This is a genomic window from Planctopirus hydrillae (assembly GCF_001707835.1).
Lineage (GTDB): Bacteria > Planctomycetota > Planctomycetia > Planctomycetales > Planctomycetaceae > Planctopirus > Planctopirus hydrillae.
In genome coordinates this window covers 57672-115342 of the sequence record NZ_LYDR01000127.1, presented here as the reverse complement: position 1 = coordinate 115342, position 57671 = coordinate 57672, and the positions used below count along the sequence as shown (strand labels likewise).

Genomic DNA, 57671 nt, shown 5'->3' with positions numbered 1-57671 from the left:
CATCACGAACGGCTCGATTGAGCAGAACCTGGCGAGTGTGATCACCGTTGCCAATCTGGGTATGGTCGCGCAGACAGGCATCAACCTCACCACGCGGGTCGATACACTGGCGCTGCGGAACGGGACATCAGGAAGTGTGACGATCAATCAGGGGAACCGGGCCCTCACGCTGGGTGAAGTGAACCTCAAGGCCTCGACGGTTACGGGAACCACCCAGAACGGCAGTGGTGACCTCGAGATCACTGCCGCCAACAGTGTGACGATTACCGAGGAGATCACCAGCAGTGGCAACGTGCTGCTCGATGCAGTGGGTGCCATCAGCCAGCAGGCCGATATCGACGCCGCTGGAGTGGCAGTTACGCTGGCAAGCGATGCGACCATAAGCATGGCCAGCGGCACGAACATCACTGCCGCGAGTGCATCGCTCACAGCGGCAGGGGATATCACGCTGGCGGAGATCGTCGCGGGGACGATCGGCATCACTTCGACAGGTGGTTCGATCCAGGATGTGAACGTCTCCGACAGCACAGTCAATCTGAATGCCGGGGCGGGCTCGATCACCTTGATCGCTGCCACGGGGATTGGCACGACAGGGGGGGCAGCAGGGACCCTCGAACTCAGCGGCAAGACAATCAGTGCCACCAGCACGACTGGCGGCATGAATCTGGCGAACGCCTCCAACGTCACGACGGGAGCGGTGACGGCCACGAATCTGCAGGCCACGACGAGCGGCAACATTTCGTTCTTACAGACGGGTGGTCAGAGCCTGAGTGTGACGAACGTTTCGACCACCAGCGGTAATGCGACGATTTCGAATGCGGGAGATCTTTCAATTGCTACGGCTTCGATTCTGGGGACGAATGGTCAACTGTCGTTGACGACGACTGCCAGCGGCAATCTCTCGCTGGGAACAGCGACGACGGACGGGAATCTGCTGGTGACGAGTGCGGGCACCTTCACACAAACGGGGAGCACGACGGTCGGTGGGCTGCTCGACATGGAGGCTGTGAATGCGATCGATATTCAGGGAACGCAGGGGATTACGGGCACAAGCTCGATCACATCGTCCGGTTCCACCGTTCGTCTGCGTCAGGCGTTGACATCGGGTGGAGCGGTGACACTGGAGGGAACCAGTGGTGTCACACTGGATGCGACGGGGGATGTGACATCGACGGGTGGCTCAATCACGATCATCGGCGATCTGACGACAGCGGGGGATCTGATTACTGACGATCAGCCGATCGAGGTGCAGGGGAATATGCTGCTGACAGGTGATGTACTGTTTGACAGCGACAGCACGAATGCCGGGACTGGGGCCGATGTGACCGTCACCGGGGATATTGATCTGGCGACGTTCACACTGACGATTGATGCGGGGCCGGACGGTGATTTCTCGGTGGGGGATGTGACGGGGACGACGGGCGACCTGGTGATTGAAGAGGCACACAGCTTGTCGTTCGGTTCGCTGACGGCCGATACGATCAATATCGGGCCGGTGACGGGCGATATCACGATTGGTCTGGGGGGACTGACGGCGAACAGTGCCAGTTTCGATCTGGATGGCAACTTCACGAACAACGGCCCGACGACTGTGACCAATCACCTGCTGGTACAGGCGGGTGGCTCAATCGAGTTCGTAGGAGATCTGGAAGCGGGTTCGCTGGAGTTGGATGCCGGGACGACGATCGACCTGGGGAATGTGACGGTCGATACCACAACGATTCTCACAAGTGTGGGGACGCTGACGGTTGGTGGTAACTTCGACACAGGGACGACTTCAAACATCTCCAGCGGAGATGCGACGTTCACTGGCTCTTATCGTTCGGGTGGGCGGACGGAGATCGCATCGACGGGGAATGTCCTGTTCCAGTCGACGCTCGATATTGATGCGGATGGGCTGGAAATCATTGCTGCCGGGACGACGACGTTCAATCAGGCGGTCACAGTTGTGGGCAACGCAGTGATCGGCAACGCGACGAGCGGGACGGTCCATGCACTGGCCGCATTGGATGTAGCTGGCGATCTGACAATTACGACGGCGGCGGACATTGATCTGGATAGCACAGTCGATGTGGGTGGGAACCTGCTGTTTGATGCGGGTCAGAACGTCAATGTGGCCGGTGCCACGGATGTGGTGGGAAATGCGACAGTAACGGCAGACGACGATATCGACTTCGGCAGCACGCTGGATGTGGGTGGAGTGTTGAGCCTGACTGCGGGAACTGCCACGACGGACGACATCCGACTGGCGGGGAACGTGGGGGCCACTCGCACACCAACATCGATCACGCTGGGCGCAGGGGGATTGATCGAGGCGTTGGGAACAGTGACCACCAGTGGGCTGCTGGAAGCTGATGCCGGGACATCGATTGAAGTGCAGGGGCTGCTCACGGCCAACTCACTCGATCTGGATGCCGGGACGGATCTCACGCTGGATGATGTGAGTGTGACGACGAGCAGTCTGCTGCGGGCCGGCGATGCAATTCTGGTGAATGGGACGTTCAATACGGGTTCGCTGGATGCAGTGGCCGGGGGAACGACGACGTTCAATCAGGCGGTCACAGTTGTGGGTAACGCAGTGATCGGCAACGCGACGAGCGGGACGGTCCATGCACTGGCCGCATTGGATGTAGCTGGCGATCTGACAATCACGACAGCGGCTGACATTGATCTGGATGGCACAGTTGATGTGGGTGGGAACCTGCTGTTTGATGCGGGGCAGAACGTCAATGTGGCCGGTGCTACGGATGTGGTGGGAAATGCGACAGTAACGGCGGACGACGATATCGACTTCGGCAACACTCTCGATGTGGGTGGGGTGTTGAGCCTGACTGCGGGAACTGCCACGACGGATGACATCCGATTGGCGGGGAATGTGGGTGCCACTCGCACACCAACATCGATCACGCTGGCTGCGGGGGGATTGATCGATGCTTCGGGGACGGTGGCTGCAGGAGGCATTCTGACAGCCGATGCGGGAACTTCACTGAACTTCGATCAGACGCTCACCACCACAGGTCCGGGGAGCAATATCCTCCTGACCAGTGGCACGACGATGCGGCTGGCGGGAGCGGTCAACAGCAGTGGCGAAGTCGAACTGGATAATGGTGGGCTGTTGTCGATTCTCGATCCAGCCGGAATTACAGCAGTGGGCCGAGTGGTGCAGATCGGGACAGGCGATGTGAGTCTGCATGGAGACATCACTTCGACCAGTGGCGAGGTGAACTTCGCCGAGGATGTGGTGCTCACGAGCGATGTGGTCGTCACCTCGGGAAGCACAATCACCTTCCAGAAGACAATCAATGGCACCACAGCCGGCGCGGAAGATCTGACACTCGACGCGGTGAGTGATGTCACATTGGGCGGATCTGTCGGCAACACAACGCGACTGGGGGCACTCGTCATCGAAGCGGCGGCGGTCTCCACTCGGGCACTGACGGTCGCATCTCTCGACGGTACGTCGCAGACGGGGAACTGGATAACCACGGGGAACATCGACGCCACGGGGGTGGTGCTGCTGGATGTGGCGGGGAACCTCGAAATTAATGGCCACCTGGAGGCGGACAGCCTCGATGCAGTGGCGGACGGGACTTCGCTGTTCGCGGGGACAGTCGATGTTGCGAATAACGCGGTGATCGGGGCGGCAACATCCGGCGCAGTGACGATCAACGATCTCGTTACTGTCGGGGGCGATCTGACAGTCCGCTCAGCAGACGACATCACGATGGGAGATGGACTGCTCTCCGATGGAATGGATGTCACCGGGGCTGTGGTGGTGAATAGTGTCAGCGGTGATCTCACGGTGCGGGGCACCACCGAGGCAGGTTCGCTGGATGCCAACGCTGGGAATGACATTCTTTTTGACGGGTCGGTCACAACCGTCGGCGGGATGGTACTCACCGCCGGTCAGGATATCGATGTGACGGGGGCTGTGGATGCCGGGACGACTTTCAGTGCGACGGCAACTGCTGGTGCGATCTCGCTCGATAGCACATTGACGACGGGCGGTGCGGCCGATTTAACGAGCGGGACGACAACCACTGTCCTGGGTGCGACATCAATCGATGGCAATCTGGAGGTGCTGGCGGGGGACACTATCCGTTTTGCCCAGACGTTGGATGCCACGGGTGCGGTAACGCTGGAAACGGGTTCCGATACCACCGATGAGATCCTGCTCGAAGGTGCAGTCGGTGGAGTCTCCAGTCCGACTTCGATCACACTGACATCCGGCGGCAAGGTGCTGGCTTCGAGCAGCATTAAAACCAGTGGACTTCTGGAAGCTGATGCCGGGACATCGATTGAAGTGCAGGGGCTGCTCACGGCCAACTCACTCGATCTGGATGCCGGGACAGATCTCACGCTGGATGATGTGAGTGTGACGACGAGCAGTCTGCTGCGGGCCGGCGATGCAATTCTGGTGAATGGGACGTTCAATACGGGTTCGCTGGATGCAGTGGCCGGGGGAACGACGACGTTCAATGACGCTGTCACAGTAACGACCGGCAACGCAGTGATCGGCAACGCGACGAGCGGGACGGTCCATGCACTGGCCGCATTGGATGTTTCGGGTGATCTGAAAATCACGACGGCGGCTGACATTGATCTGGATGGCACAGTCGATGTGGGTGGGAACCTGCTGTTTGATGCGGGGCAGAACGTCAATGTGGCGGGTGCCACGGATGTGGTGGGAAATGCGACAGTAACGGCAGACGACGATATCGACTTCGGCAACACTCTCGATGTGGGTGGGGTGTTGAGCCTGACTGCGGGAACTGCCACGACGGATGACATCCGATTGGCCGGGAATGTGGGTGCCACAAGGACACCAACATCGATCACACTGGCTGCGGGGGGATTGATCGAGGCGTTGGGAACCATCACGACCAGTGGGCTGCTGGAAGCTGATGCCGGGACATCAATTGAAGTGCAGGGGCTGCTCACGGCCAACTCGCTCGATCTGGATGCCGGGACGGATCTCACGCTGGATGATGTGAGTGTGACAACATCGAGTTTGATTGCGGCTGTGGGCGATCTGCTGGTGAATGGAACTTATGATGTCGGGACGACCAGCACGATCACGGCTGATGATGCGACGTTTGTCGGTCCCTATGAAACGGATGGACGATCTGAGCTGGATCTGACGGGCGACTTCGAGGCCCAGTCGACGTTCACTGTGGCGGGCGGCGGATTGGAACTGCTGGCGGATGGAACGACGACGTTCGTTGGTGTGGTGGAGATCACGGGGACTGCGGTTATTGGTGAATTGACCAGTGGAACGATCAACGCTCAGGAGACTTTCACGGTTACTGGCGGCGACCTCACGCTCCAAAGTGCGGACGACATCGACTTCGACCGTGCGCTCGATGTCTCGGGAGCAATCGTCGCGACGGCGGGGAACGACTTCCTGGCTCAGGAGACAATTGACGCTGCTTCACTGACGATCGATGCCACGCGGGATGTCCTTATTGACGGGGCGGTGGAGACCAGCGGATTGGTGGATGTCACCGCCGGTCGCGACGTGGTCTTCGGCGATACGCTCGATGCAGGAACAACGCTCACAGTGAAGGCGACGACGGGGGATGTTCAGTTCGTGGGGGCTGTCACAGCGGGGGGTGCCGTGGTGGTGACGGCGACTGTTGGCGAGATTCGAGTGGATGATCTGCTGACAGTCACGGACGGCTTTGTATTGCTCGAAGGCTCAAGTGTTCAGCTTGATAACGATACCGTCATTCAACTCAATGGCGCAGGACGCGGCCTGACCATTCTCGGGACGCTCACGACGGGTGCTGATCTGTTCACGAATGGTGGAGACATTCTGACCGGCGGTGGCGGCATGACCTTGACCGATTCCATCACGATTGAGACTGCCGGAGGGGATCTCGAATTCAACGGTACCATCAATGGGCAAACGGCGAGCACATTCGACCTGACAATTGATACGGATGATGGCCGCGTGGATTTCAACAATTCTGTGGGCGATATCAATGCCATCAGAAATCTGGTCATCAGCGAGGCTGGAGACGTGCTGCTGACCGATGTTCAAGCCGATTTGCTCAATATTGCCGACAGCTCAGGCACAGTCACTTTTGTCGGCGATGTGATCACAACGGCAGCCAATGGACTGGATGTGACGGCCGAGGCGATCGTCATGCTGGCGGGGAGTTCGCTGAACTCAACGGGGCAGGATGTTGTGCTGACGGCGAACGATATCGACCTGAACGGCGACGGTATCACAGCCACGGGGGCGACCGTGTTCCTCCAGACCCGCAATGATGCGACGGCCATTGGCCTCGAGAACTCGGCCACGGCGATGAACTTCACCGATATCCAACTCGACAAGATTATCACCAACAAACTCGTGATCGGGACGACCACAAACACGGGCGGGATCACGATCGGCACCGATGCTCCGTTGACGATGAACCAACCCGAGGTGCAGTTGCTGACGGCTGGTGATGTGACGGTGAACGGCTCGCTGACAGTTCTGGGAACAGGGACGCTTACGGTCGATGCAGGTGATGATGTCGCGATCTTCGGGATGCTGGCCACAACGAACGGTGCGCTCCTGGTCAATGCAGACGACAACATCACGCTGGGGGCTGCGGGACGTGTGCTGAGCACAGGAGGGACGATCACTCTCGCCGCCGATGCCGATCTGAGTGGAGCCGGGTCGTTCACCATGACCAACGGCGCTATCGTCGAATCACAGACGCAGTTGGTGACGATCACGGCTGCAGGCGATGTAACTGTCGGCCAGGTGATCTCCGGCCGAACGGGTGGGCTGGCGATTGATCTCGTGTCGCGAAACGGCGCGATCATCGACGGTGGTGACACGGGGGGCTCGGATCTGATCGCCAACGGTGCGGGGGCCATCACGCGGCTTGATGCAGCGACTGGCATCGGCAGTGCCACGGGTCTGGCGAGCGATGCCGCCCTGGAAACCACGGTTTTCGAAATTCAGGCAACCAACCGTACGAGCGGCGACATCCGCATCGACGAGACCGATGCCTTGCGGCTGCAGGATATCGACAACCAGGGGCCGGGAGCCATCGCGGTTCAATCGGTCGGGACAATGACACTTCTGTCGGGCTTTGATGTGACTGCCGCCAGCGGTCTCGTTTCGCTGTTAGCGACAGGTGCGGCAGCCGATCTGCTGCTCAACGGCTCGGTCACGACGACGACGAGTTCGATCACGCTGGGAGCGGGTCGGAATGTGCAGTTCAGTGGTGTGACAACGATTCAGACGAACGGGAACATCGGAATTACGGCGACGAATGGCACCGCGCGAATGCTCAATGGCTCGGTGGTGAACGCGGGATCCGGGACGATCGCGGTGACGGCGAATGGGGATGTCAGTATTTCGCGACTGGTGACAACGAACGCGACGACGAGTGCCGTACAGATCACTTCGCAAACCGGTGGCATTCGCGATAGTGGCGAGAGTGGTGGTGCCGACATTCAGGCCGACAGTGCAGGGGCTTTGGTCACCTTAAGGGCCGCGACAGGGATCGGCAGTGTTTCCGATGGCGGTGCCGATGCACCACTGGAACTGCAAGTTGCTCGACTGGATGCGATCAACAGCACCAGTGGCGATATTCGGTTCAGCGAAGCGACGGGACTGAACATTGAACGCCTGACTCAACAGGGGGCGGGACAGATCGCAGGTGTCGTGAACGGGGGGACGATCATCACTGCGGCGGGTCAGGGGATCAGCAGCCAGACGGGAGATATCTCGCTCACAGTGAATGGTACCGACGCAGATCTCACAATCTTGAACAACGTCTCGACAACCGGCGGCAATATCACCATGAACGTACGGGGGGATGTGACCACTGCGGCGAACACGACAATCGCTTCGCAGGGTGGGAACATCGCGATTGCGGCAGACAGTGATCTCAACAACGTGGGTGGTATTGCCCTGGCGGATGGCTCGTTGATCGATGCCGGTGCGGGGACGATCGTGCTCTCCGCTGCCGAGAATATCGCGGTGAGCCGTCTCGTTTCGACGAATGCCGGTGGTGCGGCGGTGTCGCTCACTTCACGGCTGGGTGCGATCACCGATGCGGGAGACACGGGCGGAGTGGATATTGACGCACCGACAGTGGTGCTGCGAGCCGCAACGGGAATCGGTTCGGGCAACGCTCTGGAAACGAACATCGCTACCTTGGCCGCACGGAACACGACCAGCGGTGGCATTCAGATCGACAATACGGCCGGAGCCGGGCTGAATGTCGCAACAGTGGACGGACTGACGGGGATCAGCAACGCGGGGGCCAATGGGCTGGTGTCGCTGGTGTCGTCAGGGGATGTGTTCATCAACGGAGCGGTGCTCAATACGGCAGGAGGGACGATCCAGATCACTTCGCTGACCGGGGATATCACCCTCAACCAGCGGTTGGCGGCCACGGGGGGGAATGGTTCGATCTCTCTGGATGCAGATCAGGACATCAATCTCAACGACTCGGGTTCGCAGCCGGATGTGGAAGTTCAGGGAACGGGAAGCGTGGTGGGTGTCGCTGGTGGACTGGTGAACTTTGCACCGAATGTGCAGGTCGCCAGCCAGACGGGGGCCGTGACCGATGTTCCGCCGCTGCTCATCAATGTGCAGACACCTCAGGTGCAGGCGGATGGCTCGGCACAGGTTTCGGGGACGTTCGGCCGGCCAGGCGAGAAGAACTTCATCATCACAGTCGACTGGGGCGATGGGACGGTCGAGACGTTCTATTTTGATCAGCCGGGGAACTTCCTGTTCAAGCATACTTACAACGGCAATCCGGATCCGAACAACCCGGCTTCGCCAATCCCGATCACAGTGACGATCGAGCAGGATCCGCTCATCCGCTTCTTTGAAGCCCGCGTGGTGGAGCAGAACACGACGACAGTTACGAGTTTTGCGAGCGTGCCGGGCGAAGGGTTGGCGGGAAGCATTCCGTTCGATCTGACGCCACCGGTGCGGCCCGTACCGGAACCAGCACAAACACGGCTCGACGAAGCGCTGTTATCGCAGAGTGTCGCCTTGAGTCAGAGTGATGTCCTGCAGGATGAAGGTACTGCTGGCGAAGCTGTTGGTGACGATGAGATCCAGGTTATCATCCAGGTGCTTGGTGCCGATGGAGAGGTTCTGCAGAGCGTGGCATTGAGCGAGAGTGTGCTCGACGATCTCCCGAGAATCTTCAAGAAACTGCCCGATGGACAATACAAGGTGGTGGTTCGAGAGCCGGGTGAACCTGTCGAAAGAACAGTCCTTGAAGTCGAATTGCGTCAGGGACGGATCGTCAACGAACAGGAACAGGATCTTGACCGACCCCCGCGGGAAACAGGGAACCCGTCAGGTGTGAATCCGGAAGCGAATATGCCGGGGGCTGGGTACCATGGTGCTGCCAGCGAGAGTGAACGGATGGCCCAGTTCTTGAAAGAGGGCCAGGAGAACCAGCAGACCGCACAAAGTCCTGGATATCGATCGTGGCGAATTCAATCCCGGCTGGATGAAGCTCTGGGAGCGAAATCTGTTGAGCAAGAGACTGGTCAAGGGCCGGATGCCCTGTTCGAAGTCAAAAACAGTGAGTCGAGCCGTGATGCCTCGCTGATGAGGGTTCTATCGCTCGTAACGGATGTATCAGATCCTCTGATGAGGGAGGTGAATGAGGCAGAAATTCCTCTGAACCAGGATTTTGACCTGATGGAACCAAGGGAAATGGTGGAGATCGATACCGAGATTGCCTGTATGGAAGAAAATTCGGGAGGATCCTGGATCACTCAGGTCGCCATAGCCGGTACGATCATGTTGGGCGGAGTGGCTGTCACAAATTCTCTGACTGATAAGGTTTCGCCGCTGGCGAGAGGTCGTCGGCTCATGCGAAGATTATCGGGAAGATGGCTGAGTTCCAGTCGTGAAGACGCTGAGTAGAGAGGCGATTCAGGTGACGGAAACTCCATGAGAGTTTCTGAATAGTCGGAAGTGTCAACTCAGTCAGTGTTTGAAAGTCGTGAGGGCCTGGCTGCATCGAGTTGCAGGCAGGATGAATTACGCAAGTGGTGATCCACTCAATGAATCATGCTGGTCGAGATCATCAGCCGGGGTTAGCGGGCCATGTTGAGATGTCCGAGCTGTGGAACGAGAGTTACGGGAGCAGATCTCGTCAGTGGGATCTGTTCGCGCTGCCATAGCCGCTTGAGTGATGAAAACGACCATTCTGAACTTGAGAGTGATACTCTCGACACAATGCTTTCCGATCCGGGGATCGCAGATTCTGCGGCGGCCTCGAATGATTCGCTCGATCTTTCTGGAGCCGCTAACCCTTCTTCCGCATCGCTGGCACAGCCAGAGAAACCTCTGCCGGAAAAGCCATCTGACTCGGCCATGGCGACCCCCGTTTTGCCCGGGGAATCGATTTCGCCACCATTAAGGACGCTGGATGCCAGTGCTGTGGAATCGGCCCCGATGGAATCTTTGAAGAAAGATTTGGGAGCCCAAGGTTCACCGGTGGCTGGACGTGAGACGCCCGACGAGTTCGACAATGGTGGTCGAACGATGGTGATTGCCGACAGCTCGGTCTTCTTTGCCGACTCGGCGGATATTGTCGTCTTGCCCGAGGGTTCGGGGTCAATGGGCGATTCGGCGGAGGACAGTTCCTCAATCGGCCAGACGCGGGCATCTGACGATGAAGATGTCCGCATGGTGACGGAAGAAAGTATCGATCTTTCCGGCTCCGTTGATCTTTCGGGACCCGGTGATCAGACGATGATCTCTGATGAGTTTCCAGACCCGGCGGGCGGCCCGGCGCATGGTGAAACCTCCGACGATTTTCTTCCTGCAAAACCGGCGGCTCAGACCCTCGCGATTGGTACTCCTGAAGGAGAAGCCGACGACAGCTACATGGCCACGTATGTGGCTGATGATGAAGCAGAGCGAGTTCAGCAGGAAAGAGCCGAAGCAGGCGCGACGTATGTGGGCCCGGAATTCGCCGATCTGGAATCAGGAGATACTGCCGCGACGTTTGTCTCGGATGATGTTCCTGAGGCCATTATTAAGACGATCGCCTCAGTCTGGGGAGATGAACCTTCCGGGAATGATGTTAAGCCTGTGACGAGTCTGAAGGGTCGGGAAGTTAAGCGTATTCCTGGTCCTCGTCAGACGCTGGTGATCAAACATCGCTCGTTGACGCATGGGCCGGGGCCAAAAGTTGGATCGGATCAGGCCGAATACGAGGTAATTCGGATTCTTGGCGAAGGCGGTATGGGGGTGGTCTACGAGGCGAGACAGACCTCGGTGGATCGTGAAGTGGCTGTCAAGATGCTGAAATCAGCGTCGGCCAAAAATGAGCGTCAGCGGCAGAAGTTTCTGGCTGAGGCAGTCGTTACGGGTGATCTCGAACATCCGAACATTGTTCCGATTTATGATGTCGGTTCGGCCAAAGATGGCTCGCTCTTCTACTCGATGAAAAAAGTTCAGGGGACACCCTGGCTGAAAGTCATTTCGAAAAAGTCACTCATCGAGAATCTGGAGATTCTGCTGAAAGTGGCCGATGCCGTGGCATTTGCCCACGCCCGGGGAGTAATTCACCGCGACCTGAAGCCCGAAAACGTAATGCTGGGTGAGTTCGGTGAAGTGCTGGTCATGGACTGGGGGCTGGCACAGCCTTCGGCGGCCTTCCGGCGGAAAGACAGCATTGTCGAGAACACCACCATGGGCGGGACTCCCGCTTACATGGCACCGGAAATGGCTACAGGGCCAATCACTAAAGTCACTCCGCAAAGCGATGTGTATCTGCTGGGTGCCATCCTGTTTGAGATCTTGACTGACATGCCGCCGCATGCCGGCAAGACGGCCATGAAATGCCTGATGGCTGCGGCGCGAAATGAGATTGTCGAGACGGATCAGGAAGGAGAATTGATTGCCATTGCGTTGAAAGCGATGGCGACAGATCCGAATGACCGATATCAGTCGGTGATGGATTTTCAGGCGAGTATTCGCGAGTACCTGTCACACTCGGAAAGTGTGCAGATGACTGTGCGGGCCGAAGATGACCTCAGTGAAGCGGGTCGTCTGGGGGGATATGAAGGGTTTGCCAAAGCCCTATTTGGATTTGAAGAAGCTGTCGAGCTTTGGGATGGAAACCTGCGGGCCAAACAGGGTGAGCGGAAGGCCCGTCTGGCTTATGCCAATTTCGCTATCGAGAAGGGTGATTACGATCTTGCGAAGTCACTGCTGCATCCGACTGATGCAGAACATCAGCCGCTGATCAAACTGATCGACGAGGCGGTGGCTGAACGGGAAGGTCGGCAGCAGCGCATTCGCTTATTGAGACGCACTGCCAGCGTGCTCGTAGGTGCTGTGGTCGTGGTGGTGACCATTGCGTTCTTCTGGATTCGAGCCGAAGCCAATCGTGCCATGCTTGCCGAAAAAGAGGCCACGAAACAGCGGGACGTGGCGGTCAAGAATGAACAAGAAGCGAAGCTGGCGCGTGACGACGCCGAAGCCCGTCGCAAAGAGGCGGAGCTGGCCAAAGAACAGGCAATCATTGCGAGAACTGCGGCACAGACGGCAGAAATGCAGGCTCGTGAGGCTCAGTCCGTCTCGGAAAGGGAACGGGCGAAGGCTGAGTTAGCCCGCATGGCCGCGGAAAAAGCCAAGGCCAGTGAAGAGTACGAAGCTTATATTGCCCGAATTGGTCTGGCCTCGGCGAAGATCAACGAGAATGCTTTTGCGACTGCCAAAGAATTATTACTGGATTGCCCCACCTACCTGAGGAATTGGGAGTGGGGGCGATTGATGCATTTGTGCAGCCAGCAATCGAAACAGATTCAAGCCGGGTCGCCACTGGATGCTTTGGATATTCAGCATGAAAAAGGATTGTTTGCCACCGGTGGCTGGGATGGAACAGCACGGATCTTTCAGTTGAAAGACGGGGCTCCGAAGAGTGTTCTCAAGACTCAAGGCCAATATGTACATGCCGTGGCCTTTCAGCCCCAGGGAGATCTGATTGCCCTGGGTGGCAGTGAAGCGGGAGCGTATCTGCAGCTTTGGAGTGTCGAATCCGGCGAGCGGGTGCGCATTTTGAAAGGGCATGCCGATGGAGTGCTCTCGGTCGAATTCAGCCGGGATGGCAAGCAGCTTTTAAGTACCTCGTACGACAAGTCGATCCGCCTGTGGGATGTAGAAACTGGCGAGGTTGTCAGAACGTTTGAAGGCCACAACTGGTGGGTGTGGTCGGCACGATTTTCGCCCGATGGAAAGCGGATTGTCTCGGCGGGACAGGATGGAATTGTTCTGGTGTGGGATGTGGAGAGTGGGCGGCATTTGCCACCATTTACCGGTCATGAGGGCCCCGTGTTTACGGCGACATTTGATCCGTCGGGCAAGTATGTGGCCAGTGGTGGTTACGACCGCACAATCCAGATCTGGAGCCCGGCCAATATTCAGCCATTTGATTTTCGACGAGTGGCCGAAGAGGTCGAGGAGTCTTCCGAGAAAGCGCTGCTCGAACTGAGTGCCGAACAACGCTCGGAAGCGAAAATTCTCAAAGGGCATGAGGGGGCCGTGCGTGCACTTCATTTTTCCAGAGATGGCGGTTTGCTGCTCAGTGGTGCTCAGGACAACACAGCGAGGTTATGGGAGTTGCCTCAAGGGCGAGCCACTCTCGTGCTGCGAGGTCATGATGGCTGGGTGCGGGCCTGCGACTTCAGCCTGGGTGACCGGCAGATTCTGACCGCCAGCTACGATTCGACTGTTTGCGAATGGAGTACCGATCGTTACGAAGAGTTTCGCGTGTTGAATGGTCGAGTCTTCGAAGGGCATGAAGATGCCGTACTTTCGGCCGCCTGGGCACCCAATCAGCAATCGATCGTTACGGCTGGTCGCGATCGAACAGCCCGTACCTGGAATGTCGAAACGGGCGATAAGCAGTTGCAATTCAAAGAAGGTCACGAATTCCTGGCTTCAAAGGCCATCTTCTTTGATGGTGGTAAACGACTGGCAACGGCGGGGGTGGATAACACACTGCGATTGTGGGAAGTCGAGACCGGTTCTCAGACAAAGCTCCTCGAACACACCGGAAGAAGTGCGGCCTTTGACATTTCAACCGATGGAAAGTGGCTGGTGACGGGAAGTGATCGTAAAGTGGTCGTACTTCGTGATCTTTCAACGTTGGAAACGATTTTCGAATTGACCGGTCATCAGCATGAGCCCACAGCGGTGGCGATCTCACCCGACGGTAAGACGATTCTTTCGGGAGATCTGCGTGGCCGAATTCTGTTGTGGTCTCGCGAGACAGGCGGCCTTCTGGGGAAGCTGGATGGTCATTCCCGTCGTGTTCAGAAAATTCTGTATGCGACGGATGGGCGTAAGGCTTACAGCGCCAGTGCAGATAACACGGTCGCAGTCTGGGATCTGGGATCGATGGCGGAGATTCGTCCGGCTGTGATGAAACATCCGGAATCAGTCCTGACGATGGCACTTTCGCCGGATGGCAAGCAGATCGTCACCAGTGCTGCAGATAATACTTTACGACTATGGTCGACAGCCGATTCCAGGCTGGTGAGTGAGTATCGCCTGCCGGAAGGGATGGTCAATTCGCTGGAAATTTCTCGCGATGGGCGTCTACTGGCAATTGCGAATGCAGAAACACGGCAGGCTGAGATCCTGGTACTTCCTGGATTTAAGCGAATTCCCATGGAGATGGGAGGATCCGTCGTGGATCTGAAAAAACGGGGAGCTTTATTGTGGGCCGTCGCCTTTGGGCCGGAAGCTGAGACATTGATGACGATTGGTGGCACCGATGCCCGCTTATGGAATCTGCGCGATGGGCGGGAGATGATGTCATTCAGCCCGAATGGAGTGGTGGCCTCGGCGAGGTACTCTCCTGATAATCAGTGGATTGTCACATCAAGCTGGGATAACTCGGTGAAAGTGTGGAAGGCTGCGACTGGCGAATCGATGGTCAGGCTGGAAGGTGGGCATACCTCTGCCGTGAATATGGCCAGTTTCTCACCTGATGGTGAACTGATTTTGACAGCCAGTGACGATGGAACGGCCAAGCTCTGGAACTGGAAAGACGCACCGCCGAAGGTCGTCAAAGTGCTGGGGCTCCATACAGGGCGGGTTCGCTCGGCCATTTTCAACCACGATGGTTCGCGTATCGTGACGACATCATCCGATAAGACCGCCCGCTTGTGGGATACGACGACGGGTGAATGTCTGCAGATCTTCCAGGGGCATGAGTGGCCTGTTCTTTCTGCCGCATTGAGTGATGATGGAAAGTTGCTGCTGACGGGCAGTGAAGACAAGACGGCGCGCCTGTGGAATGTGGCCACCGGGAAAGAGCTGTTTGTTCTGGCCGGTCATACCGCACCCGTGACAAGCGTCGATATTTCACCAGATGCCACCCGTCTGTTGACAGGGAGTCAGGACGAGACTGTCAAACTGTGGGATACTCGGACTTCTAACGAGATTCTGACGCTTTCACGCCATACCCAGGATGTAACGAGCGTCGCCTTCTCGCCCGATGGCCGACAGATTCTGACTGGCAGCCGGGATGGCACCGCGATTATCTGGCTGGCTCGTGAATGGCGAGATGAAGCGAAGAATGGAATCGAAAAGACTGCTCAACCGATGGAAGCTGATGAAGCACAGGGACTTCTCAAGACGGTTGCCGCAGAGTGATGTTTTGCTGAAGGTCAAAGCAGAGAACAGCGCCTGATCTCTAACTCCAGTGTGCAGTTGCATGCCGCGATGGAGTTCATGATGCCCCTCGTGATGGTGCCTGGGCTTTTGTGCTGACAGACACCCAAACTCAGGAGAGACATCTCATGCTCTTCAGGTTGCGCAGTTCTCAGAGCAACATGACCAGTCCTTCGACCGTCTGAATTTTCCGGTAAATGGCCAGGACATGGTAAGAACTTTGCACCATGGGCTCGACAGTCAGCGAGACATGTCGGCCCTGTTTGGTTTCCCGGATGGAATGTTTGGGAACTTCGGGATGATCCAGCTCGGACTGAATTGCAGTCAGAATGCGGCTGGGAAAATCATTCTCGGCTTTGCCGATCACCTTGAAGGTGAACACGCACGGAAAGCTGTGCATGGCCTCCAGAAGCTCTAAAGCGGGAAAAGTTTCCATGGGTACAGATTTCCTTTGCTAACGAAGCGGCACTGGCCCTCGCCGCTGATCCGTTCTCTGCGATTCTCGAGCGGGAGTGAGTTCTGGTCTTTAGTGACCTTCGTTCCATTGTCGAGGCCGAAGGGAAAAACAGAATACTCAACTTCCATGATTTCTGATTTTACAGACTCCAGTCGAAATCAAACATGGTGTAGGCTATCCGAACATGCTTCGAAGTACGATCGCCCGTGATGGATGATCGATGGATGGCGGGGCGATAGGCTGCTGCTGGACTCGTCCGCTGGTTTGTTTCTCCTGACTGATTCGCCCCGGCTGAATTCCTCTGACTGATTCACCGTGAGATGCCTTCTGCTGATTGACACCTTGAATACGAAATGGAATGAATGATGCGCGCACTCCAGCTTGTTGAACCGAGAGCTTTCCAGTTCATTGAAATTCCTGAAGTGGCAGAGCCGGGTGCAGGTGAGGCTGTGGTCGAAGTGCATCGCGTGGGAATTTGCGGCACAGACCTGAGTGGGTATCTGGGGAAGATGCCTTTCTTTTCGTATCCACGCATTCCGGGGCATGAACTGGGTGTGCAGGTGCTGGCTGTGGGTGACGGTGTCACCAATGTTAAGCCGGGGGATAAATGCTCAGTCGAGCCCTACATCAATAACCCGGAGAGTTTTGCCAGTCGCCGAGGACGGGGGAACTGCTGTGAAGAGTTAAAGGTTCTGGGTGTGCACACGGATGGCGGATTGCGGCGGCGATTCATTGTTCCTGCCCGCAAGTTGCACCCTGCCCAGAAATTATCGTGGGAGCAGTTAGCACTCGTCGAGACATTGGCGATCGGTTGCCATGCGGTCGATCGCTCGATGGCGCAGCCTCAGGAAGATGTGCTGGTGATTGGAGCCGGGCCCATTGGACTTTCCGTCATCGAGTTTGTGAAGCTGTCGCAGGCGCGTGTGATTGTGATGGATATGAATGCCCAGCGGCTGGCTTTCTGCCGGGATGTGATGGGAGTTCGTGATACGATTTTATCCACCGGGGATGGCAAAGAGCTGCAAGAACTCGAAAAGCTGACTGATGGGCATCTGGCGATGGCGGTCATCGATGCGACAGGTTCAGCCCGATCGATGTCACAGGCCTTGCAGTATGTGGGGCATACGGGACGCCTCGTTTATGTAGGCATTACTACGGATGTCCTCTCGTTTGGGCACCCTTTGATGCACCGCCGGGAAATGACGATTATGGGTTCGAGAAATGCCATGCCTCAGGATTTTGGTCGAATCATCGATCATATCGAAGCTGGGCGGATTGATACCCGGCCCTGGATCACGCACACGATTCCGTTTGACAATGTGATCGATGAGTTTGAACGTTTTACCAAGCCAGAGACGGGCGCAATTAAAGCGGTGATTGATCTGGATTGTTGATCCTGATTAATCACCACCAGCAGGACGTTCCCTCTTTGAGTTGGCTGCTGCAGGCTGACATTGAACAGATCGTTGCATCACCCTCAGCCATCTGGTGAATGGAACTGATGTGCTTCGTGGAAATCAATGGCGAGTGGAAATCCTGTAAAGCATGCTTGCTCAGAGCCGCTGACTATTACACACAACTTTGCATGGACATTAATCTGAAGTGTTGCTGGAGACTGGGTGGCTGGGGTCAAACGTCCTCGTTTGCCCCCAGGTTGTTTGACTTGGATCGTCGCTGAAGAACTTTCTCAACTGCCATGAAGCATGTCTTCAGATGCTTTCGTGCTGGTGAAATTGATGTGAACAAGGGCCAATGAAGAGATCCGGCTCCTGCTACCCGAGCAAGAACCACGCCCTTTCGCAAAGCCTCCAGGGCGTGCCACCCAAGACAAAGTCAGGTGTAGTGGCAGGGCATGCGCATGGCGCGGCTTCTTGTTGTCGTGGAATTGCACGACAACCCGACCACGAGTTGGCCGGGCCACCCTTGGGTGGCAGTTGTGTGTAATAGACAGATCGGAGCCGCAGGCATGGCACACAACGAGCTGTTGTCTTGTCGCATCCGAATGGATGTCAGACGTGAGTGCCTGTCCCCCAGAAGATCAACCACCTCCTGGCACTCACCACACAGGCAACTACTTCTGGAAGGCGTTCTGGATCGACTGCAGCATAGCCCTTTCGAGGGGAGCATCCCGACCGCGAGGAATCCAGCCGCTGGGTGAGGATTGACCGACGACGAGATCCAGATCGCGCTGCAAAGGGGTGTGATCCTGGAAGGTCGCGCCACCGGCGAAATTCGCAGCCCCTGCGACATCTTCGATCTCCTTGAAGGCTTCGACAGAGATGAAGTACCCCCCCTGAGCAGGGGTCACGCTGATATAAGCTTTGCGGCGGATCGATTGCAGTGTGCTCTCCCAGCGGGAGTAGCCATCTGCCGAATCGCGATGCCAGGGCTCAAGAATTCCTGCCCCGGTCTTGAATTTCGTCTCAATCACCCCATCGATGCGACTTTCCCGTTCAATCTCGAACAGGTAATCGTGTACGACATCAACGGTGGTTTCCCAGGCCTGCTCTTCGTTCTGGGCACGGACGAACAGCGGATTGCCCATCGGTTGGGCGGCTGTCTGCGGACCTCCAGCGCAGCCTGCAATCAGTAGCAGACCCCAAATCGCGAGGAAGTATCTGGTCGCATCCATGCTGATCAATTTCCGTTTCCGCCTGGCAGATCCTTTGCGAAGCGACTGAACCTTGGGAAATCGTTTCAGAATTTCGCAAAGAAGGCCAAAACCAGCAAGATGAGTTCCACCGGCAGGCATTTGCCAGAGAAGAAACAATGCGGAATTCGATGGATCGCCATAAAGCAAGGCGGCTCAATCGCATAAGCAACGAGGGCCAGCCCCTCTGGGACTGACCCTCGTTTCGCATTAATTGTTTCTGGAACAAAAGCCATACGGATTCTTGGGGGAGAATTTCCGTAAGCGTCTATCAGTTAATAGATTGTTACGATTTCAGAAAGTCGCGGATTCAACGCCAGCGGCATTGGCGGGAACCAGTGCGGAAACTGGCTGCTCGATCTCGACAGTTGCCAACGCAGCAGCTCTGCCCTTCATGCTGCAGCAGCTCTGCTCTTCAGCAGTCACCAGCATGGCCATGGCCTCTTCGTGGTTCTGACTCAGTGGGCAGCAACCGCCACTGCTTTTCATGGAACATGGAGAGCTCTCGACCGGCTGGCCACTGATGGCAGCCACAATGTTGGCCTGTTCGCTCCATGCCAAGGTTCCGGCGACACCTAGCCCCAATGCAGCGAGAACGAGCAGAAATGGCTGACTCTTTCGGGGAGCTGTGGCCGCGGGCGATTCCACGTAGCTCAAAGTGTTGTCGGTGGGAAGAGGCTGTTGATCTGACATGGCTCACTCCGAAGGGAAAGGAACGGAATCAATTCTTGAAGACGGTTTGAACGACCACAGGTGGGCTGTTTGTAAGTGATTTCTATTAAAAGGCTTGTGTCTTTTTTTAGGGGTTTTTTCGGTCTTGGCTCCAGAAACAGTTGGCACGCGCACAGGAATTCCTCAGGGATTGTACCAGTGAACCCGCAGAAAACCAAAAAGCAATATTTTGAATCATCCTGTGGCGAGCCATAAGCACACCTTGATCGACGAGCTCATGTTTCTGCGAAGAGATCGGTGGCGTGGAAAAAAAGACCTTCCGAAGATAACCGCCTGTCACACTTGGCGCTGCTCTCACTGTTGAGATATCCTTCGCGGTGGAGAGGTGACAGAGCGGTTGATTGTGCCGGTCTCGAAAACCGGTGTACCCGCAAGGGTACCGGGGGTTCGAATCCCCCCCTCTCCGCTTGGCCTTTGGCCAAGAGAGCAGTGGAGCATGAGACCAGTAGAGCAGTAGAAAAGATGCGATGCTCCACTGTGGTCTACTGCTCCACTGCTCTCCTATTCTTGACTCTCCTTTCTCTCTGTTCAAAGCCTTCGTGACTCAATTCCTCAAGAGATGGTCGTAATTCCAGGTGCTCAAGTTGCCCTCTGCTGAGTGGCCTTCCCGGTTGAGTGGCCTTCTCAGTCGCCGCTCAGCAGGCTCCGCTTGAAATTCAGATTTCGACCGGAGTGGTGAAGCAGCAACTGGTATGCTTTTCGGGCAACTGCAATTGTGGTTCCGGCTGACTTCATACACCGAACGGTGTTCTTCCTGTTTGGTATTGAAAACCGTCTCAATGCCGCATACGGGCTCTTGCCGTCGAATGACCTGTGCCTCCACGGCACTCCATCAACTCCAGATGTGTGATCGCAAAAGAAAATGAAGACGGAGTCGAACAAATCTTTGATGCCCACAATTGGCACTTTGATTGTGATGCTTACTGTTGCTCCCCTTGCTGTAACAACGACTTTGGTATGCTCCCATCCCGATTGGGACCGTAAAATTGAACTGGTGATTATGGAAATTCTGGTGATGGCGCTGTTCGGTCTCATCACAGTCCCGTTATGGCCCACTTACATTCCCGCAGTCGTTCTTACACCTCTGATTATGCGTCACGTGGCTGCCTGGCAGAGTTTTCATACGACTCCTTTGCCAGTTGTGATCTTACTCTCGATGATCATTGGGAGTCTGTACGGTCTACTGATCCTCGCTCCGGCAATTGTGTTGTCGATGCACCACAGCGAGGGCTTAAACAGAGATTGGATTGTCGCCGGCGCAGTGTCTGGCAGCGTCACACTGACGTGTATCTGTCTGATTCATCGCAGTTCTGGCCCCGATTGAAACTTTGATGTCTAATGGGGTTGCTGTTCTCCGAGTTCCAACTTGCGATTGTCAAAATTGTGCCGTAGCCTGGTGCGAAAAATGCGCGACGCGATATGGAGGTTCGTTCGATGATCCGTCGCAACTCCTTGGATCGTCGGATGCATCAAGATTGAAGGAGTCAATCCTCACCGACCAGGTGAGGCAATTCTCTGCAGCCGTTCGGCGGCAACAACTACGTTCTGCGGAGGAGGGTAGATACATTATTCATCCGATGGACTTGCGAGAGTTGTTCGAAGCCCGGGACGGCCGGCCGACGGAACATCAGGCGGCTCGAAAGATCGCTACCTTCGCCGTCATCCCGGCGGCAATCGTTGGTCTGCTTGCCAGCACCCGACTGGTCGGTCCAGCCGATCCCATCGGACGACTTTTGTGGGTCTGCACGGCGGCCGCGTTGGCATCCGGGTTCTGCATCGCGTTTCTGGTGTTGGGTATCTACTCCCTGTTTGGATTCCGTCCGGTTGCAATACTCGCAGACGCTCTGGTGGGTGTATTCTATAGCTTTTTGTGCGCGGCCACCTTGACCTTGTTACTCATGTCGCTGAAGGTTGTCCCTCCTGGTTATGCGTTGTCCCCCTTGCTCCTGATCCCGTGCGCTGCCGTCGCCGTTCCACTCTTCCGGGCAAGGAGGGGAACGATGCGCGACGACGAAGCCGTCAGGGAACCCGCAGAGTCCCAAACCGCTGAACCAAAGGGTGAACCAGATTCGTAGACGACGCGGGTTTGAAATCCTGGTTTTAGGCAGCAATCCAGGTTGAAGATCTGATTTCTAACGAGGTGAAGCCACAAGAGGATTACTGACAGGGTTGCCCAGACGTGGCTTTGCACGTCTGGGTGGCGACAGGCACATGAAATAATTGTGCAAAATACGGCAATTCAGATAGCATGCTCTGTCGAAAGTCTGATGTCGACAGGGGTGAACTAACAGCGGAGGGCACTATCAGTACTGCCTCGATTCTCACAGGCCTGTATGAGAATTCCTCCGACAGAAAATCAACGTCTGTCGGCAGCACACAGATTGCCTGCAGAAAGTTTCCCTGCAAACTCTGTTAATTTAAGGATCGACCACTCCGTCGGTCATCACAATTCCAATCGGGCCATTTTACATTTGTCGAGGGTTTCTTGTGACATACGTCACCCAGACGTGCAAAGCCACGTCTGGGCCACCCTGCCGGGCGTTCCATATATGTTTCGAAAGCTGAACTCTGGCAAACCATATTGCATTCTTCCAGGAAACCACCCCAAGGCTACGGAGATTGGTAGCCCGCAATACATTGGAACACAACATGCAGGTAACATACAGTATCGCTACAGCAGTGCGTGTAGTCGCATTCGTTCTATGTTCCACACACTGCGCATGGTCGGAGAATACGCCCCTCAAGGTGCGTATGGAGCTATGTGAGAATAATTTGCAGGAACCGAGCAGTAGTGACGGAAAAATAGTCCAGAGCCGCCCGATTATTCCTATGTGTTTTATCTATTCTAAAGCAGTGCCACAGCAAAACGTAGAGCCTGATAGAGTCGCAGAGACAATTCATTTGATGATGGACAAAGAGGGTGAACTTCACCCTCGCATGGTGGTGGCATCTCCTGGAGATGTCATTGAGTGCGATATCAGACAGAGGGACTCTAATATTGTGTTTTCGCTGGATGGAGAAAACATCGAGCGTGAGGTTCCTGGATTATTAGTATCAAGCGGCCAAGATGGAGAGAGGGTGTGGCGAACTCGTCCGATAAGAAGGGCGGAACAATCAGGTGTACCGATTCGTATCTCGGACATGACGAAAACCCCACAACGTCTGACAGATCGCAGAGGTTGGATTTTCGTACAGAATCATCCATACTGCGTAGTGGGAAAACATGAGTCTATGATTTACGTCCCGCCGGAAATCTGGAACTCCGAGTCTCTTTCTGTAATGGCCTGGCATGAACAGCAAGGACATGTATGTAGGATCTCTGTCAATGGAACACAGCTTTCAATGCCAGTTTTGTGGAAAGATGTAAAGTCTTTAGTGGATAGCAAGAGAAGTCTTGAGCCGGCATTGAATGTGTTAACAGTGATTGTAATGCCCAACAATTAGAGTTTGGAAGCATGCTTCAGCCTGGTTGGGCGTTGACACAGATTGCTATTCCTGAGTCCTACTCTGTCCCATTCGTTCACAAAGGGTGGCCCAGGCGTGGCCATGAGCGTCTGAGTGCGGACACACACAAAAAATCTGTGCAGAATACCATAACTTCTGTATAATTCCTGGGAACATATCGGAACATATCTGAGTTGCACCGGGGCAATGATGCCACAGTAGGGGACTGAAAGTGCCGCGACTCCCTGAGTGTTCGCTATGAAATTCTCAAATACTTGCAGGACTGTTCTTCCACCAGCAAACCTCCCTTGCCTCCAGCACACAGGTAGCTCGCCGACGAGCAACCTGTGCCAGCCAGCACAACGCACCCTGTAAGGTTGTTTATGTCATCTACTCAACGCGACTGGGACTCATGGGCTTGGCAGCTCACAGGAACTGATTTTCTTGATGCTGCTGGAATTGATGTTATTAGTACGCAGCTTGGTGTCGACTATGCTGACTTGCGACTCTTGGCGATCCTCTCAACGTTTCATTTCATAACAGAGGAAAAGATTGTTGAGTACTTTATAAATGATGACGGAATATACGGATGCCTCGCAATCGCTATCGATCCGCCTGCAATTTCTCGCAGCGAAGCGGCGTCGCGAGTGAAGAGCCTTTTTGATCGAAAGCTTATCGGCCCTGTTACAGCAGAGATCAGGGGGTTCATTAACGAAATGTATTCCCGCTGCTTTACACATGACACAACGCGTGATCTCGATAAGGTTGCTGACCACATCAATGAATCATACTGGACAATATATCCCTGGGGAGCAGCAGTGTATGCGTTGTGTTACGGGAGGTTTCTAGGAACTCGCATTTCAATTGATGTTGACGAAAGCACTGGCGTACAGACTTGTTACTCTTCAGAGCCATCGATCAGGCACGTTTTTGGCGTCTGCCCTCCGTTAGGGTATAAAGCTGACGTGACTCTCCCCGGATTTGGCAGAGTTTTTGGAAATCGAACCGACTGGTGGAACCTCCATCCGCGTGAACTTTCCTGGGAGCTGCCGCCGGGTGGCCGTCCGACAACTCTAACGATGTCCAGATGCCCATAAAATGGCATTGTGTTAGAGATAAAGGGTGGCCCAGACGTGGCTTTGCACGTCTGGGTGGAGACAGCCACAAGAAATAATTTTGCAAAATACGGCCATTCAGATAGCATACTTCATCGAAATTCTCATCTCGACAGGGGTGAACTAACAGCGGAGGGCACTATCAGTACTGCCTGGATTCTCAGAGACCTGTATGAGAATTTCTCCAGCAAGGAAATCAACGTCTGTCGGCAGTATACAGATTGCCCGCAGACAGTTACCCTGCAAACTCTGTCAATTTAAGGATCGACCACTCCGTCGGTCATCACAACTTCAATCGGGCCATTTTGCATTTGTCGAGGGTTTCTTGTGACATACGTTACCCAGACGTGCAAAGCCACGTCCAGGCCACCCTGCCGACAATATTCTCAGGAGTAAGTGATGGATCTAAGCAAATCGTGTGCAGCATTGGCCGTCCTATTGACCATGATTTGTGGGTGTGGCCAAGGCGAGTTTAATTTGGAATCTAAACCAGAAGGAAATCAAACTGACTTTCACACTGAAGACATTGCCACGATGGCGTACAATCAAGAGCAGAAAATGACTGATGATCTGGTTGTTGCAACACTAAATCGAGCGATTCAGTCTCTTGCGACTGGTGACCTTAAGTCCGCAAGAACAGCTTTCACAAAGCGAGGGTGGCGATTCATTTGCAACAGCGATCAGCCTGAGTCTTTAGACGAGACCAGCCTGGCCGACAGGTTCATGAAATCTTCATTCCGAACGGCAGGTGCAACGACCCCTGAATTCACAATTAACTTGAAGCATCGATCAGAAATTGGCATTGCCATACTTGAGATAGACTATACATACAAGGTTAGCGATTATGCAGTCATGCTTTGTGTCGGAGGAGGAAGATGGTTGATTGATTCAATTAGTTCTGCCGAGGTTGCGTTTGACAGTGATCTTCTGTGAAAATGTTCAATGATTACGAGCCATGGGTTACTCGTCTTCGAGCGACCCGTGTCCCAGCGGCACAAGAGGTATTGGTTGGCCAACGAGAGTCTCGTTCACGCAAGGTGGCCCATGTGTGGCCATGAGCGTCTGAGTGCGGACAGGCATAAAAAGCTGTGCAGAATACTATAATGTCTGTATAATTCTTGGCTGCATATCTCACTTGCAGCGGAGCAATGATGCCACAGTAGGGGACTGACAGTGCCGCGACTCCCTGAGTGTTCGCTACGAAAGTCTCAAATATTTGCAGGACTGTTCTTCCACCAGCAAACCTCCCTTGCATTCGGCATACGGGCCTTTCAAAGTCGAGCAACCTGTGCCACCTTCCGGAAATTGAATGTGTTGCACTGAAACATATTGGCCGAAAACTGTCCCAGTAGATCCACTTTCAGGGGCCGGCGACGCATTAGACATGGGGTGGCGGTGAATATGTCAGAACAAGATGGAGCAGTATCTGCGGCGTCCAGGAATGTGCATGTATCTACATGGCTTCTTCTAATTGGCTTGTCTTTAGTTTCTGCCAGCCTTTTACTTCCTTGTATTTCAATGGGTAATGTGCAACCCGGGATTGTATGTCTTGGCATGGCTTTAGGCGTGTTCATGAGTACGATAGATGGGCTCCACTTCGCCGATGGAACTGTCTGGTTGTGTCGAACTTCAGTACTTCTAAATGTTGCAGTTGCTGTGACAGTGATTCTCTTGTCATTTCACAGCAGAAAGATTCGTCATTATGGACTAATCGCAATGTTCTTTTCCTTTAGTGCTATCACGTATGTTCTTTTGTCGATGCTTATGCGTTTTTCCGAGTTGCATATTGGTATTTTCGCATGGGTAGCAGGGTTGTCGTGTTTTCTTGCGAGTGGGTATGCTAGAAGCTTAGAGCTCGATGACGCAGAGAATTTGTGATGTTTAGTAGAATCGCCCAGGTTGCTCGTCTTCAAACGACCTGGGCATGACCGGTATAGTTCGTTTTGCCTGATCTGCGAGCGTCTCATAGACGACCGGCTGAAACCCATTGATTCCGCTTGAACCAACCTGCCGCTCTCACATGCCAGATCCTTCAACCCCGGCCGTCATCCCTGGCGGCAGGTTTCTTTTCCCTTCCCCGTTCCCCTGCACTCCTTATGGAGAAACGTGAAACCGGCGTCACACTGGGAGTACCCGGAAAGGCAAGCGGAGTAGGGGTGAAGGTGTTGTCTTTCCGCGTGTCAGCTTGCAGGAATGCGAGTGGGACTGCGTTCCTTCGCAGCAGCAGGGTTGAATCAGGCACTCCATCGGGACGAAGACGCGTTTCGAGGCTGTTTCGTGTGACAATCGTCACCCATTCGTTCAAAAACACGTCCTGGCCACTTGGAGTATGGCGGGCGAAACGAGTGGGAATGGCAGGCTGTTTGACGCCCTTCAGATGCTTTCTCAAGGCTTCTTCCGCCTGTGAGAAATTATCTTGTTGAGGATTTGGGGAGGACCCAGATATTTCGAAAACGTACCTGATCGCCATGATCCTGTAAGAAAATCGGGCCGGGTGTGGGTTTCACGGGGAGTGGTGCTGCCGTCGTCGCTTTTGGGACTTTGATCTCTTTATGAATCAATGTGCCATTGTGACGAATAGTGACTTTGGCGTCTTCGAGCTTCTTACCAGTTTCATCAAAGCGAGCGGCAGTAAAATCCACATCGTAAGTCTGCCATTGCAGAGGCGGGAAGCACATGTTGACTGCCGGAGCACTGACGGTGTAGATGCCGCCGCACTCGTTGTCTTTTCCTTCGAGGCCAAAAGAATCGAGAATCTGCACTTCGTAGCGGCCCTGCAGATACAAACCGCTATTGCTTCGGCCCTGCCCCTGTTTATCCGGCGCGTAGGAGAGCATGAATTCGAGGTGGAGTGAGAAGTCATCAAAAGTTGGTTCGCTGGTGGCCCCCTGCATCAGCCAGCCTTCGGGGGAGATTTTGCTGCCGGGGAACCGATTGGTCCCTTTCTCGTCAAAGAGAACAACTGCACCTTCGGGAGGCTGTGTTCCTAAAGTCGGGCTTTTGCGAATGACTCTTTTGAGCTCGCCAATTTTGTTGCCGTCACTGTTCGTGACGGTGATGCCAGCGGCTGTGAGGATGCCAGTAAACTCTTCTCCTTGAAACGTAACCTGATCGCCGGTTCGCGACCCTTCCACTTCATGCTTGCGGGTGGAATCCCAGCCTTCACCGGGGAGACCCAGTGGATAACCGACCAGACGAAACTTCCCTTTTCCACGGGCGATGACCTGTGCTCCGACGGGAATTTTGCCTTCTTCAATGGTCACTTCGCCGCGATATTCTCCCTGGAGCGCAAAGTCGTCATCGACCTTGGTGACGTCGGTTTCACCGGCAGCGTAGCAGGAGGTGATCCCCACGGAATCCGTCGAAAAGCCAGTACCAGCGGCTAACAGCAGTGCCGTTGTGAGGAGATTCAGCCCATGGGAACGGTGGAGCAGAAAGAGGGTTTTCATAGCGGGTGAATCCTTGAGCGTGATCGAGACAATTCAGATCGAATCTCAGCAAGTGGAATCTGGATTGGATGAGATCTCGAAGATCATGCGGCACGAGTGATTTGAAAGCAAGATGCTTCATGGAGCATCGCCAGGTGATAAATTCATGCGGCGGATGGAGGGATGTCAGCCGGCCCGATCTGCAAAAGCGTTCGAGTGAGTCGAGTTGCCGATTGGCAAGATCTTCGCTTCCCGTGTACTCTTTCGATAGATCTGGTCTGGAGTCGATCCGGCTAGGTCATCATGAATTCGCATTGAACGACATTACTTTGAGACTTCACGGGATTCCTGCGATGGTCGATTTTGGAACTCAGGAAGAAAATAACCGCCGCAAAAAAATCGCCAACGAATGGTGGAAAAAGGGAACGGAGGCGATGTCCCGGCAGAACTGGGACTTTGCCATCGAGATGTTTGGCAATGCCGTGCAGTTCTTCCCTGAGTTTATGAACTATCGTCAGGCCTTGCGGGGTGTCGAGGAAAAGAAGTACGGCAACAACAAGACCGGCGCCCGGATGGTTTTCCTGAAGGTGAACAGTTTGCGGAGCCGGGTGAAGAAGGCACGCACAGCCAAAGACTGGGCGGAAATGGACAAGGCCGCCGAAGAAGGCCTGACGCTGAACCCCTGGGATGGGCAATTCAATCATGATGTGGGTGAATGCTGCCGTGAACGAGGGTTTGAAGAGGTGGCCACCTGGGCCTATGAGAAAGCGGTTCAATCGGAACCTGAGAACAAGACATTTCTACTCTCGCTGGCGGATATTTACGAACAGCGTGGCAACTATCAGGGGGCCGTTGGTATCTATCAGCGATTGGCCAAGCTGGAGCCTTTGAATGGTTCGTATCGATCCAAAATTACGCAGTTAGGTGCCAGCCAGACGATTGATCGTGGTGGGTATGAAAAGGCCAAAGATACTCAGGAAGTGAAGCGCGGTTACGAGCATGATCGATTGACGAAGGCCGAAGAAGCCGACGGACCGGGGATGTCGGTCGAGGCTGATTTGCAGCGTCAGATTCGTAAAGAGCCAGAGAATGTGGGCCACTATGTGAAGTTGGCTGAGTATTACCGTAAGGAAGGAAAGTTCGCTGAACAGGCGGAGATTCTGAAGAAGGGGCTGGAAGTTTCCAGTGATCCCAATTTGCGAGAGCAATGGGAAGATGTCGAGATTCTGCTGACGAAGCGACAGCTCGAACAGTTGCGCGATGCTGCCGACAAGGGGGATGCAAATTCCAAAGCGAAAGCCTCGGAGCTAGCGAAAGAGTTGATTGCGCGGGAAGTGGATGTCCTCACACGTCGAATTGACAGGTATCCTGCTGATCTGAAGATCAAGTTTGAGCTGGCCGAGCGATACTTCCGATTGAAGAAGTACTCTCAGGCGATCCCGCTTTATCAGCAGGCGGCAAATGATCCTCGCCATGAGGCGACAGTGCTGGTCAATCTCGGGAAGTGTTTCCTTGCTGAGAGCAGGAATGATCTGGCACGGCGACAGTTCGAAAAGGCCGTCTCCAAACTGAATTTTCAGGATACTCCCGATCCTTACAAGGAGTGTCATTATATTCTGGCGCGACTTTACGAACAGTCGAAAGACAATACGAAAGCCGAGAACCATTACAACGAAGTGCTGGCTGTTGATTACAGCTATAAAGATACTCGTGAGCGGCTGGAGAAGATCCAGGGAGCAGCCGGTTAGGCGTGTTCGAGAGTGGATGAATGAGAGCTTCCAGGAAATGCCAGCTTTGCAAGAGATGAAGATTGCGAGTTGTCTTGTGTCAAATCGATCATCAGAGCTGCAAGTAGATTTGTAGTATCTGGGTTTGATGCCTATAGAAGATGGTGCAATCCGTCGGAACTCCTTGCACCCTACTTCATAAAGTGCAGATCATCCTCACCCTGCCCTCTTTCACGATGACATGGGTGAGGGTTTATATCGTACGGATTTTTAAGACATTTAAGTGGCGGGGGCCCAGTCTTTAATGTGCAGGTCGACATTTCTCTGGCCACGGAATTCATTGATGATGGGCTGAAAGGCCAGGTGAATCGCGGCGTGTGCGGCGATCTCTTCGGCCCATTCTCCCTGGCCAAACGCGACGGCCCGTAAGGTTTTATCGTGCTGCTTGAGCAGGAGCGATAAGTGGCGTCCTCCTTCACCCATGGTTTTCGGTGGTGCAGCCAGTTCCACACGAGTCGCGGCGAACATGGGGCGAGGGTTGGCACTGCCAAAAGGGGCCAGCAGATCGAGTTCTTCAATAGCGCGCGTGCTGATTTCCTGAAAAGTCACTTCGGCATCGATCGGCAAAGGGGCTGAACCTGGTTCGACCGAGTGATTCTGAGAAACAAAATCGACCAGCGACGCCCGGAATGCCTCCAAATGCTTTCGGGAAAGCTTCATGCCGACTGCCGCATGATGACCACCGAACGTAATAAGGTGCTCCTGACAAGCGACCAGACCTTCATGCAGATTAAAACCGGCGAACGAGCGGCCAGAACCTTGCAGAACATCTGCTGAAGTCGAGGGTCCGAGGAGAATGGCAGGCCGTTGAAAACTTTCGGCCACTTTGCCAGCGACAATACCAATCACGCCGGCATGCCATTCGTCATGGGTGAGCACGAGTGCTTTTTCGTCACTCCAGGCAGGATGATCATTGACGAGATCTTTGGCTTGCTTGAACATTTTTCGTTCGAGCGACTGTCGCTGCTTGTTGAGTTCATCGAGGTAGGCAGCCAGTTTATTCGCGCGATCTTCGTTATCGGTCGTCAGGAGTTCGACAGCGAGGCGGGCTTGCCCTAAGCGACCTGCCGCGTTGATTCGTGGGCCCAGGGCAAAACCAATATCGTCTGCTGCGAGAGAGGATTTCTCGTGCAGCCCAGCCGCTTTGAGGAGTGCCTTCAGACCAATGGAGGATTTCTCGCCGATAGTGGAAAGACCATAGTGAACGAGAACCCGGTTTTCTCCCGTTAAAGGAACGACGTCGGCAACGGTACCGATGGCTGCAAGACCAATGGCACTTAAGAGAAACTCTTTCATGCGGGGAGAAGCCTTTTTGCCATCCCCTAATCGAGCACAGACAGCCCAGGCGAGTTTGAAGGCCACTCCTGCACCACAAAGCTCGCCGAAGGGGTAGCTGCTACCGGGCAGACGAGGGTGGACGAGAATCGTTTCTTCCGGGAAATTTTCGGCAAACTGGTGATGATCGGTAATGATCAGTTCGAGGCCGAGTTCGCGGGCGCGCCTGGCTTCGACAACGCTGGTGATTCCACAATCGACACTGACGACGAGCTGGGCTGGATCCTGAGTGGCAAGAGTTTCGATGGCCGTGCTGTTGAGCCCGTAACCTTCTTCGAGACGGGCTGGAATGTAGTATTCGGAGCGACCACCCGCGAGGCGGATACAATGCCACAAGAGGCTGGTGGCGGTGACACCGTCGACATCGTAATCGCCGTAAATCGTGATGAGTCGCTGATGTTTAATAGCCTCGACAATGCGGTCGGCGGCCTGACTGATGCCGGGCAATTGTTCGGGATCGTGCAGTTCGCTGAGTTTGCGGGAGAAGAACTTCAAGCCCATTTCGCGGGTATGGATCTTACGGGCGACAAGGACGCGGGCGAGGAGTGGGCTGATCTGCAGTTCTGCGGCCAGCCTGCGAATAGATTCTTGATCGACATGTGCATATTGCCAGACCCGCCGCTCTGTCGAGACCATACACTCATTACTCCCTGCTCAAAGTGACGGGATTGTCACCCTGCAGAGCGTACCACGATGAGTGTGAAATCCAAATGAAGCCAAAGCGGCTTTGACTGGCAGCGACTGTGGGGAGCCATGGGGGATGCCCGATACTCCCCGCGATGCGAGTGAACTCCGGGACAATTACTCGGGAAGATCCCGAGTGGGGCGTGGACGATTCGCCCAGTGTCCTGAAGGATCGCTGCCACTGACGATGACTCCTTTCTGATTCCAGTCGAGAGCGGCTCGAACTTCTGCGGCGGCATAACGAAGAGTTAATCCACAACGTCGTCGTGAGGAATTGTTGGCTTCGGAACCATGGAGCAAAAGATCCGAGTGAATTGAAATCTGCCCTGCGGCCAGAGCGTCGATGACTTCGTGACCAAATTGCCATGGGTTTTCGATGGTCTGATTGAGGACATTGTGTTCGGCTGGGTTACTTTCGCGGAAGGTCATATGCCCGTGCTGATGCGAGCCTGCGATAAATCGCATACAGCCATTTTCGATGTCGGCATCGTCGATGGCGAGCCAGGCGGTCACATTGCGAGAAGGGCTCAGTGGCCAATAGCTGGCATCCTGATGCCAGGCGACCGCTTTACCATCTCCGGGCATTTTGCAGAAGAAATGCGAGCCCCAGGCAACGACATTTTCACCCAGCAGATCTTTGACAATCGCCACAATGCGGGAATTCGTCAGCAGATCCCAGCAGAATCCATACTTCAGATGTGCCGAACTGATGGAATAGCTGTCAGCACCCGTCGCGAGTGTGCGAGTGAGTAATTCATCGAATTGCTTGCGGATCGAGGCGATTTCGGAGGGGGAGAAGATCGTCAGATCCTTGATGTATCCATCACGGTTAAATTGCTCAACCTGTTCTTGAGAAAGGACTTGTGGGTTTGCATTTGTGGTAGGATAGAAACGCAGATCGCGTTCAATCTGCTGCAGTTGTGATGAATCTGGCACGGCCTGAAATTGATCTTTAAGCAATTGTGTTCCCTTGACTAGAACGTGTACACGTGCATATTCGTATCGTGCTTTGTTGATGGGATTGGACACGTTCTGAAAGCCATTTTCCAGTACAAAACCGATGACCTGACCTGCGGTCGAGGATTTTTTCTGCTGGCAGATGAACCTTAAGTCAGGAGTGTTGCTACAGTTCGTGCCAGTGGGGATGATGTTGGAAAAGCTGGAATTCATGGCGGCAGGAATTCGTCATGACAAAAATTGCGTTTTTTGAATTCGATTTTCGGGCCAGGAATTAATGACCGAATCGTTGATGACTCAGCAGCATGAGTTTGAAGCATTCTGCAAATCCATCCGTCAAGCGGGGATTGTGGGATTCGATACGGAATTCATTTCGGAGTTTACCTGGCGTCCCGAATTATGCCTGCTGCAACTGGCGACACCTGATCGAGCAGTTCTGGTCGATCCGTTTGAAGTGCGTGATCTGACACCCTGGTGGGAGATCATGCTGGATCCCGACGTGGTGGTGGTGGCGCATGGTGGTCGCGAAGAAGCGCGGTTCTGTGTGACCAACACAGGACAGGCTCCAGTCAACTTTAAAGATGTGCAGATTGCGGAAGGATTTCGAGGTCGAAGTTTTCCATTGGGTTACGATGCGCTGGTGAAGCGTGTTCTCGGTCATAAATCCCACGGGAAAGAGACACGTTCGGACTGGCGCAGAAGGCCCTTGACGAAGTCGCAGGTGCATTATGCCCTCGAAGACGTGCAGCACATCCTGCCCATCTGGGCTAAGCAATCGGCCGATTTGAAGAAGAAAAATCGACTGGCCTGGGTGGAAGATGAATTCACGCGGCTGGTTCGCGATGTGGTGCTGGAACGAGCCGACGAGGCCTGGTTAAAGCTACCCGGGCTGCACAAGTTGAATTCCCGCGAACTGGCTGTCGCCAAGAATGTCTTCTGGTGGCGGGAGCATGAAGCCGAGACGCGAGATAAGCCTGCACGTCGCATCTTGCGGGATGACCTGTTGATTGAGTTGGCTCGACGTCAGCCAGCGAATATTGATGAACTGGTCGCGACCCGGGATATGAATCGGACAGAGTATCGCAAGGCGGCTGCAGAGATTCTCGCAGCGATCGATACCGCTCTGGCGCTCCCTGAAGATCAGTTGCCTTCGAGGCCACCGGAGCCGGAAGATGATCAGTCGCATGATGAGCAATTGCTGGGTCAGCTTCTTGGAATTGCGCTGGCGAACCGGTGTGCTGAAATGAATGTGGCCATGTCGATTGTGGGGAAGACGGCTGACCTGAGGCATCTGGTGAGGTGGCATGTCTTTGGGGACAAGCGGCATGGAACACCCCGGCTGATGCAGGGCTGGCGAGCTGAAGTATGCGGCGACCTGCTCAGTAATGTCCTCGATGGAAAAATCTCGTTGCGAGTGGCCGATCCGCAATCGGATCATCCGCTGGTGTTCGAGTATCGCAGTGACGAAGGGATTGTCGAGAAGACCTCACGACTGGGACCAGCGAAGCGGCCAGCAAGAACATCACGCCGGAAGCCTAAATCCTCGTGACGTCTGAGCCGAGTTGCCCTGTGTGCATCGATGTCTTTGGATTTACTGGCACAGCATCAGCCGTAGGTGCTGCTAACAAGTCGAGTGGATTAACTGCCATGCGCAGTACATTTTCGATTTGCCAGACGTGTTCGATGTGCCATGCGTCCAGAAACCTCAGTTGACTCAATGTTCCGAAATGCGGATATTTTCGGAATACTGAATATTAAACCTATTCTGCAAACACATCGGGCATTCAGGGGCTGTCAAGCATGCATGCTGAGAGCCGCAAGCATGGCACACGAAGAATTGTTGAAGTGTCAAATCCGTATCTAAATGGCCTCGTGCAGTAAGGCAGGTTGTTGGAAGTGAGCGGGAAAGTTGTCAGCTTGTTTGCACTCGTGCCGATGCTGTTTCACAGCATTTTCGGGTGTTGCTGGCATCATGTGCATATCCTGCCGGTCGATGCCCAGGTCACTGTTGCAGTGGCTGATGAAGCCCCGGTTTGCACTCCCTCCAGACGTTCCTGCTGTGGTCATGCTCACGGTTCGTCTCCGCAGGTTACAGCAGAACTTGCATTGGTCGGGCAGGCTGCGGGTGAACCACAGTCCTCAGAGCATCCTCCCTGTGAAGAGGAAGATTGTGCGGTTGATCTGGGTGTGGTCATTGCCAACCACTCAGAGAAAATCAGCTTTGAAGCGAGGGATTTTTTCCCTTCATCCCCGAACGAGTTGCGATTGATCGACCAGCTCCAGGGGAGCGTCTGGTGCGGCGTGATCGAAAGGTCGCTGCCTGATTCTGCGCGCGAGCGTTGCGCCATCACTCAGGTCTGGCGCGTTTAAGCCGTGACGACGTCGGTGTGAGCCTGCGGCAATCTCTCCGGGCGACCTGCCGTCGCGGATTGCCGTCTCTTGTTTCACCGCAGCGTGGGTGCGACGTCTGATCGATGTCCATGCTTCTCGCCCCATGTCCTCTCAGCCTGGCGCGAAAAGTCTGCGCGGGCTGTGTCTCTCGAGATATAGGATTCGCAGGAAACAACCACGCTCTGCTGGTGGCGAAAACATGCTTACCCAGAGCTGCAAATATGGCACTCAGAGCGCCATGATTTCATAGAAAGCGCATTGTGAATCTTTCCATCTGGTTCCGTAGATGTTCCTGGGAATGGATCTGGTGGTCTGGATCCATCGTGATACTCGCTGCAGGAGCTCTGACGGCGAGTTCCTGGTGGCCTCTTGCTCAGGGCTGGGTTCGCCATACGATCTCAGCGCAGAAGAGAGTCAACACGGCGGAAGAGCCTCTTCACGGTGAGGGTGCAGAAGCGGCAGGTCATGACCATGGTGATCATGCCCATGCGCATGACGATGCGAATTCGCTGGAACTTTCACCGCAGGCGATGAGCAATATCGGGCTGACTAAAGAGTCTTTGAAACCGATTCAGTTGGAAACATTTGTCCGCTCGATCACAGTCCCGGCGATTGTGGTGGAACGCCCCGGTCGAACACGAATTCAAGTCTCGACACCGATGGCCGGTGTTATTACCCACGTTCACGCGGTTCAGGGTGAAGCAATCACTCCCGGAACATTGCTGTTTGAGCTTCGAATAACGGCTGATGAACTCGTTGCGACCCAGACAGAACTCTTCAAAACCATTGGTGATCTGGACGTCGAACAGCGGGAAATCGCCCGGTTGGAAGAAGTGACCAGATCGGGCGCAATCCCTCAGCGAACCATGCTGGAGCGGCAATACGCCAAAGAGAAACTGGAAGTCCTGCTGGCTGCACAAAAAGAGGCCTTAAGGCTGCAAGGACTGTCAGACCGTCAGATTCAGGACATTATCGAGCACCGGCGACTCCTGAGAGACCTGCAGATCCGGGTGCCATCACCGGATCGACATGCAGAAAATGAGATTGAGTTGACTGACAACAGCATATCCCAGGTTCACTTCCGTGAGAGTGATCACGATTCCCATCCAGCGGGTGAACCGCATCTTCCCCGTGAAGGGCATGCGGCGGGGCAGGCAGAGAAAACGGCTCTTATTCTTCAGGAAGTTCTGGTCAGCAAAGGGGAGCGAGTTCAGGCGGGAGAGACTCTGGCTGTGCTTTCGGATATGTCGGAACTCTACATCGAAGGCCGGGCCTTTGAGCAGGATGCTCCACTCCTGGCGACGGCAGCCGCGAATCACTGGAAAGTGGCGGCTGTATTCGAGCGGGCCGGGAAGCCAGCCGAACAGTTACCGGGGCTGGAATTGCTCTATGCGGCCAGTGATATCAACGTGCAGTCGCGAAGTCTTCCGTTTTATGTCCGCTTGCCGAATGAACTCACCCGCTCAGTTCCCTCACCGAACGGGCTGCGTTTCAACGAGTGGAAATATCGCCCGGGACAACGCTTGCAACTGAAGGTACCCGTCGAAGAGTGGCGTGAGCAGATTGTGCTGCCGGTTGATGCGATTGCCCAGGAAGGGGCTGAAGCGTTTGTCTTCCAGCAGAATGGGAAACATTTTGAACGTGTTCCTGTGCATGTGGTTTATCGCGATCAGTCGTATGCCGTGATCAAGAATGACGGTTCGGTCTTTCCGGGAGATGTTGTCGCGCTGCGTGGTGCGCATCAGTTGCAGATGGCCCTCAAGAATAAGTCCGGCGGCGGAGTTGATCCGCATGCCGGGCACAGTCATTGATTGAGAGGTTCGTCATGCTCAACGCGATGATTCGATTTGCACTTCGTCAGCAGATGATTGTGATGGTTGTAGCCGTATTCCTCATGGGATACGGAACGTGGCAGGCCTCGCGGGCGACGATCGATGTCTTCCCGGATTTGAATCGACCTCGCGTGGTCATTATGACCGAAGCTCCAGGTCTGGCTCCGGAAGAGGTCGAGACGCTCGTTACGTTTCCTATCGAAACCGCCATCAATGGAGCCAATGGCGTTCAGGCGGTACGGAGTTCATCAGGGATCGGGATTTCGGTTATCTATGTCGAATTCGACTGGGGAACGGATATCTATACCGACCGCCAGATTGTCATGGAACGACTGCAACTGGTGCAGGACCGCATGCCTGCGGGAGTCGTGCCCACTCTGGCACCGATTTCTTCCATCATGGGACAGATCCTCATGCTGGGAATGTGGAGCGAAGATGGCAAAACCAATCCTGTCGAACTGCGAACTCTGGCTGATTGGGTGGTGCGTCAGCGACTGTTAACTATCCCGGGAGTTTCGCAAGTCTTCACGATGGGTGGCGGCAGGAAGCAATTTCAGGTGCTGGTCGATCCTGACGCATTGCTGCAATACGGCGTGACTTTACAACAGGTGAAACAGGCCGTTGTCGACAGTAATCACAATGCGACGGGGGGGTATCTCGACCAGCAGGGGCCCAATGAATTACTGGTACGTGCGCTGGGACGGATTCAATCGATCGAGGATCTGCAAAAGGTGGTGGTCACGATTCGCGATGGCCGGCCAGTGGCTTTAGCGCAAGTTGCCCACGTGATGGAAGGGCCGCAAGTCAAGCGGGGGGATAGCAGTGTCTTTGTGCGACTCAAAGACGAATCGGCTGCGACCGGTCCCGATGAATCTACTGTAAGAGCAGAGCCCGGCAAGTTCTCCGGAGGGCCGGCAGTCATCCTGACCATCAATAAACAACCAGGTGCAGATACTCGCCTCATTACAGAAAACATTCTTAAGGCTGTCGAAGAACTCAAAGCGGGATTGCCCTCTGATATTCGTATTCAGCCGACTTATTCACAAAAGGATTTTATCGACCGAGCCATCGAGAATGTGATCGAAGCCCTGCGCGACGGGGGCATTCTGGTGGTCATCATTCTGTTCCTATTTCTAATGAATTTCCGCACGACCTTCATCACATTTACCGCAATCCCTTTATCACTCGCATTGACGGCCGTCGTCTTCTCGATTTTCGGATTATCGATCAACACGATGACGCTGGGAGGATTGGCAATTGCCATTGGTGAACTGGTCGACGATGCGATTGTCGATGTGGAGAATATCTTCCGCCGGTTGAAAGAGAATCGGCAGGCAGCGCAGCCCAAGCCGACACTACTGGTGGTTTATCAGGCCAGTACGGAAGTTCGGAACTCGGTCGTGTTCGCGACGATCATTGTCTGCCTGGTGTTTGTGCCGCTGTTTGCCCTGACAGGCATGGAAGGCAAGCTCTTTACGCCCCTGGGTGTGGCGTACATCGTCTCGATTATGGCTTCGTTACTGGTTTCATTGACGATGACCCCCGTGCTCTCTTACTGGCTGCTAGGGAATGCGCGATTAATGGATCACGGGCAGGACAGCTTTGTACTGAGAGGTCTCAAGTGGGTGGCCGAAAAGATCATTCGATTCAGTTTGGCATTTCCGCGGCTGAACCTCACAGTGACGATGGTCATGGTGGTGATTGCTGGAGTGTTTGTGGCTCATCTGGAGAAAGATTTTCTCCCCCCTTTTAACGAAGGGACAATTCAGCTCAATGTGGTCTTGCCGCCGGGAACTTCGCTGGCGACTTCGAACGAGATCAACCGCAAAGTTGAAGAACGTTTGCAGGAAGTATCAGAGATTGACTCCTTTGCCCGCCGCACCGGGCGAGCGGAACTCGATGAACATGCCGAGGGAGTCAACATGAGTGAATACCTCATCGAACTCGACCCTGAATTTCCGCGCAGTCGGGAAGAACTGCTTAACGAGATTCGCGAAGCGATGGCGGATATTCCCGGAATTGTGACCGCCGTCGAGCAGCCGATTGCTCATCTGATATCGCACATGATCTCGGGGGTGAAGGCCCAGGTTGGTATCAAGATCTATGGTGACGATCTCGATGTGCTGAGGCGTAAGGCCGAAGAGATGCTCTTCGTCATGAAAGGGATTCCCGGAGTGAAAGATCCACTCCTTGAACCACAAGTGATGATCCCTCAATTGAGGATCGAGGTGGATCGCGACAAGTTGCTGCTCAACGGACTCTCTGTCAGTGAGATCAACGAATTTATAGCGACAGCGATGAATGGAGAAGTGGTCTCTGAAGTACTGGTAGGGCAGCGGCAATTCGATCTGCTGGTCCGTTTGAATGACGGTGCCAGAGAAAATCTGGAGGCACTGAAAAGGCTGACCATTGATCTGCCTGAAGGTGGACAGGTGCCTTTGGAAGCAGTGGCAAGGATCTATCAATCAGGCGGGCCCAATACGGTGAATCGGGAAAATGTGCGCCGCAGGGTTGTCCTGCAGTGCAATGTCTCTGAGCGGGGCGTAGTCGATGTGGTGCGGGACATTCAAAAGAAAATCGAACCAGTGATCGCCAGTCTCCCGGAAGGCTATTTCGTGGAGTACAGCGGGCAGTTTGAAAGTCAGCAGTCGGCCAGTCGGATGATCACTCTTCTCTTTGGTATCTCGCTGATGGGAATCTTCCTGGCACTCTACTCGATGTTTCGCTCTGTCAATTTATCACTCCAAGTGATGACGGCTTTGCCTATGGCGTTTATCGGTTCGGTGGTGGCACTGGTCATGACCGGGCAGACGCTGACAATCGCTGCCATGGTGGGCTTTATCTCGTTGACAGGGATTGCTTCACGAAATGGAATTCTGCTGCTGAATCATTATCTCCATCTTGTCCGTTATGAGGGTGAAGGATGGACGAAAGAGATGATTGTGCGTGCCGGTCTCGAGCGGTTGGCACCCGTGTTGATGACGGCACTGACGGCAGGGATTGGTCTGGTGCCACTGGTGCTGGCAGCCGATGAACCGGGAAAAGAAATCCTTTATCCGGTCGCGACAGTGATCCTGGGCGGGGTCATCAGTTCGACGATGCTCGATTTCTTTGTCCACCCGGCATTGTTCTGGCTGTTTGGCTTGAGGTCGGCTGCGCGTGTTGTCAGTCAGACACATACAGAGATTCCTTTAATGGAACACGACGAGCCGGCGAATTCTCACGTTAAGGGAGACTCTGTCATTCCCGGACTATCAGTTGATAACAGATAGACCCTGCGATCTCTGGATGCGGCTGTCTCAGCGAGTGCTGGCACAATCGCAGAATACTGCCTTTAAAAAAGCGCTGTTTATAGTTTGCTACCGACTCAAGGATGGAAAAACATGCTCATGACAACTTGTGTTCATCATCGTTTGGCTGGACGATTTTTTCCGGTGATTTGCCTGGCTGGGCTGGGCCTTGCCGGAAGCTTAATGACAGGTTGTGGAGCAGAACCTGGTTCTGCGAAACAAACCAAAACTTCTGCTACCCCAGCAAAGACCCATGACAATCACGGCCATGATCATCCGGAAGAAGGGCCGCATCATGGTCAACTCGTGGAGTTAGGCAACGAAGAATATCATGCCGAAGTTGTACACGACGACGAGGCGGGAACTGTCACAATCTATTTACTCGATGGAAGTGCTAAAAATAGCGTACCGATTGAAGCGGCCGATGTGATCATGAATCTGTCGCTGGCAGGAAAAGCCGAGCAGTTTAAATTGCCTGCTACGCCAGATACGAATGATCCCGCAGGAAAATCGTCGAAGTTTGTATCACAGGACAAGGTGCTGTGCGAAAAGCTGGATGTGCACGGAGTCTCGGCCCGGCTGGTCGTGATGGTTGATGGCAAGTCTTATAGCGGAAAGCTCGCACACAGCCATGATCATGAGCACGACCATGAAGGCAGTGGGCATAGTCAATCGAAGTGATGGAACGATTTGCGAGGGTCCAGTTGATTGGTGCATGTTAGCACGAGCGATATCAGCGCTTAATTCAAATGCGACTTGAAGGGGTTGGCTTTCAAGTCGCATTTGATATCGACTCCCGACATCAAGGGCTCACTGATGACGATTTATGGCTTAATCTGCCATTTCGCCTGGGCCCCCTTCTCAGCCGCGAGTTCCAACCGCACTTCATTCGTTCTTTTCTGCAGATCAATCGCCAGATGGATGACATGATTGCCGGCACCTAACGATTTGCGAACGATCTGCGCTTGGGGGATTGACTCGCCATCGATCCAGATCTCGACCCCTGCAGGATCATTGAGGCTCAAGACCACTTCCCCGGCGGTTGTCACCGTGGCGGTCGTCTTGAGGAACATGACCTGCCGGGCCTTTTCTGCCAAACGATCGCGAGTGCGGAAAGCGGGAAGGTCAGCCAGTGGCAAAGCTCCATTGACCTGACTGTAGGCGGTCTTCCATTCCAGGCCCTGTCCTTGTCGCAAAAGCTCAGTATCCGAGGTGCGATACAGCTTCGTCCACGCGGGATCTGTGGGCACCAGCACTTCCCAGCGCATGGCATACTTTCCGGAAGGTGGTGCATAGGGGCCAATTTTTCCCAGTTGGGAAAGGAAGGTGATCAAGTCGGCCAGTTCTGTTTGAGTCAAACCATCCGCCAGACCAGCCGGCATCAGCGATGTCCCGGCACTCTGCTCTTCAATCTCTTTGACAGGCACGACAACTTCAACATCGTTGGCATCCCGCAGTACGATCTCACTGGCTGATTTTCGAGTGACAATCCCGCTTTGGACGCGACCATCTGCCAATGCCAGAATCACAGTGTTGTAATTCTCCTTGACCTGCTTATTCGGAGTGACCATCGAGTCGAGCAGATAATCGAGCTGGGCACTGGCACCAATACTCACCAGATCGGGCCCCACAGCTCCTCCGGCACCACCAATCGCATGGCACTTCATGCAAGCCAGTTCGGCCCGGCGGAAGACTTGCTCGCCTCGGGCAGCATTCCCTTCGGTCGAGACCTTTTTGAGAATGCTCTCCAACTCCTCCGTTGACCAAACCTTCGGGCCGCTTCCCAAATGGCCAGATTCGCGCAATGCCGCTTGAAGCTGAGGTTCTTCCCGGCCCGAGCCTGTGACTGAACGCAACGCGAGCTTGGCGGTATCTTCGCTGAGCTTCACCGTGACCAGACTTTTGGCCAACAGCACGGCACCACCCTTCTCCCGCAGGAATGTCTGCAGCAGTTCACTGACGACATCAGGTGCTGGCCCTTCGGCCAACCAGAGAGCCGATGCCTGAGACGCGGCTTCGCTGGCTGAGACCATCAGCCCGCGAATCGCTGCCAGCCGCACACCATCGGTCTCATTAACGACAGCAGCATCGGCTACCTTCTCGGACGGCTTCGATAGTTGCTCGAGGAGTGTCTGATTCTCGGTTCCTCCCAATCTTGCGAGTGCCTGCACTGCCGCCACACGCAGGTTAACATCCCGATTTCGGTCACTTGCCAACTGGCGAATTTCGCCCGCTAATTGGGCCTGCTTCCACAACCCGGCCAGTTCCACGGCCACAAGCTGCTCACGCAACTCTTTTGACTGAACGAAAGGAGCGATCTTTTCCAGATTTCCTGCAGGCTGAATATCCCGCGACTTCTTTGCTCCCGCGAGAGCTTCCAAAAGTATGGATCGCTGGGTGGCCTGAGTCGTCTGATCGATTGCGGCATTTAAAACGAGGCTCAACTGAGGAGGGCCACCGAGAGTCCCAATAATCTCCATCGTCGAGGCAATCTCAGCTTCAGGGATCTTTCCAGCCTGCAGCCATTGCACAAGCACCGGAATGAGCTGCACAGCTTTGGTCGCCTTGATGCCATACAACCAGGGTTCAATCGAACTCTTTGCAATACCTGGTGATGTCGCTTGATCTCCGGGAGACCACTTTCCGTGGAGAACAGCCGCATGCCAGACAGGCGCCAGCTCATTGGCCGAAAGCCATACGGCATACTCCAGAAACTCATCCATGGGCTCTGCAGCGACATTCAATACAGCTCGTGCGGCATCGGCTGTTCCTACGGCGGAAAGTGTCCGCACCACTTCCATTCTCACTTGCGAATGCGGGTCTTTCGCCAGTTGCAGCAACTTGACCATCACTGGCGATTCGGAATTCAAATTCTGATGCCAATGGCCCAGCACACGCACTGTCGCTGCACGAAGGCGATAGTCGCTGGAATTCATCAGGAGTTCGCACGTTTTGAAATCCGGGGCTTGATGGGCGACTCTTACCCATAACGATTCCAGCAGCCAATCATTCTTTAGGGGATCCTCGGCAGGCAGGCTGGCTGCATGCTTTTCCAGTGCAGCGATCACTTCGCTCCTGGGCTTTTCCCGCAAGACGAGTTTGGCCTGCTGGCGGGTAAACTGCTCTGGAGCCGTCAGCAATGCCACGAGTTCTGCACTCGACAGGCTTTGCAGAGCAGGCGTTTTCACCAGTGGACGCCCCTTAGCCGTCACGCGCCAGATGCGGCCATGTGTGTGATCTCGACGGGGATCGCGAAAATCAACCTCACCATGCTGAATGATCGGGTTGTACCAGTCGGCAATGTAGATGGCCCCGTCCGGCCCCTGCTTGATATCGATCGGCCGGAAAGCCACGTGATTGGTGCGGACCAGATCGGGCATCGGTTTGGACACATACCCAGTCCCTTCCGGTGTCAGCTTGAACCGACAGACGCGATGGCCGCGAAAATCGTTGGTGATCAAGTCACCCTGCCAGTCATCAGGCAGATGCCGACCATCCACCACTTCCAGTCCACAATGTTTGGGGCTTCCGGGATTCAGGCCATGGAGAATTCGCGGGCTGTTTGCCGCCGTCGGATACGAAGCCCCAGGGACCACAAAGTTAATCCCTTCACCACCCGCACCGTCTGTCGCAAACGACTGCCCGTATCGATCAAAGTGATGTCCCCAGGTATTCACCCATCCCCGTGCAAAGACTTCGAGTTGTCCCGTCGGTGGACGATATTGCCAGATCCCTCCCGCATTCAGCCTTCGCACGCCGAAAGGTGTCTCAATATGGCTGTGAATGTAAATCGACTGATTCATATAGAGCAGCCCATCAAACCCCCAGCGGAAGGTATGCAGAATATGGTGGGTATCCTCTGTTCCAAATCCAGAGAGGATCACTCGGGATTCATCAGCCTTGCCATCCCCATTGGTATCCTTGAAGTGCACCAGTTCGGTGCTGTTCGCCACATAGGCACCGCCATCCCCCGGAATGACCGCTGTGGGAATCAACAGCCCGTCGGCAAAGACCGTTGTCTTGTCGGCCTGGCCATCAGCGTTGGTATCTTCAAGTACGAGAATCTTGTCATTGGCCACTTTGCCAGGTTCGATCTGAGGATAGATTTCTGATGCGGCCGCCCATAATCTTCCCTGAGCATCGAAGTTCATTTGAATGGGCTTGTGGATCAACGGATCTGCAGCGAACAGATTGATCTCAAACCCGTCGGCGACTTCCAGCGATTTGAGTTCTTCAGCCGGATCAGGAACCGGAATGTTCTTCAGATCGCGCTGGGCGAACCCTTCATTACCCCAACTCAAGAGAGCGAACATGGCCAGAAGCAGCAACCGCAGGCTGGGAAACTGATCTCGATGACACGCAGAAGACATAGAAAATCACCCTGTTGACTCAGGAAGTTCGTCACATTGAAGAGCAGGCCGGGAGGACCAGCCAGTCAGGATTAACAAGGGGCTCAATACGGTCTTGACCGGCCCTGTATGCAGTACGCTTAGCCGAAGAAATCAGTTGGTCGCAGGCGATGTGGTTTTTGTCTGATGACTTTTCAGCCAGGCAGCGATTGCTTTTTCGACTTCATCGACCAGTGGATCGAACTGGGCAATCTCAACGGCGTTATTCCCCTGTTCGTGCTTACGAAAGCCGGTCAGGTACGTAATGTTCTGTGGTCGCCAGCGATGAAAAAACAGCGTATTCTTCGCCACGATGGCTTTGCGAAGCTCTTCCTGTTCGGCCTTTGTCAGCTTCAATCCTTTGAGAGCCTGGCCCTCTGCATTCACAAATTGAATCTGATCTGCCAGCCGACGGGCTAATCGACGCTCGCCCTCCGGTTCCAGATGAATCCCGTTCATCGATTCCAGGGGCGGCTCCCCCTTCACTTCGGCAAACAAATCCATCACCGGAGCCTGTTGCTCGGCTGCCAGCTTGTGAATGGCTTCCACATACAATGCCAGGTGACCATTCTGAGAGGAGGGATCGCGGTATTGCCCTTGCGAATGAACAAACGCGAATGGCGTTACAAAAACGATTCTTGCTCCTGTGCTGGATGTGAGATCGTGGGCGAGCTTTTTGTACTGGCTGACGAACTTCTCGAGGCCAGCCGGCCCGGCCCACGACTCATTTGCCCCATAGCTGAGCCAGATCGTGGTGGGTTTCAGTTCTTTCGCCAACTCCAGCATGCGCGAATAACCGGCTGCTGGCGGGTCAAAAATCCCCCGGCTTTCCGCCCAAACGGTGTCTCCACTCCAGCCGAGATTCCTGAGTACAAAGGTCTCACCTCCCAGGCGGCTCTGGAGTTCTGCTTCCATGGCACCTGTTCGCACATCCTGCTCGACCCATGTCGGACCAATCCACACCAGTCGATCCGTGCTGGATAACGTCGCCTGCTGCGATGAAACCGGTGCCTCCGCAGCCACGGCAACACTGGCCTGTGCCAGGAACCCTACCACCAAAAGGAAAGCCAACACTCCTGCAGAAGTGCGCCAAAAACAGATCGGGGCGTTCGGCATGCCAGGTCTCACGGTGGGATCATCGAGGCAGGGAAATCGTTACATCACATCGCCTTAATGTATCCACACTCATTGATGGATTCCAGCTTTCCCCCGCAAAGTTCGAGGCCAGCTCGTCGCTAACAACCTCTCAACAGAGCGTCGGGTACAGCGAATCACACGCAGGGTAATCATGTTTTAGACTCACCCAAAGCTGCGACAGTCAGAAGCAGTGGGGAGAAAAGCAGGCATCCATCGCCGGAGGCATTTGGCGAGACGCAAAAGAGAAAATGGCTAGGGCCGGGATCGAACCGGCGACACCAGGATTTTCAGTCCTGTGCTCTACCAACTGAGCTACCTAGCCATGCAATACCAAACGTCAATTCTGACGCTTGCGTGCTGCGAACATGAGTATAGGGAAGAGGAATGTGCGCTGCAAGTTGACCGAGGAAGATCACTTTACCCGGGAAAAGTGAATCTCGCCAGTTGCGGCATAAGACAGATCTTCACTGTCAAATACCGTGATACTCGAGTTTACGGCCCATGATCCGGAGGGGTGGGGCGGTCATCTTCCAGAATTGGTGGAGAAGCATTTTCCTGATTGCCAGGTGATGAACCATTCGAATGTTCCTGATTCGCAGAACTTTGCTGAGCACCAGGGGGCAACACTGGAGGCGATTTATTGATAAACCAGTATTCCGGAATCCGATGTTGCTGCGGAAGGGGACGACGGTTGAGTCGCTTCAGCCGCCGAGCCCCGACCAGCGTTAACAGAATCAACATCCCACCGGCTATCAGAATTCCAGCCAGCGCTACCAGGCCAGCCCATGCTTTCGCTCGCAACTGCTTTCGTTTGACGTCATCGGCCAATAAACGAGATCGCGACGCCTCACCGTGATCACGAGCCTCCCCGTTGTCATCAGTCTCTCCACCCGCCTGCTTCACGCCAGATTTTTCACCATTCTCTGATGGGAGAAGTGATTCTGCCGGTTCGACGAGTTCTATGGGTTGTTCAGACGTACCCTGGACTGGATTGACGGCCGATTGTTCTGTACCAGGGGCAGCCTGCAGTGGATTTGAACCCCACCAGAGCAGCACAGCGAGCAGCCACCAACCCCGCTGCCCATGATTTTTTCGCGTTGGTGCAACAGGCACATCGACAGGCGCAGGCTCTGGAGATTTCCAGAGACCATCCATATCTCCGTTCATATCCAGATTCCGTCACGGGGAGCAGCCTGTCCGACGAGCTTCAATTTATCGTAAAGTTCTTTCTCTTCAGCAGTTAATGATTTCGGGACGACGATTTTAATCACCACAAACTGGTCGCCAGCCGTCGCCGTTTTCGTCGCTGCCACCCCTTTTCCCCGGACTCGTAAACGCGCACCAGAGGATGTGCCGGGTGGAATCGTCAGAGTAATCATGCCATCGGCCAAAGTGGGGACATCGGCCTTACAACCCAGCGCTGCTTCAGCCGGCGTCAGTGGAAGATCAACCAGAATATCCCGGTTCTCGCGACGGAAGAATTTGTGGGGCGCAACGAACACGTCGAGCAGCACATCGCCTTGATTCTCCGGGCCCATTCCTCCCAGCCGAATCTTCTTGCCGGTCTCGATGCCTGCTGGTACTGAGACCGAGACGTTTTCTCCACCATTCAAATGCGAAAGATGGACATCGATCTTTCCGCCAAGAATGGCTTTTTCAAAGGGAACAGTCACAGACATTTCAATATCGCGCGGTGCTGATCTTCGAGTTCTGCCACCTTCACCACGACCGGCTCTGGCCCCGCCACCAAAACCACCAAAGCCGAAGCCACCGAGCAGTTCTTCCAGATCGACTGCTGACGCACCACCGGCTCCACCTCCGCCAAAAGGTGAACGACCGTAGGGGTTTGCGCCGCCTTCGCCATTAGAGGCTTTGTAGAAATCGTGCCCTAGCTGATCGTACTTGCGACGCTTCTCTTCGTCGCCAATGACGTCGTAAGCTTCCTGGATCTCTTTGAACTTCTGGGCCGCCGCAGCATCCCCCGGACGGGCATCGGGATGATACTCGCGAGCCAGCTTGCGATAGGTCTTGCGAATCTCATCAGCCGTTGCAGTTTTTGTAACACCAAGTGCTGAGTAGTAATCCTGAGCAGGCATGTAGACTTTCCGGGTCCCGAGAAGAACACATTTTTGACAGATTATACGATGATTCGCTTCCGATTGTGGAGTCAGAACTTAAGTTCGCAGATCCGCTGATGACAAATCGGCAGGCTGCGCGATCGCCCTCCTGCGGAACGTGACTTGCTGACATCTCTTGCGGACATGACGTTTGCCACGGAAGGAGCACATTCCAGCGGTACGAGACCCTGGGTCGAAGATCCCTGTTTGATGGCACCCATTTCGAATTGGTGGTCGATGGTCAGCAGGCCATCGTATCGCCCATTGATATTGCCAGTTTGGGATATTGCCCGTTTGACTCGACCGCTGACTGCGGAATATGCCCAGGCTTCAGGGAGCTGTTGTTTTCACAGGACGTCTGCTGAAGGATTCGAACATTTCGAACAACGATTGGAATCGTGCACGAAATATTGAGTCGCATCCGGCAGATTTCCCAAGAATCAACGAGCTGCTGTCCGTTTGTGACGGTTCTTACAAAGAGCGAAAATTGGCAAGAGGAATCCAGTTTGACCTGTGCACGGGGCGACCTATAGTCGTTTTGTACGGTCAACAGAAGTTTCATTAAAGAAACATTGCTGTTGCCCACTTCCACTCGTCACGCTGTCTGAAGAAGGTTTTGCCACGCGGGTAGCGCAAAGCCTTCTCCGATTGCCGACGTTCTTGTTCGATCCTTGAGGGGGGCTTCAAGGTGCATCCACCATTTGGACTGCGCTCAAATTCCGTTTGGACTTATCTCGCACTTCTGGCATTGGGCTGGTCAGTGGCATTCGCCCCGACGGCTCAAGCGACAGAAAGCGAACCCGCCACTGAGAAAGCCGCCATCGAGCGTGCGGCTGATTTCGAAAGAAATCGACAGTGGGTGGACGCCATCGGCCTTTACGAAAAGGCTCTTAAACAATGGCCAGAAAATCCCCAACTCAAATACGGCCTCAGACGAACGCGCATTCAGTTTTCCGTCGATCGTCGCTATGCCGACAAAAGCTATACTGACGGACTGACATCCTCATCACTCGACGAATCGCTCGTCTTCCTCGATGACGCACTGCTCAAAGTTCGCAAATACTATGTTGATACAATCAGCCCCACGGCATTTATCGCCCACGGCACCGAGAGTCTGTACGTCGCTCTGACGAATGAAAAGTTCCTCGCGAAGAATGTCTCCTCCGCTTCGTCTCGTTCCATCGGGGCCTTCCGTGCCACGCTTCGCGATCGCTACTGGAATCGTCCTTGTGGCAGCATGGAAGAAGCACGCATGGTTGTGACCGAAGTTGCACGTTCCGCTTATTCCGAACTGCGAATTGCGCCCGGGGCAATCGTCATGGAATATGTCTTCGGTGGCTGCAATGCCCTTGATGAATACAGCAGCTTTCTGACACCTGGCCGCCTCGATGATCTCTACAGCAATATTGAAGGCGAGTTCGTTGGGATCGGCATTGAAATGAAGGCCGAAGCTGGTAAAGGAATGCTGTTGATCAACGTCCTGAGCGAAAGTCCCGCCGAAGAAGGGGGTGCTGCCCCGGGAGACTACATCGTCGCGATTGATGGGATCAACTGCCTCAATATGAGTACAGAAGAGGCGGCTCAGCATCTTCAGGGAACTCCCGACAGCCGTGTGCGTCTCGATCTGAAAAAACCACGCACTGAACAGATCCGCCAGACCGAATTGCGTCGCCGGGCTGTCAAAGTGAAGAGCATTCCCATTGTGCGGATTGTCGATCCTGCGAACGGGATTGGCTACATCAAGATGACAGGCTTCCAGAAGAACTCAGCCGCTGAACTCGATGCGGCACTGAAAGATCTCCGCAGCCAGGGGATGCAGGCTCTCATCTGGGATTTGCGAGGCAACCCCGGTGGTCTCCTGACGGCGGCTGTTGAAGTTCTCGACCGCTTCCTCGATGACGGTATGATTGTTTCCACCAAAGGTCGCACACAGGATCAAAACTGGAGCTACACCGCCACTCGCGGTAACGATTGGAACGTTCCCCTTGTGATTCTCGTCGATGGCGACAGTGCCAGTGCCAGCGAAATTGTCGCCGGTGCCATCCACGACCATGGCCGCGGTGTGCTGGTCGGTCGCAAAACCTACGGCAAGTGGAGCGTCCAGAGCATTCTTCCAGGCCGATCCTCGACAGGTCTTCGGCTCACAACGGCCAAGTTCTACTCGCCCAATGGCAACACTTACGGCAAAATTGGCGTCGAACCTGATGTTCAAGTGCCAGCCAGTTCAGAACAGTTAACGGCCTATCGCGGCCTGCGAAATGAGAATCCCGAAGATGATCAGGATCTCGCAGCGGGGATGAACTCCCTGCGCAGGCAACTTGCCCGCAGGTAAACAGTCAACATCCCGCTCCTTTCCAAACGGCGAATGCAATCGACGCCCGATCCTCATCAGCAGGATCGGGCGTTTTCTATTTTTCATGATGTTCAATGACCGTGATGAATCGTGATGAAACTGGAGAGCCATCCGTTATGACTTACAGAATTCTCAAGCATGTTCCCCATCAACAGTCAGAGTCAGAATAACCTCGGGCCAAACGAGGACGTTCGTTCCCAACCACCGGGTTCCACACGCACCTCAATTCAATACGCAGGCAACGTTGTGTGTCAATGAGAGCGAATCCAAACAAGCAGGCTTTTTAGAGACACAACTCGCCATTGAATTCAGACATGCGAATTCGCTTCCGCCAATCAGCAAGACGCGATGGGTTTCATCCAGATGCCAGCCGACTCTTGCACAATCTGCTAACGTCTAGAGTTTCTTCTGCCTGGAACGCTCAATCTGCAATTCGAGGATCCCAATCAGAAACGAGCCAAACATGGTCTGTATTCCCAGTACAAGCAGCGTTCCCGCGAGAATCCATAAGGCGGGTTGAGAAACCGTTCCGGAACGAAACCACTCGCTTACGACGGGAATTGTCAGGCCGAGTCCGATTAGGGAAAGGACGCCACCACTGATCAAGCCTCGCTCGACCGAAAAGGTTCTCAACAGCCAATCCATACGCGGACTGGCAAACACCGGATCGACCCGATGAGCCTGCAGGCGGGCAATCAAACCAAGGAAGAAAATCTGTGCTCCGGCAATCGCCATGAAGGCGGCCATGATCAAAAAGTTCGGGCCGAAGATGGTCTCGTAGGTTCCATAACCAGCCAGCAAAGCCACTGGAGCCGCCAACAGTCCCAGAGCAATCATCACCATGGCCGGCAGCAGGAACAGAAACGAAGGCGAGTACATTAGAATCAGCTTGAGATGTCGCCAGCCGTCTCGAAAACTTCGCAAATGAGGTGGTCGGTCTCGCCCATCGGGTGAGAGCACAATTGGTATTTCGCGGATTTTCAGTCGTGCCTTGCTCGCTTTGATGACCATCTCACTGGCAAACTCCATCCCTGGCATATGGCAGCCCAGCGACTGGTAAGCCTCTTTCCGGAAGGCTCTCATCCCACAGTGGCAGTCACCCACTCCGGTACGAAAGAGCAGATTCAAAAATCCGCTCAGCACCGGGTTTCCAAAGTAGCGGTGAAGTGGTGGCATCGCCCCAGGCTTGATTTCACCTTTGAGACGATTCCCCATTACCAGATCGGCCCCGCCGCGAAGTTCCTGGATGTACCGCTCCAGATCTGTGAAATCATAGCTGTCGTCGCAGTCACCCATGATAATGAATTTGCCGCGGGCTTCTTCAAATCCCTTCTGGAGTGCGCTGCCATATCCCTTCTGCGACTGATGCACCACTCGCGCACCAGCCTCAGTTGCCAGTTCAACACTCTTGTCCGTCGATCCATTGTCGGCAATCACCACTTCGCCCATGACACCCAGGCGGCTCATCGTCTGAAGGGCTTTTTCGACACAAACCACGACTGTCCGCTCTTCATTCAGACAGGGCATCACCACGGAAACTTCAATGGCTGGCAAAGCATACTCACCAGAAAAGTCGGCAATCGTCACGCCGTCGTCAATCGTCTCAGGAAGCAACCGGGAAGAAATCATTTCGCGCACCATGATTCGAGAAGCAAAGCGATCATCGAGGTGCTGAGATCTTTCTGTCCTTTCGCGAATCACCGGTGAAGTCACTGTGAATTTCGGTTCACAAAGGACGACTTTTGTCCGTTAGCAGCCAATTCTTCTGAACGATGGACTGTGGGTGCCAATCACAGGACTCCTGGTCAACAGGCTGCCTGCTGATCTCGTCGTATCGAGGAATCTTCAACGGCAAAGCGACTCGAAAAGCTGCTCGTATTTCGAAACTGTCTCGTTCCAATCCCATAGGCTGCGAGCATGATTGGCAATCTGCAGCCGCCGGGAATCATCCAGAGGCGATTGCGCGTCCAAGTGCTTTAGAGCCGCTTTCAAGGATTCGGCTCGAGGATCACAGGTACTGAGTTCGGGAAGGTCGCCAGTGACACCCGATGCGGTTTCCTGTGTGATCAAACATGGCGTACCACTCGCCATCGCCTCCTGCACAACCAGTGGAAAGCCTTCACCAATCGAAGGTAACACGAGCAGATCGGCCAATTGATAAAGCTCGACCAGTCCCTCCGGCTTTTGCCAGGGCAAGACCTTCAGTCGTGGAGGCTTCTCAGAGTCATGCCATTTTTCCGGGCTGAGCGGCCCCTGCCCCACAAAACACCACTGGATCTTCGCAAACTGCTGGCAGACTCTCTGTAACAGCCTGAGCCCCTTCTTTTCGACAAACCTGCCGACAAATAGCCAGACGGGGGCATCGGTCGAGAATCCCCATTTTTTTCGCAGTTCCTCGCGACGGGTCTGCACTGCCGGCGTAAAGATCGTCAGATCGACGCCATTGGGAATCAAAATCGGTTCACGGGAATAAGAAAATCGTCCGTCGAAATGTCGCCTTGTTCGTTCGGAAATGAACACGGTCTGGTCACACAGGCCGAGAGTGGATGGAGCCAGCCTGCGATCAGCCATGGCCATGGCCCATCTCAACAATGGATTACGATAAGGGACAGTCCCCACATGCTGCGTTATCACAACCGGTCGGCCCAACTCTGTGGCCATCGAGAAGGCTTTTCGATTGCCCGAGTACCAGAAGTCGTGAATGTGAATGAGATCCGCCTCGACAACTCCTTGCTTTAACTTTTGCAGGCTCCTGGAATCCCAGACAGGAAAAGGTGCGCCCGTCCATTCCTCGAGATGATTGCTGCCATTCATTTCAAGAGCTGCCACAGGCCCGTCAGGTTTCGGCTGAGTGCGGGAAGGCGCTGTCGCTGCCCACACACATACATGCCCCCGAGCGGCTAACCGCTCTGTGATCTGCTTCGCCACTGACTCAATGCCTCCGCCATGTTCAGCAAAGTAATGAGTGACTGTGAGAATCTTCAAAATGAAACCTCAAACCGATGTGCGTAACCAGGCATGGTCATCAGGTTGCCAATACCAGCCGATCAGGACACTCCACGGGGATGGCTCACGGTGATATAAACACAGGCATGGTTCTGGATCAGCGCCGGCGGAGTGATCCCATCTTCCAGGTTCATACGCACATTCATCAACAAAGCGATCAGAGAAGCCAGCAGATTCCCGACCAGCGGTATTTTCTGACAGACCATCCGGTAGCCCAGTAACCGCACTTGTGTCGTCCACGCTAAAGGGCCTACCAGTCCGTCAATCTTGTCCACAATCAGGCCCCGAGTGCGAAGTTCTTCCGATAATCCATCGACTGTCCATCGTCGGAAGTCAGTCGGATGCGGATGATACAGCCAGGTCCCATGCGTCGATAAAATCAGTCTGCCATCAGGCTTCAGGACTCGCTTGACCTCACTCAAATACCAGTCCAGATCCCAGACATGCTCCAGCACCTGAAAAGATACGACGAAATCGATCGAATGATCTGCGATCGGCAGTGGTTTGCCGGACTCAATCGGAATCTCGGCCCCCTCACCCAGATCTGCAGCCAGGTATTTCGCGATGCCACACGCTTGAAACAAAGTCCGATAGGGGGCATCACCACAACCAAAATCCAACACTGTGGCGTTTTTTAATGGCTGCTGATGTTCTTGAACAATCTTCACCACGGCCTGCGCCAGCGCCTTGAGCACATGCCGCTGATGATTGAACCACGAGGGATGGAGACGACCACTTTGATCAGGATCCACAGTCGTTCCTTCTCCAGACACTGACAAATTGCAGATGATTCGTATTTCTTCCCAGCCAACCTTCATGGACAGGAGCCGGCCAGATCCGGCGCTCTTCCTGAAAGCCCGCTTTTTCCAGAAGACTCCACCATTCCCAGCCCTTCATGTAGCGATATCGGGAAGGAATGCCAAAACGCCGGTTACCCAACTCATCGAGCAGGCAAAGAGTCCAGTAACCCGCACTGGTGGTGTAAGTGTGATCCTTGATGACCAGCCACTCTCGCGTTACCCGCGACAGTTCCTCTAATGACTTCATCGGATCAGGACAATGATGCAGCACATCAACGGCATAACTGAGATCAAATTGACGATCTTCAGCAGGAATCCGAACTCCATTATAGGCGGTGACGGGATGCAAAAGCTGTGGCTGAATCTGCACATCAATCGCCGTCACCTGTGCACACAACCCTCTTTGCAGCAGATGACTGGCGAACCATCCATCCCCTGCACCAAAGTCCAGGGCTTTCACCTGCCGGACGGGCCACGATTCCTCAAATAAAGAAAACACACGTTCGCGGTAATTCGTCGGTCGATGGTCAATCACCGGCGCTGCTTCCATAACGGGCAGAACCCCTTGATTTGCCACATCTTGCGAAGCGATTTGTTCGAGGCTGTCAGTCATTTCAGGCTTCACCAGGGATGGTTTGTCATTCGTCACAGAAGTTCAACATATGGCTTCGCAACCAGAGGCCCTATCCGCTGAGACCTGCATCACCACCAGAGTTCTCCATAGAGATTCTCAGGTTGTTCGTTTGGATCAGTCTCAATCAAACGTCGAAACCTGTGTGAATAAAACATGAAACTTTGAACAATTCGCTCATGAGTCACACCGGCCAACCGTGCAGGTCGACTCTCGACAGGTTAGAACACACGGGCGTTTCCTCCTGACACACTGAAGATCTTCCGAGATGCCCCAGCGACCACCAGCATCTAGCCGATCATCCGTTCTACCGGCCCAGGAACTGGCGAATGGAAGTCAAAACCCCATTCATCAAGCACCTCTTAAGCCCGCTCTATTGCGTTTCTGCAACTCGTGGTGGCTGGCAGTTTTTCTGCTTCTAACAGCCGTGGCAGTCGCCTATGCCAACATTGGTTCCGCAGATTTCGTCTTTGATGGCCGACTTTTTATTCTCTCCTACAAGCCCGTTCGCGCTCTCTGGCCTCCTGAGTACCTCTGGTCATCCACGCGCCCCGTTGTCTTTTTCACCTTTGCCCTCAATTATGCACTCAGTGGAGAACAGATCTGGAGTTATCAGGTTGTCAACCTGTGCATTCATCTCCTCAATACGCTCCTCGTCTATGCTCTCACTCGACTCATCATTGAACGAAGTCCTTATTCCGATCCGCGCATGATCTCCGACAGTTGGTGCATTTCTCTTTGCACGGCAGCTCTCTGGGCACTTCATCCCTTGCAGACACAAGGCGTCACGTACACCTACCAGAGGCTCGAATCACTCACCTCTTTATGGTACCTGGCATCGCTGGTGGGGTTTGTATTGGCCGTCACTTCCCGGAAGAAAATCTTGATTCTGGGAACAATTCTCTGCCTGCTGCTGGGAATGGCCTCGAAGGAACTGATGGCCACGGCACCTCTGCTGATTCTCTGGCTCGACCGCGTCTTCTTTGCAAAGTCGGTTCGTGAAGTCGTACAAACTCGCTGGAAACTCCATCTCTGCATCTGGTCCACACTGATTTTCCTCTTCGGAATCATGTGGGCTCATCGCGAAAACTACGACGATGGAGGAATTGGCGTCATCCAGAAGGGAACCCCGTGGCAATACCTGATCACTCAACCCAGCGTGATTTTCCAATATCTTAAACTCCTGTTCTGGCCCGATGGTCAGGCGTTAGATCCCTGCTGGCCCTGGCGAATGTCACTTTCCGAAGCCTGGCCGGAAGTTTTGCCATTTGCACTCGGGCTCTGCCTGATTGTTTTCTTAATGGTTCGTTTCCCCAGAACTGGCTTTCTTGCGGGAGGATGGCTCCTCGTGCTGGCCCCCACATCCAGCATTGTGCCCATTGCGGATGCCTATTTTGAGCATCGGATGTATTTGCCAATCGCCTTCCTGGCAGCAGGGTTCGTCCTGGCGATTTATCAGCTCGCTCGACTGGCAACTGACAAACTGAAACTGCCTCAGCAGTCACCAGCAGGGATCAGCCTACTTGTCTGCGTGCCGGTGGCTTTGGCACTGGGCTGTGTGACCTATTCACGGAACACGATCTATACCTCGGAAGAAGCCGCCTTTATGGATACGATTCAGAAGTATCCCGATGCGGCCAGGCCGAGATCTTCACTCGTTCGCAATTATCTGGCAGACAACCGTCTCGAAAAAGCGGCCACGCATGCCGCTTATCTTGTCCGAAACTACTCACGCAGTGCCGAATCTTATGCCGACTTCGGACTCGTGCTTCTCGCGATGAAAATTCCCGAAGATGCGGCTGTGATGTTTCGCAAAGCCCACGAACTCGATCCCAAAAATAGTCTGCACCTGCTGAATCTGGGCGACGCACTGGTCGAAGTCAATCCTCAGGAGGCTGTCGTCGCACTCCAGAAATCGGCGGCTCTCAAGCGAGACCATGTCGATACATGGTACAATCTGGGAAGAGCCTATGTCCGTCTGAATGATCTCCCCAAAGCCGAGGCAGCTTTGAGGGAAGGATTAACCATTCCCGGCCCGAACTTCGCCACCCGCGAACTTCTCGCCGATATCCTCCTCGCCACTGGGCGGCGCGAGGAGGCCATCGACATTTTGAACTCACTTCTCAAAGACAAGCCTGAGAGTCGCGAAGTTCTCCAGAAGCTGCAACAGGCAACGACAAGCCCTTGAGCTCATTGAAGTTTGCGATTCTCCCCCAACCACCAGCGATTACTCATCTTCTGGGGGATCGAGCCGAATCATGAGCCAGTTTTCTGTGGTCTCAACTCCAAAATGAGCCAACAGAGGGACTTCATTTTGAGTGAGGTTGTAAAGTCCGGTTTCGATCACGAGGTCATCCGTGGTGCCAATCCGGAAGGCCACTCGTTGCGTCTCAGAATCAACCTGACCCTGCACGGCTGTCGCTTCATCAGTCTCTGCGTTAAAGAGCGTTCCACCGATGATCCCCGTGCGTGTCACAGCCAGTTGAATGCTGAGTGAAGGGCTCTTGTCATCGCGGTTTGTCGAAATGGCAAATGTCCCCAGTGGCATCCATTCCATCGCTGCCGCCTCTTCGTCATTCGCTGGTGCCGGTACTGTTGCCAGAACGGCAGCACTTTCTGCAAACTCAGCCGGTGTCGCCACCACCTGACCATTGATCAACACGGAATCCGAGTTAATCACCACATTTCCACCCGTCCCATAATCAAAGAAGACCGGCTGTGACCACACGACGGCGGGAGGTGGCTGCCTCCAGGTGAACCATGTGGCAAAGGTCGTCCAGACAGGCACTCGCCACCAGAAGCTCGGGCTTTGCCAGACACTCCAGCGATGAAAATGCCAGCCACCCCAGCCATGAGGATGACTCACCCACCAGTTGGGACCATACCAGTTTCTGTGAAAACCGTTGTATCGCCACGATGAACGAACACTGCCTCCCCAACTGTTCCAGTAGTCTCGACGGTTGGGGTGATCATTGAGCCAGTTCCCCATACCGGGTTGACCTGGCAAGGGCCTGATCGCATTCCCCCAGTTGTTTCTGATGACATTGATCTGATTGTTATTGATGTTCACCCAGCTCGGGCGATTGTTGATGTTGATATCGCCTGGACGTCCTGGTCGCGGCCTGTCTTCAGGACGACTCCAGTCTGGCCGTTGACCGTTTCCAATCCCCGGTCGGTCACCAATCCCTGGGCGATCTCCAATCCCAGGTCGGTCACCAATCCCGGGACGTTCTGGTAATGGACGTATCCCCGGGCGATCTCCAATCCCCGGGCGATCACCAATTCCGGGGCGATCTCCGATGCCGGGGCGTTCTGGTAATGGCCGTACAGGAGGTTCCGTGGGTCGGATGGGCCGTTGCATGCCCAGAAAATCACCCAGATCCCCCGGCGTCGGGCGCGTGACCCCACCCACACCCGGGCGGCCTGTTCCACCCCCAATCTCTGGACGAGAAATACCC

Annotated in this window: 32 protein-coding genes and 2 tRNA genes (2 of these 34 cut by a window edge); 16 read left to right on the top strand and 18 right to left on the bottom strand. The window is 54.5% G+C overall.

What is annotated here, in order from left to right; translation table 11 throughout:
• Window positions 1-9907, top strand: the final stretch of a protein-coding gene (locus A6X21_RS15590) for a hypothetical protein (protein WP_068849462.1). Its footprint begins 11246 nt before the window's first position; only the last 9907 of its 21153 coding nucleotides appear in the window; its start codon lies off the left edge, out of view; it ends in the stop codon at window positions 9905-9907.
• Between the two features lie 183 nt (window positions 9908-10090).
• Window positions 10091-15661: a WD40 repeat domain-containing serine/threonine protein kinase gene (locus tag A6X21_RS15585; protein WP_068849459.1), complete on the top strand. Its 5571-nt coding sequence runs from the start codon at window positions 10091-10093 to the stop codon at window positions 15659-15661.
• A 169-nt stretch (window positions 15662-15830) separates the two neighbouring features.
• On the opposite strand, the gene A6X21_RS15580 is transcribed toward A6X21_RS15585, so the two are convergent.
• Window positions 15831-16115 carry a DUF493 domain-containing protein gene (locus A6X21_RS15580; protein ID WP_068849457.1) on the bottom strand — a complete coding sequence of 95 codons (285 nt, stop codon included), beginning with the start codon at window positions 16113-16115 and terminating at the stop codon, window positions 15831-15833.
• Window positions 16116-16501: 386 nt separating this feature from the next.
• Here A6X21_RS15580 and A6X21_RS15575 point away from each other — a divergent pair, with 386 nt between their 5' ends.
• Entirely contained in the window at window positions 16502-17530 is a 1029-nt protein-coding gene (locus A6X21_RS15575) for a zinc-binding alcohol dehydrogenase family protein (RefSeq protein WP_068849586.1), read from the top strand.
• A gap of 677 nt (window positions 17531-18207) precedes the next feature.
• On the opposite strand, the gene A6X21_RS15570 is transcribed toward A6X21_RS15575, so the two are convergent.
• The 3 genes from A6X21_RS15570 to A6X21_RS15565 form a co-directional block, all read right to left on the bottom strand.
• Window positions 18208-18768: a hypothetical protein gene (locus A6X21_RS15570; protein WP_068849583.1), complete on the bottom strand. Its 561-nt coding sequence runs from the start codon at window positions 18766-18768 to the stop codon at window positions 18208-18210.
• A 65-nt stretch (window positions 18769-18833) separates the two neighbouring features.
• Window positions 18834-19022 (bottom strand): hypothetical protein, encoded by a 189-nt coding sequence (locus tag A6X21_RS24390; RefSeq protein WP_131818370.1) that lies wholly within the window; start codon window positions 19020-19022, stop codon window positions 18834-18836.
• Window positions 19023-19080: 58 nt separating this feature from the next.
• A complete protein-coding gene (locus A6X21_RS15565; RefSeq protein ID WP_068849455.1) occupies window positions 19081-19479 on the bottom strand; it encodes a hypothetical protein in 399 nt (132 codons plus the stop codon).
• Window positions 19480-19837: 358 nt separating this feature from the next.
• Here A6X21_RS15565 and A6X21_RS15555 point away from each other — a divergent pair.
• Window positions 19838-19924, top strand: a tRNA-Ser gene (locus A6X21_RS15555).
• Window positions 19925-20407: 483 nt separating this feature from the next.
• Window positions 20408-20842: a hypothetical protein gene (locus A6X21_RS15550; protein WP_131818369.1), complete on the top strand. Its 435-nt coding sequence runs from the start codon at window positions 20408-20410 to the stop codon at window positions 20840-20842.
• Between the two features lie 303 nt (window positions 20843-21145).
• On the opposite strand, the gene A6X21_RS24760 is transcribed toward A6X21_RS15550, so the two are convergent.
• A complete protein-coding gene (locus A6X21_RS24760) occupies window positions 21146-21295 on the bottom strand; it encodes a hypothetical protein (RefSeq protein ID WP_165603821.1) in 150 nt (49 codons plus the stop codon).
• A gap of 968 nt (window positions 21296-22263) precedes the next feature.
• Here A6X21_RS24760 and A6X21_RS15540 point away from each other — a divergent pair.
• The 3 genes from A6X21_RS15540 to A6X21_RS15530 all read left to right on the top strand — a co-directional run bounded on the left by A6X21_RS15540 (window position 22264) and on the right by A6X21_RS15530 (window position 25010).
• Window positions 22264-22962, top strand: coding sequence for a hypothetical protein (locus tag A6X21_RS15540; RefSeq protein WP_131818368.1), 699 nt, complete (start codon window positions 22264-22266; stop codon window positions 22960-22962).
• Window positions 22963-23345: 383 nt separating this feature from the next.
• Complete coding sequence (locus tag A6X21_RS15535; protein WP_068849447.1) at window positions 23346-24059, top strand: hypothetical protein; 714 nt, start codon at window positions 23346-23348, stop codon at window positions 24057-24059.
• Between the two features lie 417 nt (window positions 24060-24476).
• Entirely contained in the window at window positions 24477-25010 is a 534-nt protein-coding gene (locus A6X21_RS15530) for a hypothetical protein (RefSeq protein ID WP_068849445.1), read from the top strand.
• 1478 nt (window positions 25011-26488) lie between these two features.
• Here the strand turns inward: A6X21_RS15530 and A6X21_RS15515 are convergent.
• On the bottom strand, window positions 26489-27526 hold the full coding sequence (locus tag A6X21_RS15515) for a 3-keto-disaccharide hydrolase (protein ID WP_068849439.1): 1038 nt from the start codon (window positions 27524-27526) through the stop codon (window positions 26489-26491).
• A 233-nt stretch (window positions 27527-27759) separates the two neighbouring features.
• Between A6X21_RS15515 and A6X21_RS15510 the strand changes: the two genes are divergently transcribed.
• On the top strand, window positions 27760-29253 hold the full coding sequence (locus tag A6X21_RS15510; protein ID WP_240490286.1) for a tetratricopeptide repeat protein: 1494 nt from the start codon (window positions 27760-27762) through the stop codon (window positions 29251-29253).
• 258 nt (window positions 29254-29511) lie between these two features.
• Here A6X21_RS15510 and recJ read toward each other — a convergent pair whose 3' ends face one another.
• Entirely contained in the window at window positions 29512-31263 is a 1752-nt protein-coding gene (gene recJ / locus A6X21_RS15505; protein ID WP_068849435.1) for a single-stranded-DNA-specific exonuclease RecJ, read from the bottom strand.
• A 165-nt stretch (window positions 31264-31428) separates the two neighbouring features.
• Window positions 31429-32271 carry a phytanoyl-CoA dioxygenase family protein gene (locus tag A6X21_RS15500; RefSeq protein ID WP_068849579.1) on the bottom strand — a complete coding sequence of 281 codons (843 nt, stop codon included), beginning with the start codon at window positions 32269-32271 and terminating at the stop codon, window positions 31429-31431.
• A 274-nt stretch (window positions 32272-32545) separates the two neighbouring features.
• Here A6X21_RS15500 and A6X21_RS15495 point away from each other — a divergent pair, with 274 nt between their 5' ends.
• The 5 genes from A6X21_RS15495 to A6X21_RS15475 all read left to right on the top strand — a co-directional run bounded on the left by A6X21_RS15495 (window position 32546) and on the right by A6X21_RS15475 (window position 40462).
• Window positions 32546-33817 (top strand): ribonuclease D, encoded by a 1272-nt coding sequence (locus A6X21_RS15495; protein ID WP_068849433.1) that lies wholly within the window; start codon window positions 32546-32548, stop codon window positions 33815-33817.
• Between the two features lie 347 nt (window positions 33818-34164).
• Window positions 34165-34638 carry a hypothetical protein gene (locus A6X21_RS15490; protein WP_131818367.1) on the top strand — a complete coding sequence of 158 codons (474 nt, stop codon included), beginning with the start codon at window positions 34165-34167 and terminating at the stop codon, window positions 34636-34638.
• Between the two features lie 344 nt (window positions 34639-34982).
• The gene (locus A6X21_RS15485) at window positions 34983-36470 is read left to right on the top strand and encodes an efflux RND transporter periplasmic adaptor subunit (RefSeq protein WP_240490284.1); all 1488 of its coding nucleotides are present in this window, start codon (window positions 34983-34985) and stop codon (window positions 36468-36470) included.
• Between the two features lie 14 nt (window positions 36471-36484).
• Entirely contained in the window at window positions 36485-39763 is a 3279-nt protein-coding gene (locus tag A6X21_RS15480) for an efflux RND transporter permease subunit (protein WP_068849427.1), read from the top strand.
• A 111-nt stretch (window positions 39764-39874) separates the two neighbouring features.
• Window positions 39875-40462, top strand: a complete 588-nt coding sequence (locus tag A6X21_RS15475) for a hypothetical protein (protein ID WP_110766472.1) — start codon at window positions 39875-39877, stop codon at window positions 40460-40462.
• A gap of 143 nt (window positions 40463-40605) precedes the next feature.
• Here the strand turns inward: A6X21_RS15475 and A6X21_RS15470 are convergent, their stop codons facing one another.
• The 5 genes from A6X21_RS15470 to A6X21_RS15450 form a co-directional block, all read right to left on the bottom strand.
• Window positions 40606-44151, bottom strand: a complete 3546-nt coding sequence (locus tag A6X21_RS15470) for a PVC-type heme-binding CxxCH protein (RefSeq protein ID WP_068849425.1) — start codon at window positions 44149-44151, stop codon at window positions 40606-40608.
• 132 nt (window positions 44152-44283) lie between these two features.
• Complete coding sequence (locus A6X21_RS15465; protein ID WP_068849423.1) at window positions 44284-45285, bottom strand: GDSL-type esterase/lipase family protein; 1002 nt, start codon at window positions 45283-45285, stop codon at window positions 44284-44286.
• 270 nt (window positions 45286-45555) lie between these two features.
• A tRNA-Phe gene (locus A6X21_RS15460) sits at window positions 45556-45628 on the bottom strand.
• Window positions 45629-45798: 170 nt separating this feature from the next.
• Window positions 45799-46473 carry a hypothetical protein gene (locus A6X21_RS15455; RefSeq protein WP_068849421.1) on the bottom strand — a complete coding sequence of 225 codons (675 nt, stop codon included), beginning with the start codon at window positions 46471-46473 and terminating at the stop codon, window positions 45799-45801.
• Window positions 46470-47402: a DnaJ C-terminal domain-containing protein gene (locus A6X21_RS15450; protein WP_068849419.1), complete on the bottom strand. Its 933-nt coding sequence runs from the start codon at window positions 47400-47402 to the stop codon at window positions 46470-46472. The genes A6X21_RS15455 and A6X21_RS15450 overlap by 4 nt, the downstream gene beginning before the upstream one ends.
• 709 nt (window positions 47403-48111) lie before the next feature.
• Between A6X21_RS15450 and A6X21_RS15440 the strand changes: the two genes are divergently transcribed.
• Window positions 48112-49755: a S41 family peptidase gene (locus A6X21_RS15440; RefSeq protein WP_068849414.1), complete on the top strand. Its 1644-nt coding sequence runs from the start codon at window positions 48112-48114 to the stop codon at window positions 49753-49755.
• Between the two features lie 417 nt (window positions 49756-50172).
• Here A6X21_RS15440 and A6X21_RS15435 read toward each other — a convergent pair whose 3' ends face one another.
• From A6X21_RS15435 to A6X21_RS15420, 4 genes are all read right to left on the bottom strand, one after another.
• Window positions 50173-51405 (bottom strand): glycosyltransferase family 2 protein, encoded by a 1233-nt coding sequence (locus A6X21_RS15435; protein ID WP_068849574.1) that lies wholly within the window; start codon window positions 51403-51405, stop codon window positions 50173-50175.
• Window positions 51406-51621: 216 nt separating this feature from the next.
• Window positions 51622-52761 (bottom strand): glycosyltransferase family 4 protein, encoded by a 1140-nt coding sequence (locus tag A6X21_RS15430; RefSeq protein ID WP_068849412.1) that lies wholly within the window; start codon window positions 52759-52761, stop codon window positions 51622-51624.
• A 62-nt stretch (window positions 52762-52823) separates the two neighbouring features.
• Window positions 52824-53534, bottom strand: coding sequence for a class I SAM-dependent methyltransferase (locus A6X21_RS15425; RefSeq protein WP_068849410.1), 711 nt, complete (start codon window positions 53532-53534; stop codon window positions 52824-52826).
• Complete coding sequence (locus A6X21_RS15420) at window positions 53524-54195, bottom strand: class I SAM-dependent methyltransferase (protein ID WP_068849408.1); 672 nt, start codon at window positions 54193-54195, stop codon at window positions 53524-53526. The genes A6X21_RS15425 and A6X21_RS15420 overlap by 11 nt, the downstream gene beginning before the upstream one ends.
• Window positions 54196-54481: 286 nt before the next feature.
• On the opposite strand from A6X21_RS15420, the gene A6X21_RS15415 reads away from it, so the two are divergent.
• Window positions 54482-56401 carry a tetratricopeptide repeat protein gene (locus A6X21_RS15415; protein WP_068849406.1) on the top strand — a complete coding sequence of 640 codons (1920 nt, stop codon included), beginning with the start codon at window positions 54482-54484 and terminating at the stop codon, window positions 56399-56401.
• Between the two features lie 39 nt (window positions 56402-56440).
• Here the strand turns inward: A6X21_RS15415 and A6X21_RS15410 are convergent, their stop codons facing one another.
• Window positions 56441-57671, bottom strand: partial view of a hypothetical protein gene (locus tag A6X21_RS15410; protein ID WP_068849404.1) — the 3' portion only. 380 nt of this gene lie beyond the right edge of the window; the window shows 1231 of its 1611 coding nt (coding positions 381-1611); its start codon lies beyond the right edge, outside the window; the stop codon is at window positions 56441-56443.

Bases quoted from the DNA above. Each gene is read 5' to 3' on its own strand.
- A6X21_RS15585 (WP_068849459.1), top strand. From the start codon at position 10,091: ATGTTGAGATGTCCGAGCTGTGGAACGAGAGTTACGGGAGCAGATCTC.
- A6X21_RS15580 (WP_068849457.1), bottom strand. From the start codon at position 16,115: ATGGAAACTTTTCCCGCTTTAGAGCTTCTGGAGGCCATGCACAGCTTT.
- A6X21_RS15575 (WP_068849586.1), top strand. From the start codon at position 16,502: ATGCGCGCACTCCAGCTTGTTGAACCGAGAGCTTTCCAGTTCATTGAA.
- A6X21_RS15570 (WP_068849583.1), bottom strand. From the start codon at position 18,768: ATGGATGCGACCAGATACTTCCTCGCGATTTGGGGTCTGCTACTGATT.
- A6X21_RS24390 (WP_131818370.1), bottom strand. From the start codon at position 19,022: ATGGCTTTTGTTCCAGAAACAATTAATGCGAAACGAGGGTCAGTCCCA.
- A6X21_RS15565 (WP_068849455.1), bottom strand. From the start codon at position 19,479: ATGTCAGATCAACAGCCTCTTCCCACCGACAACACTTTGAGCTACGTG.
- A6X21_RS15550 (WP_131818369.1), top strand. From the start codon at position 20,408: ATGCCCACAATTGGCACTTTGATTGTGATGCTTACTGTTGCTCCCCTT.
- A6X21_RS24760 (WP_165603821.1), bottom strand. From the start codon at position 21,295: ATGCAGAACCCGGATGCCAACGCGGCCGCCGTGCAGACCCACAAAAGT.
- A6X21_RS15535 (WP_068849447.1), top strand. From the start codon at position 23,346: ATGTCATCTACTCAACGCGACTGGGACTCATGGGCTTGGCAGCTCACA.
- A6X21_RS15530 (WP_068849445.1), top strand. From the start codon at position 24,477: ATGGATCTAAGCAAATCGTGTGCAGCATTGGCCGTCCTATTGACCATG.
- A6X21_RS15515 (WP_068849439.1), bottom strand. From the start codon at position 27,526: ATGAAAACCCTCTTTCTGCTCCACCGTTCCCATGGGCTGAATCTCCTC.
- recJ (WP_068849435.1), bottom strand. From the start codon at position 31,263: ATGGTCTCGACAGAGCGGCGGGTCTGGCAATATGCACATGTCGATCAA.
- A6X21_RS15495 (WP_068849433.1), top strand. From the start codon at position 32,546: ATGACCGAATCGTTGATGACTCAGCAGCATGAGTTTGAAGCATTCTGC.
- A6X21_RS15480 (WP_068849427.1), top strand. From the start codon at position 36,485: ATGCTCAACGCGATGATTCGATTTGCACTTCGTCAGCAGATGATTGTG.
- A6X21_RS15475 (WP_110766472.1), top strand. From the start codon at position 39,875: ATGCTCATGACAACTTGTGTTCATCATCGTTTGGCTGGACGATTTTTT.
- A6X21_RS15470 (WP_068849425.1), bottom strand. From the start codon at position 44,151: ATGTCTTCTGCGTGTCATCGAGATCAGTTTCCCAGCCTGCGGTTGCTG.
- A6X21_RS15465 (WP_068849423.1), bottom strand. From the start codon at position 45,285: ATGCCGAACGCCCCGATCTGTTTTTGGCGCACTTCTGCAGGAGTGTTG.
- A6X21_RS15455 (WP_068849421.1), bottom strand. From the start codon at position 46,473: ATGAACGGAGATATGGATGGTCTCTGGAAATCTCCAGAGCCTGCGCCT.
- A6X21_RS15450 (WP_068849419.1), bottom strand. From the start codon at position 47,402: ATGCCTGCTCAGGATTACTACTCAGCACTTGGTGTTACAAAAACTGCA.
- A6X21_RS15435 (WP_068849574.1), bottom strand. From the start codon at position 51,405: ATGATTTCTTCCCGGTTGCTTCCTGAGACGATTGACGACGGCGTGACG.
- A6X21_RS15420 (WP_068849408.1), bottom strand. From the start codon at position 54,195: ATGACTGACAGCCTCGAACAAATCGCTTCGCAAGATGTGGCAAATCAA.
- A6X21_RS15415 (WP_068849406.1), top strand. From the start codon at position 54,482: ATGCCCCAGCGACCACCAGCATCTAGCCGATCATCCGTTCTACCGGCC.